The 57,671-nt window shown below is 65.2% G+C and carries 45 protein-coding genes and 2 pseudogenes (1 of these 47 running past the window's edge); 17 read left to right on the forward strand and 30 right to left on the reverse strand.

Going from position 1 to position 57,671, the window contains the following annotated elements; genetic code table 11:
- Window positions 1-7: 7 nt before the first annotated feature.
- From ABD002_RS17850 to ABD002_RS17895, 10 genes are all read right to left on the reverse strand, one after another.
- Entirely contained in the window at window positions 8-520 is a 513-nt protein-coding gene (locus tag ABD002_RS17850; protein ID WP_343793612.1) for a hypothetical protein, read from the reverse strand.
- A gap of 66 nt (window positions 521-586) precedes the next feature.
- Window positions 587-2,029, reverse strand: coding sequence for a choice-of-anchor Q domain-containing protein (locus ABD002_RS17855; protein ID WP_343793614.1), 1,443 nt, complete (start codon window positions 2,027-2,029; stop codon window positions 587-589).
- Between the two features lie 31 nt (window positions 2,030-2,060).
- Window positions 2,061-3,461, reverse strand: a complete 1,401-nt coding sequence (locus ABD002_RS17860; protein WP_343793616.1) for a choice-of-anchor Q domain-containing protein — start codon at window positions 3,459-3,461, stop codon at window positions 2,061-2,063.
- 31 nt (window positions 3,462-3,492) lie between these two features.
- Complete coding sequence (locus tag ABD002_RS17865) at window positions 3,493-4,869, reverse strand: choice-of-anchor Q domain-containing protein (RefSeq protein ID WP_343793618.1); 1,377 nt, start codon at window positions 4,867-4,869, stop codon at window positions 3,493-3,495.
- A gap of 31 nt (window positions 4,870-4,900) precedes the next feature.
- On the reverse strand, window positions 4,901-6,295 hold the full coding sequence (locus ABD002_RS17870; RefSeq protein WP_343793620.1) for a choice-of-anchor Q domain-containing protein: 1,395 nt from the start codon (window positions 6,293-6,295) through the stop codon (window positions 4,901-4,903).
- Between the two features lie 615 nt (window positions 6,296-6,910).
- Window positions 6,911-7,876, reverse strand: a complete 966-nt coding sequence (locus ABD002_RS17875; protein ID WP_343793622.1) for an Ig-like domain-containing protein — start codon at window positions 7,874-7,876, stop codon at window positions 6,911-6,913.
- Between the two features lie 176 nt (window positions 7,877-8,052).
- Entirely contained in the window at window positions 8,053-9,228 is a 1,176-nt protein-coding gene (locus ABD002_RS17880; protein ID WP_343793624.1) for a Vgb family protein, read from the reverse strand.
- Window positions 9,210-10,136 carry a hypothetical protein gene (locus tag ABD002_RS17885; RefSeq protein ID WP_343793626.1) on the reverse strand — a complete coding sequence of 309 codons (927 nt, stop codon included), beginning with the start codon at window positions 10,134-10,136 and terminating at the stop codon, window positions 9,210-9,212. The genes ABD002_RS17880 and ABD002_RS17885 overlap by 19 nt, the downstream gene beginning before the upstream one ends.
- Window positions 10,136-10,432 (reverse strand): CSLREA domain-containing protein, encoded by a 297-nt coding sequence (locus ABD002_RS17890; protein WP_343793751.1) that lies wholly within the window; start codon window positions 10,430-10,432, stop codon window positions 10,136-10,138. Before ABD002_RS17890 ends, ABD002_RS17885 begins: the two co-directional genes overlap by 1 nt.
- A gap of 53 nt (window positions 10,433-10,485) precedes the next feature.
- Entirely contained in the window at window positions 10,486-12,999 is a 2,514-nt protein-coding gene (locus ABD002_RS17895) for a right-handed parallel beta-helix repeat-containing protein (protein ID WP_343793628.1), read from the reverse strand.
- A 308-nt stretch (window positions 13,000-13,307) separates the two neighbouring features.
- Between ABD002_RS17895 and ABD002_RS17900 the strand changes: the two genes are divergently transcribed.
- Window positions 13,308-13,541 carry a YXWGXW repeat-containing protein gene (locus tag ABD002_RS17900; RefSeq protein ID WP_343793630.1) on the forward strand — a complete coding sequence of 78 codons (234 nt, stop codon included), beginning with the start codon at window positions 13,308-13,310 and terminating at the stop codon, window positions 13,539-13,541.
- A gap of 106 nt (window positions 13,542-13,647) precedes the next feature.
- Here ABD002_RS17900 and ABD002_RS17905 read toward each other — a convergent pair whose 3' ends face one another.
- From ABD002_RS17905 to ABD002_RS17955, 11 genes are all read right to left on the reverse strand, one after another.
- Complete coding sequence (locus ABD002_RS17905; RefSeq protein WP_343793632.1) at window positions 13,648-14,700, reverse strand: TraB/GumN family protein; 1,053 nt, start codon at window positions 14,698-14,700, stop codon at window positions 13,648-13,650.
- Between the two features lie 555 nt (window positions 14,701-15,255).
- Window positions 15,256-16,638, reverse strand: a complete 1,383-nt coding sequence (locus ABD002_RS17910; RefSeq protein ID WP_343793634.1) for an aspartate aminotransferase family protein — start codon at window positions 16,636-16,638, stop codon at window positions 15,256-15,258.
- Between the two features lie 167 nt (window positions 16,639-16,805).
- Entirely contained in the window at window positions 16,806-17,507 is a 702-nt protein-coding gene (locus ABD002_RS17915) for an MtnX-like HAD-IB family phosphatase (protein ID WP_343793636.1), read from the reverse strand.
- A 108-nt stretch (window positions 17,508-17,615) separates the two neighbouring features.
- Window positions 17,616-18,521, reverse strand: coding sequence for an HlyD family secretion protein (locus ABD002_RS17920; protein ID WP_343793638.1), 906 nt, complete (start codon window positions 18,519-18,521; stop codon window positions 17,616-17,618).
- On the reverse strand, window positions 18,518-19,231 hold the full coding sequence (locus ABD002_RS17925; protein WP_343793640.1) for an ABC transporter ATP-binding protein: 714 nt from the start codon (window positions 19,229-19,231) through the stop codon (window positions 18,518-18,520). The genes ABD002_RS17920 and ABD002_RS17925 overlap by 4 nt, the downstream gene beginning before the upstream one ends.
- Before the next feature lie 7 nt (window positions 19,232-19,238).
- Window positions 19,239-20,360 carry an ABC transporter permease gene (locus ABD002_RS17930; protein WP_343793642.1) on the reverse strand — a complete coding sequence of 374 codons (1,122 nt, stop codon included), beginning with the start codon at window positions 20,358-20,360 and terminating at the stop codon, window positions 19,239-19,241.
- Complete coding sequence (locus tag ABD002_RS17935) at window positions 20,360-21,808, reverse strand: efflux transporter outer membrane subunit (protein ID WP_343793644.1); 1,449 nt, start codon at window positions 21,806-21,808, stop codon at window positions 20,360-20,362. Before ABD002_RS17935 ends, ABD002_RS17930 begins: the two co-directional genes overlap by 1 nt.
- 239 nt (window positions 21,809-22,047) lie before the next feature.
- Window positions 22,048-22,395, reverse strand: coding sequence for a PepSY domain-containing protein (locus ABD002_RS17940; protein WP_343793646.1), 348 nt, complete (start codon window positions 22,393-22,395; stop codon window positions 22,048-22,050).
- Between the two features lie 85 nt (window positions 22,396-22,480).
- Window positions 22,481-24,304, reverse strand: a complete 1,824-nt coding sequence (recQ, locus tag ABD002_RS17945) for a DNA helicase RecQ (RefSeq protein WP_343793648.1) — start codon at window positions 24,302-24,304, stop codon at window positions 22,481-22,483.
- 441 nt (window positions 24,305-24,745) lie between these two features.
- On the reverse strand, window positions 24,746-25,924 hold the full coding sequence (locus ABD002_RS17950; protein WP_343793650.1) for an OprO/OprP family phosphate-selective porin: 1,179 nt from the start codon (window positions 25,922-25,924) through the stop codon (window positions 24,746-24,748).
- Window positions 25,925-26,088: 164 nt separating this feature from the next.
- A complete protein-coding gene (locus ABD002_RS17955) occupies window positions 26,089-26,442 on the reverse strand; it encodes a winged helix-turn-helix domain-containing protein (RefSeq protein WP_343793652.1) in 354 nt (117 codons plus the stop codon).
- Between the two features lie 83 nt (window positions 26,443-26,525).
- Here ABD002_RS17955 and modA point away from each other — a divergent pair, with 83 nt between their 5' ends.
- From modA to ABD002_RS18000, 9 genes and pseudogenes are all read left to right on the forward strand, one after another.
- Window positions 26,526-27,314, forward strand: coding sequence for a molybdate ABC transporter substrate-binding protein (modA, locus tag ABD002_RS17960; protein ID WP_343793654.1), 789 nt, complete (start codon window positions 26,526-26,528; stop codon window positions 27,312-27,314).
- 222 nt (window positions 27,315-27,536) lie between these two features.
- A complete protein-coding gene (modB, locus tag ABD002_RS17965; protein WP_343793656.1) occupies window positions 27,537-28,235 on the forward strand; it encodes a molybdate ABC transporter permease subunit in 699 nt (232 codons plus the stop codon).
- A 146-nt stretch (window positions 28,236-28,381) separates the two neighbouring features.
- A complete protein-coding gene (locus tag ABD002_RS17970) occupies window positions 28,382-29,083 on the forward strand; it encodes an ATP-binding cassette domain-containing protein (RefSeq protein ID WP_343793658.1) in 702 nt (233 codons plus the stop codon).
- Window positions 29,084-29,190: 107 nt separating this feature from the next.
- A complete protein-coding gene (locus ABD002_RS17975) occupies window positions 29,191-29,631 on the forward strand; it encodes a hypothetical protein (RefSeq protein WP_343793660.1) in 441 nt (146 codons plus the stop codon).
- A gap of 196 nt (window positions 29,632-29,827) precedes the next feature.
- Complete coding sequence (locus tag ABD002_RS17980) at window positions 29,828-31,618, forward strand: acyl-CoA dehydrogenase C-terminal domain-containing protein (protein WP_343793662.1); 1,791 nt, start codon at window positions 29,828-29,830, stop codon at window positions 31,616-31,618.
- 175 nt (window positions 31,619-31,793) lie between these two features.
- On the forward strand, window positions 31,794-32,090 hold the full coding sequence (locus tag ABD002_RS17985; protein WP_343793664.1) for a hypothetical protein: 297 nt from the start codon (window positions 31,794-31,796) through the stop codon (window positions 32,088-32,090).
- Window positions 32,091-32,459: 369 nt separating this feature from the next.
- Entirely contained in the window at window positions 32,460-33,053 is a 594-nt protein-coding gene (locus tag ABD002_RS17990; RefSeq protein WP_343793667.1) for an HNH endonuclease, read from the forward strand.
- Between the two features lie 120 nt (window positions 33,054-33,173).
- Complete coding sequence (locus ABD002_RS17995; RefSeq protein ID WP_343793669.1) at window positions 33,174-34,457, forward strand: choice-of-anchor Q domain-containing protein; 1,284 nt, start codon at window positions 33,174-33,176, stop codon at window positions 34,455-34,457.
- Window positions 34,458-34,479: 22 nt separating this feature from the next.
- Window positions 34,480-34,648: pseudogene (locus ABD002_RS18000) on the forward strand (HNH endonuclease); the annotation flags it as partial.
- Between the two features lie 31 nt (window positions 34,649-34,679).
- On the opposite strand, the gene ABD002_RS18005 reads toward ABD002_RS18000, so the two are convergent.
- Together ABD002_RS18005 and ABD002_RS18010 are read right to left on the reverse strand one after the other, a co-directional pair.
- Complete coding sequence (locus ABD002_RS18005) at window positions 34,680-36,803, reverse strand: hypothetical protein (protein ID WP_343793671.1); 2,124 nt, start codon at window positions 36,801-36,803, stop codon at window positions 34,680-34,682.
- A gap of 288 nt (window positions 36,804-37,091) precedes the next feature.
- Window positions 37,092-37,526 carry a hypothetical protein gene (locus tag ABD002_RS18010; RefSeq protein ID WP_343793673.1) on the reverse strand — a complete coding sequence of 145 codons (435 nt, stop codon included), beginning with the start codon at window positions 37,524-37,526 and terminating at the stop codon, window positions 37,092-37,094.
- A gap of 329 nt (window positions 37,527-37,855) precedes the next feature.
- Between ABD002_RS18010 and ABD002_RS18015 the strand changes: the two are divergent.
- The 3 genes and pseudogenes from ABD002_RS18015 to dxs all read left to right on the forward strand — a co-directional run.
- A pseudogene (locus ABD002_RS18015) lies at window positions 37,856-38,703 on the forward strand (chloride channel protein); the annotation flags it as partial.
- Between the two features lie 250 nt (window positions 38,704-38,953).
- Complete coding sequence (locus tag ABD002_RS18020) at window positions 38,954-40,162, forward strand: DUF3300 domain-containing protein (RefSeq protein ID WP_343793675.1); 1,209 nt, start codon at window positions 38,954-38,956, stop codon at window positions 40,160-40,162.
- 94 nt (window positions 40,163-40,256) lie between these two features.
- Window positions 40,257-42,152 carry a 1-deoxy-D-xylulose-5-phosphate synthase gene (gene dxs / locus ABD002_RS18025; RefSeq protein ID WP_343793677.1) on the forward strand — a complete coding sequence of 632 codons (1,896 nt, stop codon included), beginning with the start codon at window positions 40,257-40,259 and terminating at the stop codon, window positions 42,150-42,152.
- Between the two features lie 339 nt (window positions 42,153-42,491).
- Here the strand turns inward: dxs and prmC are convergent, their stop codons facing one another.
- From prmC to ABD002_RS18050, 5 genes are all read right to left on the reverse strand, one after another.
- Window positions 42,492-43,343 carry a peptide chain release factor N(5)-glutamine methyltransferase gene (prmC, locus tag ABD002_RS18030; RefSeq protein WP_343793679.1) on the reverse strand — a complete coding sequence of 284 codons (852 nt, stop codon included), beginning with the start codon at window positions 43,341-43,343 and terminating at the stop codon, window positions 42,492-42,494.
- Window positions 43,340-47,521 carry a hypothetical protein gene (locus ABD002_RS18035; protein WP_343793682.1) on the reverse strand — a complete coding sequence of 1,394 codons (4,182 nt, stop codon included), beginning with the start codon at window positions 47,519-47,521 and terminating at the stop codon, window positions 43,340-43,342. Before ABD002_RS18035 ends, prmC begins: the two co-directional genes overlap by 4 nt.
- A gap of 62 nt (window positions 47,522-47,583) precedes the next feature.
- Window positions 47,584-48,132: a Pycsar system effector family protein gene (locus ABD002_RS18040; RefSeq protein WP_343793684.1), complete on the reverse strand. Its 549-nt coding sequence runs from the start codon at window positions 48,130-48,132 to the stop codon at window positions 47,584-47,586.
- Window positions 48,133-48,274: 142 nt separating this feature from the next.
- Window positions 48,275-50,989 carry a M1 family metallopeptidase gene (locus ABD002_RS18045; RefSeq protein WP_343793687.1) on the reverse strand — a complete coding sequence of 905 codons (2,715 nt, stop codon included), beginning with the start codon at window positions 50,987-50,989 and terminating at the stop codon, window positions 48,275-48,277.
- Between the two features lie 165 nt (window positions 50,990-51,154).
- Entirely contained in the window at window positions 51,155-51,892 is a 738-nt protein-coding gene (locus tag ABD002_RS18050) for a hypothetical protein (RefSeq protein ID WP_343793689.1), read from the reverse strand.
- Between the two features lie 109 nt (window positions 51,893-52,001).
- Here ABD002_RS18050 and pdxR point away from each other — a divergent pair, with 109 nt between their 5' ends.
- Window positions 52,002-53,573: a MocR-like pyridoxine biosynthesis transcription factor PdxR gene (gene pdxR / locus ABD002_RS18055; protein WP_343793690.1), complete on the forward strand. Its 1,572-nt coding sequence runs from the start codon at window positions 52,002-52,004 to the stop codon at window positions 53,571-53,573.
- Between the two features lie 82 nt (window positions 53,574-53,655).
- Here pdxR and ABD002_RS18060 read toward each other — a convergent pair whose 3' ends face one another.
- Together ABD002_RS18060 and ABD002_RS18065 are read right to left on the reverse strand one after the other, a co-directional pair.
- The gene (locus tag ABD002_RS18060; protein WP_343793691.1) at window positions 53,656-54,216 is read right to left on the reverse strand and encodes a carboxymuconolactone decarboxylase family protein; all 561 of its coding nucleotides are present in this window, start codon (window positions 54,214-54,216) and stop codon (window positions 53,656-53,658) included.
- Window positions 54,217-54,514: 298 nt separating this feature from the next.
- A complete protein-coding gene (locus ABD002_RS18065) occupies window positions 54,515-55,057 on the reverse strand; it encodes a peroxiredoxin (RefSeq protein WP_343793693.1) in 543 nt (180 codons plus the stop codon).
- Window positions 55,058-55,208: 151 nt separating this feature from the next.
- Between ABD002_RS18065 and ABD002_RS18070 the strand changes: the two genes are divergently transcribed.
- The 3 genes from ABD002_RS18070 to ABD002_RS18080 form a co-directional block, all read left to right on the forward strand.
- Window positions 55,209-56,165 (forward strand): LysR substrate-binding domain-containing protein, encoded by a 957-nt coding sequence (locus ABD002_RS18070; protein WP_343793696.1) that lies wholly within the window; start codon window positions 55,209-55,211, stop codon window positions 56,163-56,165.
- A gap of 279 nt (window positions 56,166-56,444) precedes the next feature.
- Entirely contained in the window at window positions 56,445-56,867 is a 423-nt protein-coding gene (locus ABD002_RS18075) for a rubrerythrin family protein (RefSeq protein WP_343793698.1), read from the forward strand.
- A 135-nt stretch (window positions 56,868-57,002) separates the two neighbouring features.
- A protein-coding gene (locus tag ABD002_RS18080) for a heterodisulfide reductase-related iron-sulfur binding cluster (protein WP_343793700.1) crosses the window boundary here: on the forward strand, window positions 57,003-57,671 show its beginning. Its footprint extends 681 nt past the window's final position; only the first 669 of its 1,350 coding nucleotides appear in the window; the start codon lies at window positions 57,003-57,005; its stop codon lies beyond the right edge, outside the window.

Genomic DNA, 57,671 nt, shown 5'->3' on the forward strand with positions numbered 1-57,671 from the left:
GACGTTCCTAGCGCACGGACTTGAACGTGTTCATGACGGTCAGATCGAAATCCGCGTCGACCTTCCCGCCGCCGGCCGCGGCATCATCGATGTGTACCTTGCCGGCGAGGTGATCGGGTTTGTTTGTCGTCAGCTTGAACGCATCGGCATCCGTCGAGCCGGAATACTGCGCGCGCTCGCCGTTCAGGCGCAGCGCATAGTCGAGGTGGCGCGCATCGCCGTAATCGACCATCGCGCCATCGGTCAGCGCGCGGTCGGCACACGACAGCGTCTGGCACGCCTTGATCTTCGCGCCGACATCGGAACTCGACAGGTAGATGCGCGAGACGGTCTGGTTCGGAATGAATTCGTGCGGGCCGCGCACCAGATAGGCGTACTTCACCGGGCTCGAGAATGTCTTGAACGCGACCGTGCCGCTGGCCGCGTCGGCGGCGAGCACTGCGGGCGCTGCGAGCGTGAACATCGCCGCAATGGCGACGGACAGCGGCGCGAGTGGCGATACGTTGTGCGAGGTCTTCATGTGGGTTCTCCTGGTTGGTTGCCGGCGCATGCGGCGCACGCGAGACGGCGGAAGGTCAAGCCGACGCTAGAACAGCGCCGGACACCCGTCGAAACCGTTGTTGAAGATGACGTCGTTCTGTTGCACTTCGTAGGCCCCGATATCCGCCGTGGCGCCGGACACGCGCGGGTAGGAGCGTTGATCATAAGAAAACAGAACGGCATTGTTGCCCTGATCGATGCCGGGGCTGTGGCTCAGCAAGGCGTGCGTCTGCGTGTATCCGCCGTTGTCGCGCAATGGGCCGAGCAATGGACAGGAAACGGTGACGGTGTCCGGCGGCACCTTGGCGAGGGCCGCGGGTACGCGCACCAGATTGTTGTTGCCGCTGAACGCGATGGTGTAGGGACTGGTCAGCGCGCCACTCAGATCGGTGTCGGTGGATCCGTAGGTATTGTTGGCGATCAGCGAACTCTGCAGCGTCACCGCCATGTTGCCGCTGACGCTGTTGGCCTTCAGCGCCACGCCCGGCGCGTAGTACGTGAAGTTGGGCGTTGTGCCGGTGCGTCCGATGACTGCCGTGTTGAAGGCGATCGTCGAATTGTCGATCGCTACCATGTGCGTGTTGACATAGAGGCCACCGACCATGTGGCCGGCTACGTTGCCGGAAAGTGTGCTGCTCATGATGACAGCAGCGCCGGTCGCGGTTCCGTGGATGCTCAACCCGCCATTGTCGTAACCGGCCGTGTTGCCGGAAATGGTGGACGACGAGATGTCTGCATTGGCGCCAATGAAGTACACGCCGCCACCGGTGCCGCTGGAGCTGGCCGTGCTGCCCGCAGCGTTGTTGCTGATGGTGCTGTAGCGGACGAAAAGATACCCGCCGGCGAAAATGCCGCCGCCCAGGGCAGCACCACCGGCGACATCGTTTCCGCTGACGACGCTTTCTGCGAGCGTCAATCCGTTCGCGGCAAAGATGGCCCCGCCTTCGGCAGCGCCTCCGCTGCCGGTCACGCTCGCCGAGCAGCCGCCGACTCCGGTGTGTATGAGTTCGATCGAACCGGTGGAATAGAGGCAACCGCCCTGCACGAAACTCGACGAGCCCGACAGCTTGCCGTCGTTGATCGACAGGTCGCGGATGTGCAATACCGAATTGCCGGTGTGCGTGAAAATCCGGTCCGATTCTATATGACCGTTGTACTTGCCCGAGATGGCCAGCTTGTCCATGCCGGGGCCCTTCAGCGTGATGGTGTTCTGCGCGAGCGTGATCGCGCCGGTCTGCAGCGAGATCGTCCCGCAGACAAGGCCGGTCATGTCGATGACGTCGTTGCTCACGGCATGCGCCGCGGCATAGCGCAGGGTTCCCGTGGTGCCGCTGCCGCTGTTGGCGTCACTGCAACTGGTGACCATCCAGGTCGTGCCTGGGGGTGGGATCGCCATCGCCTCGGGCGCGGCAAGTGCAAACAACGCCGCACAGCATGCCGCCAAAGGCCTGCGTCGTGCAGTCGATGAGATGATTCGAGTCGAGGTCATGCGCATGCTCCGGGAACTGGATGTCGGTGTATCAAGGACAACCGTCGAAACCGTTGTTGAAGATGATGTCTGCCTGCTGCACCTCGTAGGCGCCGATGTCGGCCGCGGCCCCCGACACGCGCGGAAACGCGGCTCCGCGCTGGTCCCCCGTCAGCCCCGCCGCATTGTTGCCGGCGTCGATCGCCGGACTTCGGCTCATGAGCGCATGCGTCTGCGTCAGGCCACCGTTGTCGCGCAGCGGGCCCAGCAGCGGGCATGCCGTGCTGACGGTGGGAGCCGGCTGCGGCCCTATGGACGCACGAACCAGGCTGTTGGCGCTGGTGATCGTGAAGGTGTGGCCGGGCTTCTGTGCGATGCTGAAATCGGCCTCGCTCGTGCCATAGGTGTTGTTCGATAGGATCGAACTCTGCAGGTTCACGGCGATCGAGGCGGGACTTTGCGTATTGGCGGAAAGCGCCAGGCCGGGTGCGTAGTGACCGCCGGGCGTACTTGTCCCCACTGCCGTATTGAAAGCAATCGTGCTGTTCTGCACGGTGGTCGGTACATACGAGATCACACCACCGACTACACCCGAAAAGGCGCCGCTGGATCCACTCGCGACATTGCCGGAGATCGTGCTGTCGGTGATCTCCAGCGCATCCGTCGCCGACGAAGCCGCGACATACAAGCCGCCGATCGTCGGTGCCGTATTCCCGGATACGGTCGAGTCGAGAATGAGCGCGCCCCCGCGGGCGAAGGCTCCGCCCGTGAAGCTGGCGGCGGAATTTCCGCTCACCGTGCTGTTCGCGAGCGTCAGCTTGCCGTGCGCGGCAGCACCGCCGCCCGTTCCGCCGACGCTTCCGGATACCGTGTTGCCGGAAATCACACTGTTCAGTGCGATCAGATCGCCTTTCGCGAAAACGCCACCTCCGTAGCCGACCAGCCCGGTAGGCGCCTTGGCTGCGCAGGAAAGCACCTGAGTCCCCGTCAAGACCACGCTGCCCTTGGAGTAGATGCAACCGCCGCCATAAGCCGAACCCGAGGCGGGAGCAAGGTTGCCGAAGACGATGTCGAGGTAATGAAAGCCGACTGTACCGGTGCCGGTGTGATTGAAGATGCGATCGTTCTCCTTGGTGCCGTTGTACTTGCCGCTGATCGTGATGTGGCTATGGGGAGGCCCCTGCAGGTCCAGGCTGGTTTGCGTAATCGTGATCGCACCCGTATTCAGGCTGATCAAACTGCAGCTGAGCTGGGACAGATCGACGGTGTCACCGGACTGCGCGACGTTCGTCACGACATCGCGCAGGGTATTCGAGCCGTGATCGGCACAACTGTTCACGACCCATGTCGAGGCAATCGCATCCGGGGCGGCCAGCGCGAACAGTGTGGCGAAACATGCGGCCAGCGGTTTGCGCCGCCGTGCAATCGAAGGGGCGAATCGAGTTGGGGTCATGTGCGTGCTCCGAGTGCTGAACACCAGCCCGTCAAGGACAACCGTCGAAACCGTTGTTGAAGATGACGTCGTTCTGCTGCACCTCGTAGGCGCCGATGTCGGCTGCAGGGCCTGACACACGGGGGTAGGCCGTTCCTCGCTGATCCCCCGTCAAGCCAGCCGCGTTGTTTCCTGCATCGATCGCCGGACTTCGGCTCATCAGCGCGTGCGTCGGCGTGGGTCCTCCGTTGTCGCGCAACGGACCGAGCAAGGGACATGCGGTGGTAACGGTGGCTGGAAGCTGCGAACCCAGCGAGGCGCGTATCAGGCTGTTGGCGCTGGTGATCGTGAAGCCGGTGCCGGCGGTACTGAAATCAACCTCGGTCGTGCCGTAGGTGTTGTTCGACAGGATCGAGCTTTGCAAATTCACCGGAGTCGAGGAGGCCGCGCCGGGAGCCATCGCCAGGCCGGGCGCGTAAGGCGTGGAGAAGTCGCCTCGTCCGACCACAGCCGTGTTGAAGGCGATCGTGCTGTTCTGCACCGTGGTCGAAATAGTCGACCGTATGCCGCCGACGAGACTCGAGGTGTTGCCTTGCGCAGCATTCCCGGAGATGGTGCTGTCGCTGATCAGCAGGGAATCGGTGTTTCCCCCATCGACAAACAGGCCACCGACCTGGAACGCGGTGTTGCCGGAGAGGGTCGAGTTCAGGATGCTGGCACCCTTGTGGGCCGATATTCCGCCGTGATTGGTCGCGGAATTGCCGTTGATCGTGCTCTTGATCGCAGTGAACGCGCCGCCCACATAGGCGCCCCCGCCGGAGCCCCCATTCGCGATGGCACTGTTGGCCACAATCTGACTGTACTTCGCGGTCAGGTTGCCCTTCGCGTAGATGCCGCCCCCTGTCGCCTGGTTGCTGCCCGAAGCCTTGGCCTGGCATGACAATACGAGCGCGTGCATCAGATACACATTGCCCTTGGAATAGATGCAGCCCCCTTTCGCATTGCCCGATCCGGGCGAGAGGTTGCTGTACTCGACATCGAGGTATTGCAGCTTGAGCGTGCCAGTGCCGGTGTGATTGAAGATGCGATCGTTCTCCGTGGAGCGGGTGCCGGAGTAGTAGCCGGTGATCACCTCGTGTCGGCTCGGCCCCTGAATGTTCAGCTCGTTCTGCGCGATCGTGATCGCGCCGGTGGTCAGGCTGATCGTGCTGCACGACAGCGTGGAGAGATCGACCGTATCGCCGGACAGCGTCGCCGGCGTGGCGATGACCGCGCGCAAGCTGCCGGGACCGCTGTCGGCGCAGGTCGTCACCGTCCAGGTATTCGCGGCGATCGCCTCCTGCGCAGCCAGCGCAAACAAGGCGGCGAAACACGCGGCCAGCGGTTTGCGCCGCCGTGCAATCGAAGGAACGAATCGGGTCGAGGTCATGTGCGTGCTCTGGGCGCTGGACGTTGGTGCGTCAAGGACAACCATCGAAACCGCTGTTGAAGATGATATCGTTCTGTTGGACTTCGTACGCACCGATGTCGGCTGCAGATCCGGACACGCGTGCATAGGCCGTTCCGCGCTGATCACCCGTCAGCCCCGCAGCGTTGTTGCCGGCGTCGATCGCCGGACTTCGGCTCATGAGCGCATGCGTCTGAGTCGGTCCGCCGTTGGCACGCAATGGGCCGAGCAATGGACAGCTCGTGGTGACCGTGGCGGGATGCTGCGGCCCCAGCGAGGCACGTATCAGGCTGTTGGCGCTGGTAATCGTGACCGTGTGGCCGGTGTGGACCACTGCGCTGAAATCGCCCTCGATCGTGCCATAGGTGTTGTTCGACAGGATCGAACTCTGCAGATTCACGGCGAGCGATGTCGCGCTATAGGAATTGAGCACTGCAAGGCCGGGCGCGCGGTAATCCGTACTGCCAGAAAAATGTGTGGTAGCTGCCGTATTGAACGCGATCGTGCTGTTCTGCACGGTTGTCGGAAGCGTCGTCCCTACACCGCCGATCCGGCCGGTTTGCGCGACATTGCCGGAAATGGTGCTGCTGTTGATTTGCAAGGTATCCGTAGTTGCATCCCCTCCTACGTACATGCCTCCGTCTTCCTGGGACGCGATGTTTCCGGATATGGTGGAGTTGATGATGTTGGCGCCGTAGCCAACTTCTATCCCACCGCCGACGCCGTGACTACCGGCAGCTCTATTGCCATTGATCGTGCTGTGCTCCGCCCTGAACGTGTGGCCTACAAAAGCACCGCCGCCGCCTGACAAATAACCGGTCGCCGTGTTCCCGCTGATCTGGCTGTACTTCGTGGTCAGCTTGCCGAGGGTATATATACCGCCTCCTCGTGCGATGGCATTGCCCGAGGTCTTGGTCGCGCAGGAAAACACCAGCGAGTCCATGAGAAACACGTTGCCCTTGGAATAGATGCAGCCCCCGCTTGCATCGCCGGAGGCAGGGGCGAAGTTCGCGTACATGAAGTTGAGATATTGCAGGGTCAGCGTGCCGGTGCCGGTGTGCTTGAAAATGCGATCGTTCTCCGTGACACCGTTGTAGTAGCCGGTGATCACCTCGTGTCGGCTCGGACCCTGAATGTTCAGGCTGTTCTGGGTGATCGTGATCGCGCCCGTGGTCAGGCTGATCGTGCTGCACGACAGGGTGGACAGGTCGACCGTATCGCCGGACAGCGTGGTCGGCGTGGCGATGACCGCGCGCAAGCTGCCCGGACCGCTGTCGGCGCAGGTCGTCACCGTCCAGGTGTTCGCGGCGATCGCTTCCGGTGCTGCCAGCGCGAACAGAGCGGCGAAGCATGCCGCCAGCGGTTTGCGCCGGGCCGCGGACAATACGGACTGGATCGAAGGTTTCATGCACATGCTCCCGGGCTGATCACGGACATTTCCCGGCATGTCCGAAGCCATCTGCGCGAGCGTCAGGTGTTGTCGAGTGAAGCTGAACATGGGCGGTCTTCGGGCAAGAGGGTTCGCACCTACCCAAATGCGGCGCAAGGGCGAATCGAACAGAAGCAACATCGCTGCAACTTCCTGCAGACGCAAATCAGCGGACAAGCGGGCCACTTCAGCGGCGGGGTGCAGTCCCGGTACTTGTCAGGAACCTCGAAAAACCCCCTTCCTGGTTTATCGAGTCAGTGAGTCCGGAGCATGTGCGGACTCGCTTGCGCCGACCTGACGACGTCGAATCATTGTTGAGCCGCTCTCCCTGCAGGAGAGGGATTGGGGTGAGGGTTCGGCGCGAACGGGGCGCGCCGGGCTCGTCCCGAACCCTCATCCGGCGCTTTGCGCCACGTTCATTCGCTACATCCTTGTGGCTCTCCCTTCGGGCGGCTTCGCCGTGCAAATCGGTATTCCCGCCGATTTGTCTCCCGGAGGGAGAAGGGACAAGCATCCCCTTGTCTGAACTTCGGTACCCATCAGAACCGCCGATCAAGCACTTGCGTGTCCGATCCCGTGCGCTTCATCCCTGGCCTATCGACGCATGCCTCTGCGTTGCCAGACCAACGCCATCAGCATCGTGAACGCAGCGAGCGCGATCAGCGCCCATGCTCCCAATGTCGGGGCTGGCGTTGGCGGCGGAATGGCTGCGATCGTCACTGTCGCTGTGACGCTGAACGTGATGACAGCAATGCCGCCCACTGCAAAGAGGCCCGTGATGGTATGCGACCCCACGCTCAGGCTGCTCGTGCTGCACGTCGCGGTGCCGCTCACCAGGGGAACGGTGTTGCAGAGGACGGTCGTGCCATCGGAAAACGTCACCGTACCCGGCAAGGTACTGCCGGTGGTCGCGGTCAATACGACCGCTTGGCCCTGCTGCGCCGGGTTCGGTACCGCGGTCAGGGTGCCGGCCGGCGGCGATGCCGAGGTGGTAAATGTCCCTATGGGTGCCCCTATGAGCGCAAGGCTGTCGGTGTTATTGACGGCACCCAAAGCAGTGCACTGCCCGGTACCGTTCACAACCGAGCACACACCACCGGAGATAGCTTCGGCGAGTCCTGCGCCGGCGTTTAGAAGTACCCCGTTCATTTTTTGCCCGATGGTGTTCGGCGGCAGGGGCGACAGCATCGTCATCGAGAAGGTCGAGATATTGCCTGCCGAGTCCGCAGCTATATCAAAGTTCATTAGTCTGGTGTTTGCCAGTGTGTAACTGTGCAAGCCATCGTTAAAACTAAAGGTTTGGATCAGATTGGAACCCGACGGGCCGATTTCGGTCAGCGGCATATTGGCCGGTAGCGGGCTGGCCGTGGCGATCGAACCGGCGATGTGCATCGCGGTCGTGTAAACGGGGGGCGTGCCGTTTCCCGAGATTCCCGCCGACGCGTAGTTCGGTGAGCTGTAGGAGTACGCCATCGCGAACGCTGAAGTCGATACCCCCATGCCGAATGCCAGTGCAAAAAAACCAGCCAACCAAGCCGAAAAACGGTGCTGCTTCATCATGTCCCGCTCCCATGCAAAGAAAGAAGTGAAACCCGGATTCGTTATCTACCGCTCCGATGACCCTGGATCACCCGGATGGCTCCCGGTTGAGGGCCACCCGATTCTCAAGAACAGAACTGGACAACTATCGAAACCGTCGCGCGCAGTCACCGCGCGCGGCTGTCCGTGGCTTCGTATCAGTCGAAGCCGTTTGCGAAAATCAGATCTCCGGTGGTGATCCGGCCGACCTTGTTGACGTTCGGTGCACTTTCCGTGAACCACAGGTTGCCATCGGGGCCAGCGGTGATGCCCAGCGGGTTGGAACTGGACGTGATCCCGGCGGTGAACAGGGTCACCGTACCGGTCGGCGTGATGCGCCCGACTCCGCCTTGAAAGCTGGCCCCGTTGGCGAACCACAGATTGCCATCCGGTCCCGTCGTGATGCCTGCCGGGATTACCGTCGCGGACGATACGATGGCGAATTCGGTGACGGTACCCGTTGGCGTGATGCGTCCGATCTGCCCTTGTGAACCGTCTTCCGTGAACCACAGATTGCCGTCCGGTCCTGCGGTAATGCCGTGGGGAAAGCCGCTGATTCCGCTGCCGAACTCGGTGACGGCTCCGGTCGGCGTGATGCGGCCGATTGAGCTGGTTCTCACTTCGGTGTACCACAGATTGCCGTCGGGACCCGTGGTGATGCCGGGATAATTCGCACCGTTGGAGCTGGTGAAGTTGCTGCCGGCGCTGAACTCGGTCAGCGTGCCGGTCGGCGTGATCCGCCCAATCTTTCCCGGCCCCGTCGGAGAGTCTTCCGTGAACCACAGATTGCCGTCCGGTCCCGCAGTGATGGCGTTCACGCGCGCGTTCGGGTTGGCTACGGGAAATTGGGTTACCGTGCCGGTTGGAGTGATGCGCCCTATGCTCGTGAGGTTTTCGGTGAACCACAGATTGCCGTCCGGTCCTTTCGCGATGCCGACCGGCGTGCCTTGAGTGATTCCGGCGGTGAAAAATGTCACTGTGCCGGTCGGTGTGATCCGTCCGATCGCGCTGTTGTTGACTTCCGTGAACCACAGATTGCCGTCCGGCCCCGTCGTGATGGACGTATTGCTCCCGTTGTTCGAGCCAGCGCTGCCGGTACTGAATTCCGTAACGACCTGCGCCGAAGCGATACCGGAAAGCAGGCATGACAACGCGACAACGCTGTATATCAGCGCCCGCAATGGCTTCATGATGGACTCTCCCGACAATTGCTTCATGATGGATCTCCGGATATCGCCGGTGTTCCAGCCCGGCCGCAGATGACGATAGGCACGACGGTTATGAAACATGCTCCCGGTTGCTGACTCCCGGTTCTCTAAAACAAAACCGGACAACCGTCGAAGCCGTTGTTGAAGATGATGCTGTCGAAGCTCGCGCCGATGGCGCCGTTTGCGTTGTATTGCGGACTGGAAATGATGCCGGCGCCGTTGTTGAACGCGATCAGATTCGCTTCGCCGGGGTTGGAACCGCCGATGATCGACGCCGGCGTGGCGACACTCGAACTGCCCGTGAGTTGGATGCCAGCGCAGTAGGTCGGGCAACCGCCGACGGCATCGCCATTCGGCAGCGGTTGGGTGCCGCTCCAGTCGGTGCCGATGTAATTGCCTTTTATCTGGATGCCGCCGGTGCCTTGAGCGGGTCCGTCCCAGATGCCGAGTCCGACGTTGTGGTTGCCTGAGATCACGTTGCGCGAGGGATGGCCCGGCGCGGTGCAACCAGCGCCGGTGCAGCCGATGCGCAAGCCCGGGAAATTCGCATTCAAAAGGAGACCGGGCCAATTGCTGTTGGTGCCGTTTGGAATCGCGAGCGCGCCGGTCGCGTCCGTGCCGATCAGGTTGCCTTCGACGATGACGGTAGAGTTGGGGCTGCCAGCCAGCACTCCGGTGCTGTTGCCCGACAGCAAATTGCGCTGCCACGGCTGGATGCCGCCGATCTGCACATTGTCGTTGTCGACGCGGATCGCGGCCCCGGTATTGCCGAGCGTGGGCAAGGAAGTACCGTCGATCTTCGTTCCGAGAAAGCAGCCGTAGATGTTGATCTGCGCCTTCGGGGTCGACAACCCCCCGCCGACAATCGCGTCGCTGAACCCGTGCATGGCCACACCCTGCACCGTGATCGCTATGGTTGGCGCGCCGCAACGGGCGTACGTGAATCCGTTGATGCTGAAGCCCGTGTCCGCACCAACGAGTTCGATCATCAGCTTGGTATTCAGTGCGCCGGCATCCGGTGTATTCGTGTTCATCACGCTGCCGGCTGGCTGTAGCCGCCGATGATCAGGCTGGTTAGGGTGCCACGGGTGTTGATGGATGGCAGCTGGCTTGCCACCGCGATCGTGAACGGACCAGTGCCGGGAATATTGAAGTTGATGGTGTTCGCGCCGCCAGCCGCGTTCGAGGCATTGATCGCCTGGCGAAGCGTGCAAGTCGCTCCGCAGCTGGTGCCATCCGTGTCCGCCGCGCTGGTGACGGTGAAGGTCGTGGCCTGCGCCAGCGACGCGCCAGCGAGAAACAGGACAACGCTTGCGATCCGTGCGCGCATCTTCACGGACACACCTCCCCTGCATGCAGGTTTCGGTAAACGAACACGTTCGCTCACGGACACTTCTCGGCAGTCGCGCTATCGAAGCCATACTTGAAGATCACGTCGCAGGTGTAGGGCATGTATCCCGAGAACTGCGAAGTGTTGCCCGCGGCATCGGTTGCGGTCAGGGAGATAAGGCGGCCGGCGAGACTGCCACCCGGTTCAACATTGAACGGGATACTGAACGAGACGCTGCCGTTGTTGCCGCTCGGCGAATTGGTAATCGAGGTCCCCTGCGCGGTATGGAAGACTTGGCCTTGGCCCTCGCCGTAGCCGTTGCTATCGTTTTGCAGGGATGAAAACACCTCGATGTTGTAGATGGCATTGGTCGATTGCAGCGTACCGGTGACCACGCCCGAGGTGGTTCCGCCGATCGCACTGGTGATGACCGGGTGATTCAGGCCGCGGTTCGACGTCGCCTGCACGTTGGCATCGGCATCGTTCTGGATGTATTCCGGGTTCCCGTACATGCTGTAACCCATGTTGTTATTGGGAGCATTGTTGTGGAAGCTGTTGCCGGAGATCGTGTTGCGCTGAGGATAACTGGCGACACTGCTACTGCTGGCCATCCGGATACCCGCGAAGGCGTTGTTCCAGATGGTATTGGAGGCAATGGTGTTGCCGGATGCGGGGCCCTGCAAATAAATGCCATTGCTGTTGGGCGCCGCAGTACCTCCAAAGCAAAGAGGAAAGGGATACGTCACGCAAGACGATTCGGTGACGCCGATCAGGTTGTGATCAATCGTATTGCCGGTCGCCTGTGCCCCGTTAAGATAAACGCCGGAACCGGAAAGTGCATCGACGATCACATTGTTGCTGATCGTATTTCCGCTGGTTTCGAGGTAAATATCGATATCGTTCACATCACGTCCGAAGGGGGCGGTCTCATCGGCGATAGCACCGATGATATTGCCGACGATCGACATGCCGGTCGCATTGCTGAAAAAGCCATACGGGGCGGTTATCCCGAAACCATTGTGGCCGGTGGAGCTGCTGGGGGTGCAGACTGCACCCGTGATGATGTTGCGCTGTGCCGGGGCGCTCCCGCCGATGCTGGCGTTGGTGCCGCCGACGATGTCGATATCGTTGACTTGGAAGTTGTTGGCGGTGGTTTGGCCGCCAAACTGGTTGCCCCAGACCAGCGCCCCGCTGCCGGCAAAATTCAGGCTGAGCGCGCTGCCGCCACAGTTGCCGCCGGTATCGTGAAACCCGGCGAAGATCAGACCCTGCACCCAGAACTGCGAGTTCGCATTGCTGAACACGGGGTTCAAACCGACGCTGATTGTTCCGCCGCCGTCGAGCACGACGCAACGCACGGCGTTGTCGTTGATGGCCGCCGTGTTTGCGTGCGTGCCCGGCTGGCTGTAGCCGTCGATACGCATGCCGTACTTGATCGTCGGCAGCGCACTGGCCAAGTTGATGAACTGCGGACAGCTTCCGGGGATATTGAAATTGATGTAATGGAACACATTGACCGCGTTCGCCTGCGTGATCGCGTCGCGCAGCGAGCCGGGCCCGCTGTCGTTGGCGTTGGTGACCACGATCGTGTTGCCGGTGGTGTCGTCGTAGGACGATTCGTACGCGCCGCGATCCACCGCCGAGCCAACGACGCGCGGATTGCCGTCGAGATCGGTGCCGGTGATGTTCGGCGCGCTGTTGTCGCCGCTGTTGATCGAGGGCGAAATGGTTGGTGCGGTTTGCAGTCGGTAGTTTCCACTGCCGATGAACAGCGGATTGCTTTTCAAAGTGCCGGAACTGCCGCTCGCCTCGGCACCGTCGAGCGTGCCGTAGGTGTTGTCATCAAACGTTGCGAGCATCGAACCACCAATGTCGCAACCGATGCGGATGTCGGTACCGCCGTAACTGCCCCAGACGATGTTGTTGGCCAGCTTCGCGATGTTGGAATTCATGCACAGGTAGAGACTACGATTGGCCGCGTAGCCGATCGTGTTGCCGGTGAGGGTCACGGTATCGCTGTTGTTCGCGCCGATATGCAAGCCATCCTGGCCCGGCAGGGACTCGTCCACCAGGTTGTTGTCTACCGAGACTCTCTGGTACCCCGGGGTGGGCTGATCGCTGATGGTCAGGCCCGTCTTGTAGAAATGATTGAACCGGATCTCGGTGTAGCCGCGGTTGCCGATCTGCACGCCCGATCCTGAGCCAGGAAAGTTCTGGAAGCGCAATCCCTCTACGACCAGGGTCGCGCCCGCGTTCATGGCGATCATGGCAGTGTAGAGATTGGCGCCGTCGATGACGGTGTTTTCCCCATTCACCACGCGTGCCGAGCAGTTGCTATCGGTGTAGCCGCCGAGCAATTGCAGCGAGTTGTAGCTGACGGTCGTATTCGTCAGCAGCGTCGAGCTGACGTCGTAGGTGCCCTGCACGAGCTCGATATACGTGGTGCCGGAGGCAACCTCCACGTTGGCGAGCGCGAGGTTGAGCGACGCCGAGCTGGCGACGCAGGTGACCGTGTTGGCGTGCGCCGGCTGGATGGTCCACAACGCGACCAGCAGCAGGCCGAGCATGAGCTTCGAACGGAACGCGAACATGGGTTTCCTCCCTCATCACTGGCAACGATGTGGCGGTATGAATGCGCGAGAGGGGGGAAACGAACAGGATGGCAGCACAATGAGCCGCAGGGCGCCATGCGGGCCCGTGCGGTCCTGCTCGGGCGCTGTTCATAGCCGTGCCGCTAGCTTGACTCCGGATCAAGCGCCCCAGCCGGGCGTGCCCACGGAGGCCATCATGCGAAATCCCAAAAGCTTGCTGCTGGTTGCCACGCTGGCTGTGGTCGGCGCGTGCGCCCTGAACAGCGCGCCGGGCCGAGGCGCGCGTGGCGATCAACATCTACGCGACCGCCCCGCCACTGCCCTTGCGCGTCGAAACATTGCCCCCGCCGCGGGTCGGCTATGTCTGGGTCCCGGGCGACTGGCGCTGGAGTCATCATCGCTACGTCTGGCATCGCGGTTACTGGATGCGTGAACGCGGTGGCTACCAATACTCGCCCTCGCGCTGGGACCGTGACGGTGAACGTTGGCGCTACTGCCATGGGCGATGGGATCGCTGACGAATACGGTCGGCGCGCGGTTACGGAAAGGCCCGCGATACGCGGACCTTTCCATTTGGGAGGATTGGGTTGGTGCGTGCGCGGTGTGGAGCCGGCTCGATCGCAGCTACCGGGTGCCGGACTGTGTTTCTGCGCCGTCTTCCACTAACGCGCCCGGCTCCTCGACCGCGTAACCCTGCGTGCGCAGCCTGGACAGGTAACCGTCGGCAGCGAGCAGATGCCTGATCGGCAACATCGCGAACGTCACCTGATTCTTCACCAGCGCGGCGCTTGCCGCGTCGAGCCAGGCCTTCTCGATGCGCGTATCCACGTCGGTCATCCCTCGCTTGCGCGCGAGGTTCGCTTCGGTGATCGCGGCCCGGCACGCGGTCATCTGGTCCGTGTAGGGCAGCTTGCGCAATGCATCCAGATCACCGGTCGCCCAGGCGTTCGCGCGTGCGGTCATCGTGCCGAGATCGGTGTCGATCCGGTCGAGTGTCTTGCGGAAGCAGTCGAGGTCGTTCAGCGGCGTGCTCTTGAACTCCTTGAGCGTCGCCTTGGGTTCATCGATCACGAGTTCGACACGCGGCGTGGTCGTCACGACGTGGGCACGTTTCGCCGCAGCCTTGACCTTCTTCTGCACGATGCCTGAATCGGCGAGACCGGCCTTTTCAAGCGCCGCCTCGTACAGCTCGAGCGCGGCGAAGATCGGCCGCCACTTCTCGACCTTGTTGCTGCGACCGATGTACTTGCCCTTGAGCACGCTCCAGCGCGCGTACAGCTCGGGCGGAACCACCTGTTCGAGGCTCGCGTCATCGGGATTCTTGCGTATGCCGATCAACGAAGGCAGCAGGGCCAACTGGCCGAAAAACCCCACGTTGGCGCTGACCGCGACTTCGGGCGAAGCCAGTACCTCTTGCGATTGCGCGATGGCCGCCTCGACCTCGTGCGCCTGCCACTCGATCTTCTTCGGCAGCGGCGACAGCGTGCCGAGCACCCACAACACGTGATCGCCCTTCGATACCTTCCACATGCCAGGCCCCGGTTGCACGCCGCTGACGACGAGGGTATCGAGTTGCGTGACGCTGGCGATGGCTGATGACTCCGATGCGGCATCCTGCGCAAACAAGGACGGCGGCGCGGACAAAGCCAGCACGCAAACGAGAACAGCATGACGCATGCACCACACTCCTATCCATGAGACAGATTGCCAGTCGCGCGCAGTGTTCGATATTCAGCGGAATCACGTATCAAATTCTGGTTATGGAAGGTTTGAACAAATCCACCTTGTCATCCAGCTCCCCATAGCGAAGCTAAGCAAGGCGGACTGCATGAGCAGGAAGCCAAAGCAAACATCGGCTTAGGGAAGGCCTGAACAAGTCAGAGTTCGTCATTCCGGCGAAGGCCGGAATCCAGTTTTTCAACGAGTTGCCGTAGAGCTGGATCCCGGCTTTCGCCGGGATGACGGCTTCAGAGGTCCTTAGCTGATGGCCGTTGCAGAGACAATGAGCCCCGGCGTTCACGACGACGAATTGCCAGATGTTCCCCAGCTGTGATCGCCTGCCATCAGATGGGCACAAAAAAACGGCCGCCCCAAGGCGGCCGTTTTGCGTGTCGCGTGAAGACAGCGATTACGCTTTCTTCACCTTGGCCTGCAACGGGTCGAGCAGTTTCTGGGTTCGCGGCGAAGCCATCCGCCGCGATGATCTCGCCATTCGGCGAGAAGACCCGGTGCTCAAAGCGTGCGCGCGAGATCCGCCGCCACGTGCCTTGCGGCATCGAGCGTGGCCGCCACGTCTGCGTGCGTGTGCGCGGTCGAGACGAACAGGTTCTCGTAGGCGCCCGGATGGAACAGTACGCCCTTGCTGAGCATGCCTTGCCACCAGCGGCGGAAGATCTCCTGATCGGCATGGCGCTCGGCGTCGCGATAGTTGTGGATCTCTTCTTTCGCGAACCACACCTGCATCAGCGGGCCGATGCCGACGACATACGCCGGCAGCCCCGCATCGCGCAGAACCTTGGCGAGGCCGAGGCGCAACTCGTCGGAAACCGCATCGAGCTTTGCGTACAGACCCGGCGTCGCCAGTTCATCGAGCGCCGCGTTCGCCGCCGAGATCGCGATGCCGTTGGCGCTGTAGGTGCCGGCCATCGACACCGTGCCGTTGGCGACCAGGGCCATGATGTCGGCCCGCCCGCCCATCGCCGCGACCGGGAATCCGCCGCCGATGCCCTTGGCGAACACGGACAGGTCCGGACGGATGCCAAGGCGACCCTGCGCCCCCGCAAGGCCGAGGCGGAAGCCGGTGATGACCTCGTCGAAGATCAGCACGATGCCGTGCTTCTGTGTGAGTTCGCGCATCGCTTCGAGATAGCCGGGCTTCGGCAGGATGCAGCCGGTGTTGCACATCACCGGCTCGGTGAGCACGGCCGCGATGCTGTCGCCCTCGCGGGCGATCACGTCGGCCAGCACCTGCGCATCGTTCCACGGCAGGATGATGAGGTTCTCTTCCACGCCCTTCGGCATGCCCGGGCCCTGCGGCACGGGAATCGGGCGATCGTCCGGGCCGGCCTTGTCGATCGACGGATGCTTGCTCCAGTACACCCCGTCCGAGAAGCCGTGGTACATGCCCTCGAAGCGGATGATCTTGTTGCGCTTGGTGAAGGCGCGCGCGAGGCGCGTCGCATACAGCACCGCCTCGGTGCCGGTGTTGCACAGGCGTACCTGCTCGACGCTCGGCACGGCGTCGATGATCTTCTGTGCGAGGCGCGCCTCATCGGCCGTCGGCAGCGCGAACACGGTGCCGCGGCTCTGAATGAAATCGACCACGGCCTGCGTCACGCGAGCCGGTCGGTGGCCGAAGATCATCGGGCCGAGGCCGAGCAGGTAGTCGATGTATTCGTTGCCGTCCACGTCGCGCAGGCGCGAGCCCTGCCCGCTCTCGACGAACAAGGGATACGGCGACCATCCCGACCAGGTCGCGCGCGCGGTGCTGTTGACGCCGCCCGGGATGAGCTTGCAGGCGGCGTCGAACAAGTCGGCGCTACGGGCTGTGTCGAGGCCGGCGACGAGTCGGGCGTCCGTGGCGGCCGGAGGGTTCTTCGAGCTGTCGATGTTCAAGGATGCGACTCCAAAGGGCGGATCGACCGCGCGCGGGCGCGGGATCGGGAATTCGGCGGGGAGCACCGGCGACGAAAGCGCCGGTGCCGACAAGCTTAGGAGCCTGTTGGACTTGAGGGGTCGAGGCTCTGCAGCCCGGCCAACTCAAGTCCGGCAGGCTCCTGACGTCAGGCCGCCTGCAGCGACGGCGCGAGCGCCGTTTCATGGCCGTGCGCCGCGAGCTCGCCGGCGAGCAGCGTCGGCAGCAGGTCGAGCGCGTCGGCGAAGCCGGTGATCGGCACGTACGGGATGCCGGCCGACCGGCAATGCTCGATCAGGCGGTGCTTGGCGAACACCAGGTCGACTTCACCGGCGACGCAGAAATCCGAATTGCCATCGCCGATCAGCAGCACGCGCTTGCGTGCGGCCTTCGCGCTGCTCGCGCAGGAGCACTTGCAGTTGCCGCTGCGGCAGCCGGCCTTGCCATACGGAAAATCGAGCTGCCAGCCGTTCTCGCCGACCGCATCGAGGCGGTTCGCGACGATCGGCAGGTCGCCGAGTTCGTAATTGCCGAGGATGCGCCGGATCGCGTAGTCGAGACCGTCGCTGACGATCGCCAGAGGCATGCCGGAATCGCGGGCAGCGGCGGCGAAATACGGGAATGCGCGATCGATCGACATGTCGTCGAGATGCGCGTCCATTTCCGCACGCGTCGCCTCAAGCAGTGCGACCTGCTGGGCCATGCAGTCGTGCGAGCCGATCTCGCCGCGCCGCCAGGCCTGTTCGATCGCCTGCCAGCCGGGTCGGCCGAAGCGCTCAAGCAGGGAATCGGTGATGTCCTCGACCGACACGGTGCCGTCGAAGTCGCAAAGAATGGTCCAGTTGGACAAGTGAGGTTCCTGAAAACCCCGCGGCGGGGTTGTCTCAGGACACAGGTTAGCCGGCCCCGTCTTTCGGCCGGCTTTCGCGCCCGTCCCGGACTCCGCTGTGGACCGTGCTCAGCGCTTGAACCGCACCAGCACGCGCTGGCCGATGCGGAAATCGACCCCTTCGAGCAGCAACACGCATTCAACATCGTGCGCGCCGGCACGCTCGACCGGGTCATCGGTCAGGCGGCTCGGGCCAAACACCTCGCCGACGCGCAGCACGCGGGCCGGCCAGGCCTTGCCCTGATCCGAATCGCGCACGACCTCGGCCTGCATGCCGGGCTTGACCAGGTCGACATAGGCCTCGTTGAGTTCGGCCCGGACGATGCGCGGCCGATCCGGCAGCAGTTGGAACAGTTCCGTGGCCGATTGCGTAGAAACCGCGTCGCCCACATGCACGGAGCGCTGCACGATGCGTCCGGCTGAAGGTGCCCTGATCGCGCGCGCCTCCAGCTCGGCACGCGCTTGATCGACGTGCTGGCGCGCGACCTTGACCGCGGCCTCGGCCGCGACCGTCTCGGCCTTCAGCGATGCCAGCGCCGCGGACGCGTCATCGGCCGACTGACCGGTCGCGGCACCCGCGTCGGCGGCCTCGCCGAGCCGCTTGACCTGCACCTCGGCGGGCGTGACCTTCGTCTTCAATACGTCGACTTGTGCAACGGCCTGGCCGAGGCCTGCCTCGGCGACGCCGACGGTGATCCGCGCCTGGCGCTGATCGAGCAACGCAAGCACGTCGCCCTGCTTCACGCTGTCGCCATCCTCGACCTTGACCGCGTCGATGCGTCCGTCACGTGGCGCGACGATGCGGATCAGGCCGCCTTCGACATCGACCTGGCCGCGGGCCATCGCGAGATACGGGCTTTGCGCCGGCGCTGCGCCGGACTTCGCGCTGCCGCTGTCATCCGAACACGCGGCGAGTGCGCTGGCGAGCGCCAGCGTCACGGCGAAGGAAATCGATCGTGCAAGCGCACGGGTCATCGCAAGGCATCCTCGTTGGGTGCGGACCGCAGCCGCCGGTCCGACAGTATCTTGCCATCCTCCATCGCCAACACGCGATCGGCGTGCGCGATCAGGCGCTGGTCGTGGCTGACGCAGAGCACGGTCGCACCGTGTGTGCGTGCGATCTTGTGCAGCGTGTCGATCACGATCTGGCCGTTCGCGGCATCGAGTGCGCTGGTCGGCTCGTCGGCGAACAATAGCTGGGGTTCCTTGGCCAGCGCGCGCGCGATCGCGACACGCTGCTTCTCGCCGCCGGAAAGCTCGGCCGGACGCAGCGTCATGCGGCTGGCGAGGCCGACCTCCTCGAGCGCGGCGCGTGCGCGCGAACGCGCCGCCGAATTGCCGACGCCGAGATAGCCGAGCGGCAGCGCGACCTGCTCGAGCGCATTCAGCGCCGGAAACAGGTTGAATCCCTGGAACACGAATCCTGTGTGCCGCAGGCGGAAGTGCTCCAGCTCGCGCGCCTTCAGCCGGCCCAGATCCTGCCCGAGCGCGGATGTGCGCCCGCCGTCAGGGCGCAGCAGCCCGCTGAGAATCGCGAGCAGCGTGCTCTTGCCGCAGCCGGAGGGACCGGAGACCAGGGTCAGTTCGCCGGCCTCGACCGTCACCGACAGCCCGCGCAGCACGTCGGTGCGCACCGCGCCGGTGATGAAGGACTTGCACAGGGAATCGGCGATCAGCGCGCTCATGCGACGGTCACCGGAGCAGCAGCGCGGGATCGGCATGGCGCAGCGCGCGCACCGCCATCAGGCCGGATACCAGCGCGATGCCCATGACCAGCACTGCGCAGACCGCGACCGTGACCAGATCGAGCTGCACCGGCACGTCGCGATGACGTGCGATCGCGACCACCAGCGCGGTCACCAGCCCGCCGACGACGAGACCGAATGCGCCGACCCAGGCGGCCTGCTTCAGCACGACGTGGCGCAGTGCGCCGAAGCCGACGCCGAGCGCGTGCAATGTGGCGTACTCGCGAATCGAGCCGGCGACCGCTCCCATCAGGGTCTGGCTGGTGATGACCGCGCCGACCAGGAACACGACCACGGCCAGGAACAGCACGCCGACACCGGCGCCGGTCTCCAACATCCAGTAGGTCACCGCGCGCCGCGCGAACGCCGTACGCGTCCAGACCTCGAAACGCTGTGCGCCGGCCTGCAGCCGCGCACGCACTTGATTGGCTTGATCTGGATCGCGCAGCTTGACAAGGTAATACGCGACTTCGCCGCTGCCATTGCTGTCGAGCCGGTGCGAAGTCGCCAGCGAGGTCACGATGTTGACGCCACCGAGCGCGCGCAGACCGTTGCCAACACCGACGATGCGGACACGATGACCGTTGATGACCGCCTGATCACCGACGTTAAGGCCAAGTTTGGTCAGGTCGGCCCTGTCGACGATGACCCCGTCGGGCTCGTCCAGCTTCGCACGCAACGCCGGCGTCAGCACGTCGCCGAACATCATGCCGTCGGCGCGCGTGTCGACGCCGGAGACGAACACCGACACACCGCCCTTGTCGGCCGGGCCGCGCCAGTCACCGTCGATCCAGTTGAACGGTTCCACCCGCACGACCTCGGGGTCCATCAGCGCACGGATTTCCGCTTCGCGCGGAATCGGCCGACCGAGTTCGATGCTCTGCGTGCCCGGATAACCGAGCCAGAGATCACCGCCGGATTTCTTGATGTAGACCGCCGCGCTGTTGAAGATGCCGAACACCAGGGCCGCCTGCACCAGCAGCAGCAGGCCGGAGAACGCGACCGCGAGCGCCGACGGCAGGAAGCGACGCCATTCGTAGACCAGGGTCTTGCGGGCGAGCGGCACCATCAGTCCGCGGGCTCCGCGTGCGGCAGCGGGGCGCCACCCAGCGCCTTGTACAGCGCGATGAACGCGATATTGCGCTCCTGCTCGGCCTGCGCGATCTCGAGCCGCGCCTGCACCAGCGCGGCGGTCGAGGTGACGCGGTCGAAGCCGTCGGCGAGGCCGAGCCGGCGCAGTGTGCCGGTCGTGGCCGCGGCATGTTCAACGCCGGCGAGGCCGCGGCCGAGCGCAGCGATGCGCTCGCGCTGCCGTTCCAGCGCCGCCATCGCGGTTTCCGCCTCGGCGATACCTTCCAGTACGGCTTGGCGATACGTGAGCACACTGGCAGAGAGTTCCGCATCGCGTGCGTCGGCGGCCGCCTTTCGCGCACCCCAATCGAACAGCGGTATATCGATGGCCGGACCGAAAGTCACGATGCCATCCGCATCCGAAAGACGCGTACGGCCGATCACGCGCGCCGAGTAGGTCAACGAACCACCGAGGCCGAGGCGCGGATACAGCTCGGCGCGCGCGAGGCCGAGTTCGCCGGCGGCCTTCAGCACTTCGCTCTCGGCGCGCCGGATCTCCGGCCGCGTGCGCAGCAGGTCGGCCGGCGCGGAGGCGATGCGCAGGTCGCCGAGTTCGGGCTGCGTGCCGGCACCGACCAAGGCGGCGTCCGGTTCGATTTTTCCAAGCAGCACGCCGAGCTTCTGCCGGCTCTGCACGACGGCGAGCCGCGGCTCGTAAAGCGCAGCTTCCGCGGATGCCTGCTCCACTCGCGCACGCGCGAGATCGTTCGCCGACGCGAGGCGCAGGCGGACACGCGTCTCGGTCAGCCCCACCTTGTCCCTGGCATCGGCGGCAAGTTGTTCCAGCAGACCCTGGCGTCGCTGTGCGCCGCGCAGCTCCACGTAGCTGCGCGCGACTTCGGCGACCACGCTGACCCGTGCCGCCTGCCTATCCGATTCGGCAATGCCGAGATCACCCGCGACAACGCGCGAGTGGCCTGTGGAGCGGCCGAACAGGCCAAGCTCCCACTTCGTATCGAAACCCATCTGGAAATAGCTGGCGCTGCTGTCCGGCGCCGGCTCATTGAGCGTATGCACGCCGAACTGCGGCAGGAATCCCGCATAGCGGTGATCGGCCAGCGTGCGTGCCGCGTCGATGCGCAGCGCGGCCTGGGCGATCGTGAGGTTGCCCGAAAGCGCTTGGTCGACCAGGCGATCGAGTTCCGGATCGTTGAACGCCTTCCACCAGCCGCGCAGATCCGGAGCCGGCGCCTTCGCCTCGCTCGCGGACGTGTTCTGCCACGCAGGCGGCGTGTCGTCGGCGAGACGCGGCAGCTGCACCATCGCGCAGCCGCCGAGGAGCGCGGCAAGCGCGCACGCAATCGACGGGTATCGCAAGTGCCGATACGTTCGATGGGCGGCGCCGAGCGGCGTGGAACCGCTCGGATGTGGGGTGGTGGTGCCCATACGTCACGTCGGTGGTGCGATCCAATCGATGGCCGGATCGCATCGGCCAGCGCCAAGTCTAGCGGTTTGTGCGTGCGCTGAAACCACGCAACGCGCATTCGGCGGTCCGCTGCAGGATTGGATCGCGCCGATTGCCGCGGTCCTAGCGGGCCGATTCGGTGTTCGATGCAACCCGCCCGGACCCGTGTCGGCGCGGCTCTCGTGCGCCTTGTGCGATCTTTCGTCAAGACAATGACGCGCTAGTGTTGCACATGCGGCTTCGCGTCGGCAGCCGCCTCGCGCACCTGATCGGCGGGTGACTCGACTTGGGTCGAGACGATCGCGCCGGTCTTTGCATCGACCTGGACCTCGGTGATGTCCTTCGAGTTTGGACGCTTGATATCGAACGACCAGATCAGTTTGCCGTGCTCCTTCTCCAGCTCCGAACTCGCGATCGTTCCATCCGGCACCTTCTGCAACGCGGTCGCGCGGGCGTCGGCTTCGGCGATCTTCGCCTGTGTGTGCAGGTCCTGCGGGGGCTGGCCCGCGAACGCGGACGCTGCAAGCACAAGAACGAATGCGCCACTCGTAATGATTCGGCTGTTCATGATGGATCTCGCTGATGGGGGATGACCAGCGTAGCTGCCCAGCCTTAAGGCATTCTTATTCGCATGAACGGTCGGCAACGCGCGATCAGACGTTGGCCGACGCGGCCAATTCGCCGAGAAACACCTCGCCGTAGCGCTCCAGCTTGCGCTCGCCGACGCCACTGATCGCGCCGAGTGCTGACAAGGTCTGTGGGCGTTCGCGCAGCATCGACAGAAGTGTCGCGTCGTGGAAGATCACGTAGGCCGGCACGCCCTGCTCTTTCGCGAGGCGCGCGCGCAGGTCGCGCAGCGCATCCCACAACGCGGCCTCGTGCGGCGCGATATCGAGGCTTGCACGCGTGCGTTCGGTGCGCACCTTCTGGCGCTTGGCACGCCGTCCGGCACTGTCGGCCTGGCGGCGCAAAAGCACCGACTTCTCGCCGCGCAGCACGTCACGACTGGAAGCGGTCAGGCGCAAGGTGCCATAGCCTTCCTCGTCCGGCGTGAGCAGGCCGGTCGCGACGAGTTGGCGGAACACGCCGCGCCACTGCTGCTTGTCGAGGTCGGCACCGACACCGAAGGTGCTGAGTTCGTCGTGGCGCAGGCTGCGGATGCGATCGTCCGCTTCACCGCGCAACACCGCGGTCAGGTGCGTGACGCCGTAGCGCTGGCCGGTGCGGTACACGCAGGACAGGGCTTTCTGCGCGACCACGCTCGCGTCCCAGGTTTCGGGCGGCTCGAGGCAGTTGTCGCAGTTGCCGCACGGTTTCGGCAGCGTCTCGCCGAAATATGCGAGCAGGCGCTGACGCCGGCACGCGGTCGTCTCCGCATAGCCGAGCAATTCGTCGAGCTTGCGCCGCTCCACGCGCTTGCGCTCCTCGCCGGACTCGGACTGCGCGATGAACTGCGCGAGCGTCACGACATCGCCGAGCCCGTAGCAAAGCCACGCATCCGCCGGCAGCCCGTCGCGGCCGGCGCGACCGGTTTCCTGGTAATAGCCTTCCATGCTCTTGGGCAGGTCCATGTGCGCGACGAAGCGCACGTCCGGCTTGTCGATGCCCATGCCGAACGCGATCGTCGCGACCATCACGAAGCCTTCCTCGCGCAGGAATCTCTGCTGGTTGCGTGCACGCATCGCCGCATCCATGCCGGCGTGATACGGCAGCGCGGCGACGCCCTGCTCGACCAGCCAGTCCGCGGTGTCCTCGACCTTGCGCCGCGACAGGCAGTAGACGATGCCGGACGCACCCTTGTGCGCGACGAGGAAATCCTTGAGCTGGCGCCGTGCGTCGTCCTTCTCGGCGACGCGATAGCAGATGTTCGGCCGGTCGAAACTCGCGACGAACTGGCGCGCGGATTCCAGCGCCAGCCGCTCTACGATCTCGCGCCGCGTTGGCGCATCCGCGGTCGCGGTCAGCGCGATGCGCGGGATCGCCGGGAAACGCTCGTGCAGGATCGTGAGCGCGCGGTACTCGGGGCGGAAATCATGGCCCCACTGCGACACGCAATGCGCCTCGTCGATCGCGAACAGCGACACCGGCGTACGCGCGATCAGGTCGAGGCAGCGCTCGGTCAGCAGCCGCTCCGGCGCGACGTAGAGCAGCTTCAACGCGCCGTCCGCGAAACGCCGCTCGACCTCGCGCTGCGCCTGCGCGTCGAGACTGGAATTGAGGAACGCGGCCTCTACGCCAAGCTGGCGCAAGGCATCGACCTGATCCTGCATCAGCGCGATCAGCGGCGACACCACGATCGCGCAACCGTCGCGCAACAGCGCCGGAATCTGGTAGCACAGCGACTTGCCGCCGCCGGTCGGCATCAGGACGAGCGCGTCGCCGCCACTGGCAACGTGTTCGATGATCGCCTGCTGCTCGCCGCGGAATGCGGGGTAGCCGAAGACGGACTGGAGGATATGCAAAGCGGAGGATGACATCGCGTCATGCTAACAAAGCGCGGCGGCCCTACGATGTTCCGCGCGAACGACGCGCGGATTTCCTACGCGATCACGCACCAGCCATCGCGCACGCTTCAACAAAGTAGGTTGGGGTGAGCCCGCGAACCCCAACGACTGCTGCGTTCGACGTTGGGCATCGCTCCGCTCAGCCCAACCTACACCTCGTGAGACGCCACCTGGCATCACACATCAGAAATAGATCTGCGCGCGCGCCTCGAAGATCGTCGGATCGAGCGAGAGATTGCCCTTGTCGCTCGACGCGCGGATGACGTTCGCCCGCAGCTTGAAGTGCTCAGCACGGTAGGTTGGGGTGAGCTTGCGAACCCCAACAGGTCTCGCACCGGATGTTGGGCATCGCTACGCTCAGCCCAACCTACGCGTTGCCTTGACTTTGCGGTTTGCGCCATCCTGACCGACACATCAGAAATAAATCTGCGCCCTCGCCTCGAAGATCGTCGGATCGAGCGAGAGATTGCCCTTGTCGCTCCACGCGCGGATGACGTTCGCCTGCAGCTTGAAGTGCTCAGTCAGGTACCAGTTCGCGCCGAGCGTCCAGTCGTGTTCCCTGCCGCCCTGGATCGCGCCGTCGTTGAGGTCGAGTTCGCTGTAGCGCAGCAGCAGTTCCCAGGCGCCCCAACGTCCCTTCGGTTTGATGTTGCCGCCGCTGTACGGGCGTGATTCGCCGCTCAGCACCCAGCTGCCGAACACGTAGCCGCCATGCGCGCTGAAGTCCGGGTTGCCGCCGAAGCGTGAGACATCCGCTCGCAGCAGTTCGCCCTGCACCGACCACGGTCCGTCGATCCACAGGCCTTCGATGCCGCTGCGGTCGATGTGGTCCGCCTTCGCGAGCGTGCCGCTGTCGACGAGGCGCACCGGCGTCAGTCCAGCTTCCGGCGGCGTGCTGATGCGTGCGCTCGGCGCGTGCTCGATGCCGCGGCCGTCGATCGACCTGTCGCGGTCCTCGCGCGAGGCGGCGACGCCGAGATGGATCACGTCGTCGTCGGTCTTGCGCGGCGTCCAGGCGATGCGGCCGGCCAGCGTCCGGCCGTGATTGTCGCCCTGCAGGTCCTTGCAGCAGTAGTAACCGACGTTCGCGATGTACACGGGGCGCTCGAACTGCCAGTCGATGCCGGTGCGGCGGCCTTCGTAGATCGCCTGCGCTGGCAGCGCGAGTTCGAGGAACGAGGTCGCCTTGGTCGAAGTCACGCCCTCGAATGACACCAGCGTCTTCGAGTAGCCGAAGCGGAACGCGCCGTAGTCCTCGCCGAAGAACGCCTTCGATTGCACGCGGATATTGGTGTCGAGCCAGGTCTTGCCCTGGTATTCGTAGTCGACGATCGCGTCGTAGACACCCTTCTTCTTCAGCGTGAGACCGAGTTCCTTGCGCCGGTTCGTGTGCGCGTCCGTGAACGCGTGGCTGCCGTTCGGCCGGCGGTCGTCGCTGAATTCGTTGACGTCATAGCGGTAGACACCGATGAGGCCGATGTCGGTGCCGTCACCGAACGTGTAGTGCGTGGGCCAGTCGTTCACATCGTAGGCGCTGGCGGATGCCGCAAACCCGGCCATTGCAAGAGCCACGGCAAGTCTCTGGTGACGCATCGTTCGCTCCGCTGGTGTCGATGTCCGCATCGTCATCGGCACTGCGGCTACGCGGAACTTCCGCGTCGTCCTATCGATATGACAGCGCGCGGGACCGGAGCGACAATGGTCGATATTTCCGTCAGACTATATCGCGACACGCACCATCACGCCCCATAGGCTGGTCACGACCGATGCCTGCGCAACGCCACCAGATCCGCCCGCACCGCCTTGCTGCAGTCGGCCTGCATGCGCCGATAGCGCGCGAGCACGTCGGCGCCGGCGCGCGTCAACTCGGCGCCGCCACCGCGCACGCCGCCCTTGCTCGCACTGACCAGCGGCGCATCGAACAGCCGGTTCAGTTCCTCGACAAGCTGCCAGGCGCGCTTGTAGCTCATGCGCATGCGCCGGCCCGCAGCTGCGATCGAGCCGGTGTCGCGGATGCCTTCGAGCAGATCGGCCTTGCCGGGTCCGAATGCGATCTCCGGCGTGATGCGGATGCGCAGGTGGATCGCAGCGACCACGTCTTTCGCTTTCATCCGGTTCTTCCGCAGTGGCGTCGTGCGCCATCATAGTCATGCATCGCGCGACAGGGTTCCTGTCGACCCTACGAGATACGCCCATGAATCCAGTTGGACACTTCACATTGCGCTTTGTCTCGTCGGCGCTGACCCTGCTCGTAGCGCTGCTGCCCGCGCGCGCGTCGGCGGATGACCTGCTCGTGTTCGCGGCGGCGAGCCTGAAGCCCGCGCTCGACAGGATCATCGCCAGCCCGGACGTCGCGGCGATCGGCAACGTAAAAGCGAGCTATGCCGCGAGCTCGCAGCTCGCGCTCCAGATAGAGGCTGGCGCGCCGGCTGCACTGTTCGTTTCCGCGGACCTGGACTGGATGGACTATGTCGCAGCGAAAAACCTGCTCGTGGCCGACACACGCACGAACCTGCTCGGCAACGCACTGGTGTTGATTGCACCGAAGGACAGCACGGCACAACTCGCGATCACGCCCGGTTTTGATCTGGCCGGTGCGCTTGGCAAGAATGGTCACCTGGCACTCGCCGAACCGAACAGCGTGCCAGCCGGCAAATACGCGAAGGCCGCGCTGGGCCGGCTCGGTGTCTGGGGCACGGTCGAATCGCGCGTCGTGGCGGCCGAGAACGTGCGCGCCGCATTGAATTTCGTCGCGCGCGGCGAGGCGCCGCTCGGCATCGTCTATCGATCGGATGCGGTATCGGAGCAATCCGTGCGCATCGTCGCGACGTTTCCGGAAAACACGCACGCACCGATCGTGTATCCGGCCGCGCTGGTCGCCGGCTATGATTCGGCGGCCGCTCACAAGCTGCTCGATCTGTTGCGCAGTGCACCCGAACAGGCGATCTTCTGCGCCTATGGTTTCGACGCGCCGCCGAAGTAAGACAGCACCACAATCCTCTGCATCCTGCCCCCTCTCCCCCAACGGATTCTTGTTGGGGGAGAGGGCCGGGGTGAGGAGGCGCGGGTTCGTTCATGCGCACAGCCGCCGAACGATTGAAGGCGTGGGGTATTCAAGCAATCCACTGTTGCGCACTTCCGCCGCCCCTCACCCAGCCCTCTCCCCCAAGCAAGCTTGGCGGAGAGGGCTTTGCGTACACACGTCGTGAACGCCCTCGCGCCCGACGAATGGCAGGCGCTGGCGCTGAGCCTGCGTGTCGGCCTTCTCAGCGTGCTCGGTGCGCTACCGTTCGCACTCGCGCTCGCGTGGCTGCTGTCGCGGCGGCGCTTTCCCGGTCGCCTGCTGATCGAAGCCTTGCTGTTCCTGCCGCTGATCCTGCCGCCGGTCGTGACCGGCTATGCGCTGCTCGCGCTGTTCGGCACGCACGGCCCGCTCGGCGAATGGCTCGGCTCGATCGGCGTCGTCGTCGCGTTCCGCTGGACCGGCGCGGTGATCGCGGCGGCGGTGATGGGCTTTCCGTTGCTCGTGCTGTCGATCCGCGTCGCGTTCGACAATGTCGACCGACGCCTCGAGGACGCCGCGGAAACGCTCGGCGCACGCGCGTGGCGACGCTTCGCGACGATCACGCTGCCGCTGTCGCTGCGTGGCATCGCAGCCGGTTGCGTGCTCGCGTTCGCGCGCGCGTTCGGCGAGTTCGGCGCGACGATCAGTTTCGTCTCGAACATCCCCGGCGAGACGCGCACCCTGCCGATCGCGATCTACGAGCTGCTGAACACGCCCGGCGGCATGCCCGGCGTACACCGGCTCGCGCTCGTGTCGCTGATCGTCGCATTCGCGGCAGCGGCGACGGCGGCGGCGATGGCCGGTGGCGCGCCGTGGCGGAGATCGGCCCGTGATGGTTGACCCGATGCCGAACGAATCGAACATCCTGTTCGATCGTTCGGTCGCTCAAGTCCGGCACGGGTCCGGACTTGGCCCCCGCGTCGGAGCGTGCTCCGACGCGACGCGGCCCCTGCATCGGCCGCAGCGACAATCGCGAGGGGTGCCGCATGATTGAATTGACCCTGCGCCACGCGTTCGCCGATCTCGATCTGGATCTCGCATTCAAATCCGGTGCGCGCACGCTCGCGCTGTTCGGCAACTCCGGCGCCGGCAAGACCAGCGTGCTGAACGCGATCGCCGGCCTGCTCGCGCCACAATCGGGTCGCGTCGCGATCGACGGTGAACTGCTGCTCGACACCACGAGGGGTGTCTGCGTGCCGACCGCGCAGCGCCGCATCGGCTACGTGTTCCAGGACGGCCGCCTGTTTCCGCATCTGAGCGTGCGTCACAACCTGCTCTACGGCGCCACGGTGCGCGACGCCGCGCACGGCGTCGACTTCGCCACGATCGTCGACCTGCTCGAACTCGGCGCGTTGCTCGAACGTCGGCCGCACACGCTTTCCGGCGGCGAGCGCCAGCGGGTTGCGGTCGGGCGCGCCCTGCTGTCGAAGCCGCGTGCACTGCTGCTCGACGAACCGCTGACCGGCCTGCATGCAGAATCGCGCCTGCAGGTGCTCGACTACCTGCGCCGGCTGAAGCAGGAGCTGCGCGTGTTCACGGTACTGGTCACGCATCATGCGGACGAGGTTGGTGCGCTCGCCGACGAGGTCGTGCGCCTCAGTGCGGGGCGCATCGTGCGCCAGGTGCCGATCACGGAATTCATCGCGCGGCGCGCTGCGTTTGCGGAGCGCGCGCCACCTGTCGGGTGAACGATCCGGCCAGACCGGCCAGCGCGCGTGAACGCATCCGGTGCTTTGCGGGGCCATGCGATTTGGATAGGCTACGCGTCCGATTCGAACGATCGTTTGAGGCCGTCATGTCGCTTCGCCAGTTGTCCGTCACGCTCGCCCTCGCCTGCCTGCTGACCGCCTGTGGCGGCGGTCCGACGAGGAAAGTGCATCCCTCGACCGCGAGCATCCAGCAACTGGCCGTACAAGCCGACGGCAGCTGGAAGATCGCGCTGCGCATCCAGAACTTCAGCACGTTCCCGATGCACTACAGCAGCATCGACGTGAAGCTCGGCATCGACGGCAAGGATGTCGGCGAGCTCAAGATCACGCCCGACATCGACATCGTCGGCAACAGCGGCGATGTCGTGGAGGCGACGTTCAGGCCGCTGGCCAAGCCGGCGTTCGGCAGCGATATCGCCTATACCCTGAAAGGCACGATTGAAACCAGCGAGCCGAAGGAAAGCTTCAAGCTCGACACCTCGAGCCGGTTGTCGCCGGTGCCGGGCGTGGCGAATACCTGGCGCTGATGGTGGGCGTGCCGAATCCCGGAGCCCTCGTGCCAATCCTTCGACAAGCTCAGGACAGGGTGCGCTGCTCGCAGCGAAACACGAGCGGCTGCACGCGAGAGGGCGTGAGAGTCGCCCTTCGATACCTCAGGGCGAACGGCCTTATCCGAGACCGCTCGTCGACCGCGAACGCCGGACATCACGACGGAGAATTCCCATGAGCCGCTATTCCGCCCCACTCGCCGACCTGCGCTTCGCGTTGTTCGACGTGCTCGACGTCGAAAAGACCTACCAGCGCCTGCCCGGCTGCGAGGCCGCGACCCGCGACCTGATTGATGCGGTGCTCGAAGAGGCCGCGAAGTTCACCGAGCAGGTGCTCGCGCCGCTGAACCAGAGTGGCGACGCCGAAGGCTGCGCCTTCGATGCGGCCACGCACAGCGTGCGCACGCCGAAGGGTTTCAAGGACGCGTTCGCGAAATATGTCGACGGCGGCTGGATCGGCCTGACCGCGAACGAGAAGTTCGGTGGCCAGGGGCTGCCGGAAACCATCGGCGCCGCGCTCAAGGAAATGATCGACGCGGCGAACCTGTCCTGGGGCAACTACCCGATGCTTTCGCACGGCGCCTCGTCCGCGCTGGAGCATCACGGCGAGGACTGGCAGCGTGAGGTGTTCCTGAAGCCGCTCGTCGCAGGCACCTGGACCGGCACGATGTGCCTGACCGAACCACATTGCGGCACCGACCTCGGCCTGCTCAAGACCAAGGCGGAACCGGCCGCCGACGGCAGCTGGCGAATCAGCGGGACCAAGATCTTCATCACCGCCGGCGAGCACGATTTCGTCGACAACATCCTGCACCTCGTGCTGGCGCGGCTGCCGGACGCGCCGGCCGGCGTGAAGGGCATCTCGCTGTTCATCGTCCCGAAGTTCAAGGTCGGGAAGGATGGAAAAGTTCGCGAGCGCAACACGCTCGCCTGTGGCTCGCTCGAACACAAGATGGGCATCAAGGGTTCGGCAACCTGCGTGATGAATTTCGACGGCGCCGAAGGTTGGCTGGTCGGCCAGCCGAACAAGGGCCTCGCCGCGATGTTCACCATGATGAATACCGCGCGCCTTGCGGTCGGGCTGCAGGGTCTGGGCCTCACCGAGCGTGCGTACCAGAACTCGCTCGCGTACGCGCGCGAGCGCCTGCAGATGCGCGCGCTGTCCGGCGCGAAGTTTCCGGACAAGCCGGCCGATCCGCTGATCGTGCACCCGGATGTACGCCGCATGCTGCTCACGCAGAAGGCGTTCGCCGAGGGCGGCCGGCTGCTCGGCCTCTACGCCTACGTGCAGGAAGATCTCGCCAAGCATTCACCGGACGCAGCCGAACGCGAACGCGCAGAGGCGCTGGTGTCGTTCCTGACTCCGATCGTCAAGGGCCTGCTCACCGAAACCGCGATCCAGTGCACGTACGACGCGCTGCAGATCTTCGGTGGCCATGGCTACATCGTCGAGCACGGCATGGAGCAGCTCGCGCGCGATGCGCGCATCACGACGCTCTACGAAGGCACCACGCAGATCCAGGCGATCGACCTGCTCGGACGCAAGATCATGCAGTTGCAGGGTGTCGGCCTGAAGCACTTCCTCGCAGAGGTCGGCGCGTTCTGCACCGACCACGGCAAGGATGCGGCGCTCGCGGAATTCGTCGGACCGCTCGCGACGGCGGCGAAGGCCTGGGGCGAACTTACGCTCGAACTCGGCAAGCGCGCGACGGCGAATCCGGACGAAATGGGCGCGGCGGCCTGGGACTACCTGTTCTATTCCGGCTACATCGCGCTCGCGTACTTCTGGACGCGCAGCGTCGCCGCGGCCGACTCTTCATCGCAATCCTCCGACTTCCGCGACGCCAAGCGTCACACCGCACGCTTCTATTTCGCGCGCATCCTGCCACGCATCCACACGCATGCGGCCGCGATGAAGAGCGGCGCGGGCAACCTGCTCGACATGCCGGACATTCAATTCGGTTGAGCCGCACCTGCGCACGGCAGTACGCATCCGCAGTGCACAAAAGCCCTGCGGACAGCCGATGCTAGGATGCGGTCGGGGACGGTGCCGGGGCGGTGCAACACGCACGCAATGGCCGGCGGGAGCCGATCGGTCCCCGACAACCGATTCGACGACCACACATAGCGAGGGGTATGTCATGGAACAGTATCTTCCTCTGATCATCCAGCTGATTGCAGGTGCGGTGGGTGGCAACGCGGCGGGGGCCGCGTCGAAGAACATGAGTCTGGGCGGAGTCGGCAACACGATCGCCGGCGCGGTCGGTGGCGGTGTGCTGGGCCAGCTGCTGCAGATGGCACTGCCGATGCTCAGTGGAGCCGGCGGTGGTGGCGTCGACGTCAGCGCGATGGCCGGCAACGTTGTCGGTGGCGGTGTCGCCGGTGCCGTGGTGACCGCGGTTATCGGCTTGATCAAGAACAAGATGGCCGCGAAGTAGAGCGCATCCACATCCTCACGAAACAGCGGGGCATGGACGCCCCTTCACGGGTTCCGTCGACAGGGCCCTCTTCCAGGAGCCTGTGTCCTTGCCCGCGCGACGGCACAGCCGAACGCGAATTCATCCCCGGTTTGATCGGCCGCTTCTCCGAGCCTTGCGCCGTGCCGCGTTGTGAAGCTCCCGGCTGAAGCCTCGATCCGCAACGCGGGGCCAAGCCTTTGAGGTTGCGACGTGCCTGGCGCACCGCATCGGCACAGGCGCCGATACGCCGTCATTTTCCCAACATCAAACTTTTGTTCTATGCTGCGCGGCGCCCACCGTCCTGACGGCGGGCGTGCCACCGGTTTCGCGCACGAGAACGGAGGTCATATGCTTGCGGAAGTCAAAACTTCCGGCGACATCCATAGCACCCGCGTCCTGTCCCTGGACTCCACCGGGCGCATCCTCGACTGGATGAGCTGGCAGGACGCGGTCTGTCTGTATGTACGCGGCGCGGTTGCCTGGACGCTGGGCGACATTTGCCTGACGATCCACGGCGGCATGAATCGCGACACCGGCGAGCAGAGCCTGCTCGGCCTGCATCCGATCGTCGCCAGCACCGGCCATGCGCGCTCGCCGGCGATCGATCCGGCGCCGGCGCTGACCAATGTCGCGCTGTTCGCGCGCGATCGCATGCTCTGCCTCTACTGCGGCAACCATTTCCATCGCGGCGAATTGACCCGTGACCATGTCGTGCCGATCTCGAAGGGCGGGCGCGACACCTGGGTCAACGTGGTCACTGCGTGCTGGTCGTGCAACGTGAAGAAGGGCAGCCGCACGCCACAGCAGGCCGGCATGCCGCTGCTCGCAGTGCCGTACCGGCCGAGCTGGGTCGAACACCTGATCCTGTCGAACCGCAACATCCTCGCCGACCAGATGGAGTTCCTGGTCAATCACCTGCCGAGAGACCGGCGGCCCCATTGAGCGTGTGAGAGCCGATCGAGAAAATCGCGGATGCGCCGTTCGCTTTGTGCGCCTCCGTGGTCAGCGACTCCTGCGCGGCGTCAGTCCAGCAGGTTCCCACGAACACCAGGAGAAGCCGTCATGATCCGCGATAGCGATTCCGCGTGCCCCTTCCGACTGACCATCCGTGAATCGCACGACTATCCGCTTGCACCGCTCGCGGCAGCGCTGGCTCTGTGTTTCACCGTCACGACGCACGCCGCGTCGATCACGGTGAACGATCCGTCCTCCGGCCGGATCACGGGCCACTGCACCCTGCTCGACGCAGTGACGTCGGTGAATACGCAAGCGGTCGCACCGGGCAGCAGCTGCGTGGCTGGCGACGGCGTCAACGACACGATCAATTTCTCCTCAGGCTTCACGATCACCTTTACCGCAGCGACATCCGGCGTCGACGCACTCGTGCTGACCAAGCCGGTGACGATCGACGGCGGCGTCCTTGCAGGCGGCGCGCCGCGCGTCATCATCGAACGCAATGGCACGCAATCTGTCAGGTTGATCGACGCCACCGCCAATCTGACCCTGAATGGAGTCACGCTGCGCAATGGCCTGGCGTCGTTCGGCGATGGTGGTGGAATCATTGCGACGGGGGCCAACGTCACCATGACCAACTCGATCGTCAGCGGCAATACCGCGTCGAACCACGGCGGTGGGGTCTCCGTCTACCACGGCGCGCTCATGCTCACGAACTCGACCGTCAGCGGCAACACGGCGACGACCTTCAACGGCGGCGGCATTCACGTCGAAGGCGGTTCGGTCACCTCGATCAACTCCACCATCAGCGGCAACACGGCGGGGCAGAAGGCGGGCGGCATCTACACCAACGCCACCGCGACGCTGACCAACACCACCGTCAGTGGCAACACGGCAGCAGGGTCCGGTGGCGGCCTGTTCGCGCATGACATCGTGTTGAATTTTTCCACCTTTTCCGGAAACAGCGTTCCTTCCGGCCATGTCGGTGGTGGTATCGCCGTTGCTTCGGGTGCGACGCCTACTGCCACGGCCACGGCCACCTTGATGTTTGGCAATGGACCCGGCAGCGACGTGGACAGCACCGCTCCGGTGACCTTGAACGGCGATCACAACCTGATCGGGACGATCGGCACCAACATCACGCTGGCCAATCCGACCTTGGCCTGCGATCCACTCCTGAAGCCGCTGACAAACAATGGCGGCCCGACTGCAACCCAGGCGATCTATCCGCCTTCCTGTGCGCTGGACGCGGGTCCGACAACCACGACCCTCGCGACCGATCAACGCGGTCTTCCGCGACTGTTCGGAAGCGCGACGGATATCGGCGCCTTCGAGTATCAGGGGCCCAACGATCCTTCCGACAGGATCTTCTACAACGGCTTCGACCCTTGAACTTGGATTCGTGATCAGACCGTGCGACGTGAATAAGGGCCGCCGTACGCCCAGCAGGTGGCATGCCGATGCTCGCGGTGCCGGACCGGCCGAGTTGGGTCGAACACCTGATCCTGTCGAACCGCAACATCCTGGCCGACCAGACGCAGTTTCTGGTCAACCGCCGGCCGCGGGACCAGCGGCTGCACTGAATCGTCGATTCGGCCGTCAGTCTCGTTTCCGTCAGGGATGCAGTCCGAAGCCATCGTGAAAAATTTCGTCCGTTGGCGTTGTCAACGTGGCAATGCCGGTGCGCGGGTAGTCGCCGATGCTGGTGAAAATTCCGCCGACGTAGAGGGTGCCGCCTGACAGCGCGAGGGCAGCGATGCCATTGTCTGTGCCCGAGTTCCAGGCTGTAGCCAACCCGCTGCCCGCGTCGATCGCCGCGATATTGGCTCGTGGCTGGCCGGCAACGTGGGCGAAAAGTCCCGCCGCATACACTGTGTTGCCTGAAAGGGCCAGGGCGTCGACAGGACCGTCCGCGAACGGGGACCAGGCCGTGGTCAATCCGCTGGTTGCGTCGATGGCCGCGAGACGGCCACGCGGCTGGCCGCCGATGTGGCCGAAACGCCCGCCTGCATAGAGGGTGTTGCCCGAGAGTGCGAAAGCGTCGACAAAATTATCCGCTGCCGGGTTCCAGGCCGTGGCCAATCCGGTGGTCGCGTCGAGCGCGGCGATATAGGTGCGGGGTTGGCCACCCATGTGGGTGAACCGGCCGCCTACATAGATGGAGCTGCCGGAGACCGCGATCGCTTGGATGCGATGATCGGCACCCGGGTTCCAGGCCGTGGCCATTCCGGTGGTCGCGTCGATCGCCGCGATAAAGGCGCGCGGCGCACCGCCGATGAGGGTGAACCGGCCTCCTGCATAGACAACGCTGCCGGAGACGGCAAGAGCGTCGACGTGACGATCCGCGCCCGGATTCCAGGCCGTGGCCGTTCCGGTGATCGCGTCGATCGCCGCGATAAAGGCGCGCGGCTGGCCGCCGATGTGGCGGAAGAACCCGCCCGCGTAGATCGTGTTGCCCGAGCGCGCAAGCGCGTTGACCTGATCGTCCGCGCCCGGGTCCCAGCCCGGATCGACGCTGCCATCGACATCGAGCCGGGCGATATTGCGGCGCGCGACGTTGTTGATCGATGTGAAGAGGCCGCCGACGATGACCTTGCCGTCGGCTTGCGCTTGAAACGCCAGGACAACAGGAGTCGCAAATATCTGGGGCGTCGCCGCGGCGATGCCAGTGGTGGCGTCGATGCGGGCGAAGCCGCCCGTGAATGCGCCGCCCATGGTGACGAAATTTCCGCCCGCATACACGATGCTGCCCGAGACCGCGAGGGTGATGACATCCCGCTTGTCCGCATGGGGGTTCCAGGCCGTGGCCGATCCGCTAGTCGCGTCGATCGCCGCTATGTAGGCGCGTGGCTGGCCACCGATGTGGGCGAAACGTCCTCCCGCATAGACGGTGTTGCCCGCGAGCGCGAGGGCTTCGACACCGCTATCTGCACCGGGATTCCAGGCCGTGGCCGATCCGGTGGTCGCGTCGATGGCCGCGAGATGCGCGCGCGACTGGCCGCCGATGTTCGCGAAGAGTCCCCCCGCATACACGGTGTTGCCCGAGGTTACGACGGTGAATACGGCATTGTCCGCATTCGGGTTCCAGCTCGTGGCCGACCCGGTGATCGCGTTGATCGCGGCGAGATTGGCGCGCGGCTGGCCAGCCATGTTGGCGAACGATCCGCCGGCAAGCACCGTGCTGCCCGACAGCGCGAGCGCATTGACCGTACCGTCCGCACCTGATGGATTCCATCCTGTCGCCAATCCGCTGGTCGCATCGAGCGCCGCAATGAAGGGGCGTGATTGGCCGCCGATGGTGGCGAAGTCCCCTCCCACATACACGGTGCCAGCCGAGACGGCGAGAGTGAGCACATCCAGGTCCGCATTCGGGTTCCAGGTTGTGGCCAAACCGCTGGTCGCGTCGATGGCCGCGATATTCGTGCGCGGCTGGCCGCCGATATTGAGGAAGAACCCGCCCGCGTAGACCGTGTTGCCCGAGAGTGCGAGAGCGGCGACTGGACCGTCCGCACCCGGGTTCCACGTCGCATCGACAGTGCCATCGGCGTTGAGCCGCGCGATATTGCCGCGCGCCACACTATCGACCGCGCTGAAAATGCCACCGATCACGACCTTGCCGTCCGCCTGGACGACCACCGCGGCAATTTGTCCCTCCACGCTAACCAACCCGGTCGGCATGGACAGCACCGTCTGTGCATGGCCGGTCAGCGCCGCCAACAGAAAAAGCCAGAACACCACGGCCGTGCCGAAAGCATGCTGTCGGGGCGTCGTGCTCGCCGATGAAACTCCGCTGTATCGAGCTGCGCTTTGGCTCGATTCGCTGCCCGGAGGCGTCGCGACGCAAGGCGAAGCCCCATCAGGGAAAGCGTCAGGATGAAGTGCGATTCCAGTGCATTGCGCTTGGGCGACGTTCATGAATATTTCTCCCGGTTCAACCGGATCGTTCCTGCCCTCCCTTTTTTTTCTACAAAGCGCACCGCGCTTGCCACAAGCGCGGCGCGCGGATTCCAGCGAATGCCGGCGACGCTATTTCAGGATCAACTCGCGTGTGAGCTGACTGCCGAGTATCTCGCGCAGTGATTCACGATCGATGGTCCCCTGGTTCTGCTGCTGGTTCGAACCCAGCACCTTCGCGGCGACCGCATCGGCCTCGTCCGTCTTGTCGAGCGCGGCCATGTTGGCAAAGGTGATCCTCAGGATCAGGTTGGCATCGTGCGGTGTGCGCGGCTCGGTTTCGAGTATGGCATAGCCGATGACCAGCCCCGCCTTTTTCTGCGCTTCCATCAGGTTCTTCCAGGGGCCGGCCAACCACTTCAGGTAGTCATCAAACTTGCCAGGCTTGGTCCGGATGAAGGTGACATCCGACACCGGACCATCCTTGTAGGGTTTGGCTTCCTGAGCGGGTGCAATGAGCGGGGATACGCCGACCAGCGCGACGAGCAACAACGCGGTGCGTTTCATGACAGGCCCCTCTTCGAAGTGACGAGGCCGCCGCCACGACGGCGGTGGCTCGCGCACACTGCGCTCGGAATATGCACAAGTAAAGATTGCGTCCGACCGGAGACGGGAGCCCGGAATCGCAGGCATCGAACGTGCCAATTGCGGATCGTCGGCATCGCCGGGATCGCACGGCAGAGCCATGATCGCGCCGATGCGCGTGCGGCAAGACGGACCCGACCGGAGGCGCAGCCAGCGAAGCCCGAGCCGATGTCGACACAGTCCCCTGGCCGGTATTGGCGGATCGTTCCCCTGAACGATATGCTGCGCCGCATCACAATCGGGCCCTTGCGATGACGACCGCTTCTGCCGACCCAGGCCGCGTCCGCGTCGAAACCGCCGGCACCACCGACGCGCTGCCGATCGCGCCGGCGCTCGACCTCACGTTGGATGCAGCACGCATGCCGCGCCGCTCGACGCTGATCGATCGCCGTGTGCTGCTGATCGCCGCGGTCGCGATCGTGCTCGCAATCGCCGCCGCGCTCGTCGCGCAGTTGCTGACGGCGCTGATCGGAGTGGTCACCAATCTCGCGTTCTACGGGCCTGGTCGACCGCGTTCGCGTTGCCCGCAGGAAACCATCTCGGCGCGTGGGTGATCGTCGTGCCGGCGATCGGCGGCCTGATCGTCGGCGCGATGGCGCGCTGGGGTTCGCAGGCGATCCGCGGCCACGGCATCCCCGAGGCGATGGAACAAGTGCTGCTGAACGAGTCGAAGATCGCACCGCGCATCACGTTCCTGAAACCGGTGTCCTCGGCGATCGCGATCGGCACCGGCGGCCCGTTCGGCGCGGAAGGACCGATCATCGCGACCGGCGGCGCACTCGGTTCGTTCGTCGGACAGCTGCTGCATGTCACCGCGGTCGAACGCAAGACCCTGCTCGCGGCCGGCGCCGCCGCGGGCATGGCCGCGGTGTTCGGTTCGCCGGTATCGGCGCTGATCCTCGCGGTCGAGCTGCTGTTGTTCGAGCTCAAGCCGCGCTCGCTGATTCCGGTCGCACTGGCGACGGTCGCCGCGAACGGCGTGCGCCATGCGCTGGTCGGATCCGCACCGGTATTCCCGATGCCTGGCGTCGCCGAACCAGGCGGCGCGGCGCTGGCCAGCTATGTCGTGCTCGGCGCACTGGTCGGAGTGGTCAGCGTCGGCGCGCCGGACTCCTTGAGCTGCTGCGGATCGTCCGAAGCCACACGATAGGGCGATCGTGCGAGCGCCTGTCGCCACCCGGCGCATGACGGTTCACGACAACCGCCGCAGAAGCGCTCGCCCTGCCAGGCAATCGCACGCGACCGAACCATCGAGACGACGTTCATCCGCTGCGGCGTAGACTCTCATCCGGTGCCGGACCTGCCCGCGGCGCACGCCGAATCGGCTCGATCCACTCCGGAGGATCGCCATGAACGCGCACTTCAGAACACTCGCCTTCCTGTTCACGCTGGCGTCGCTGTCTCTGGCGGGTTCCGCTCCCGCCCAATCGGAGACCGCCGCTGCGAACGATCAGGCGTTCAGCCAGCAGGAACTCGACCATATGCTGGCGCCGGTCGCGCTGTATCCGGATGCGCTGCTGACGCAGGTGCTGACCGCAGCCACCTATCCGCTCGAGGTTGTCGAGGCGGCGCGCTGGTCACATGCGCATCCCGACCTGACCGGTACCGACGCGGTCAGCGCGGCGGATGCACAGAACTGGGATCCGAGCGTCAAGGCGCTGCTCGCGTTTCCCGACCTGCTGCACATGATGGACGGCAAACTCGACTGGACCGAACACCTCGGCGACGCATTCCTCGCACAGCAGGCACAGGTGATGGACACGGTGCAGGGCTTGCGCCACAAGGCCGCGACCGCCGGCAACCTGGAATCGGGCGGCGAGCTTCGCGTCGACGACAACGACGGCATGATCGACATAGAGCCGGCGGCGTCGGATCTGGTCTATCTGCCCTACTACGATCCGAATGTCGTCTATGGTGCATGGTGGTGGCCGGCCTACCCGCCGATGTACTGGGCAGCGTGGCCTGGTTACGACTGGCAGGGCGGATTCGCGTGGGGCGTGGGCGTCGCGATCAGCGTCGACTTTTTCTTCGATGACTTCGACTGGCGCCACCACTGCATCAACGTCTTCGACCATGGTCGTCCGTGGCATCAGCGTGGGCGTCTCGCAGGCGACGAACCGTCGCACATCTGGCAGCACGATCCGATGCACCGCCGCGGCGTGGCGTATCGGGATCCTGGTCTGAATAACCGGTTCGGGCGCGCCAGCGTCGCCGCGGGTACGCCTGCGGCATTTCGTGGACATGATGTCCGCGCGTGGCCGGAACGGACGGCTCCGATCGCGCACCGCGACGTCGAGCACGTGCAAGCGGGCGCGCGCATGCAGCGCAGTTATGCGGGTGAAGGCATGCCGCCTCCGCTTGCGGAACCGGCGATGCGTCGCGGCAATGCGGGTCCGGGCATCCGACCGGGTTTCGTCGCGCCGCGTGCCGAAATGCCGCCGCGCGCGCTCGGTGGCAACGGACGTATGGCGCAGCCGGCACGGAGCGGCGGCGAGGGACACGCGAGCGTGCAACGTGCACCCGCGCGCAGCGCGCCGTCGTCGAGTCGCCATCCTTAGCCGAGCAGCCGCTTCCACGCCACCTCGGCCAGTCTTTCCTTGCCGGGGCGCCTCGTCCGGCCCAAAATAGCGCCCCCGAAGTCCTTTTCCGCCGATGATCGACCCCCAGCGCTATCCGTACCTCGCGCGCATCGAAACCCCTGACGACCTCCGCAAGATTCCCGAGACCGAACTCGGCGAGGTCGCGCGCGAGCTGCGCATGTACCTGATCGAGTCGGTCGCGACCTCGGGTGGACATTTTGGCGCGAACCTCGGCGTGATCGAGCTGACCGTCGCGCTGCACTGGCTGTACGACACGCCGGTCGATCGGCTGGTGTGGGACGTCGGCCACCAGTGCTATCCGCACAAGATCCTGACCGGTCGCCGCGACGGCATCACCTCGATCAAGAAGAAGGACGGCCTCGCGCCGTTCCCGAAGCGCGACGAGAGCGAATACGACACGTTCGGTGTCGGCCATTCGTCGACCTCGATCTCGGCCGCGCTTGGAATGGCGATCGCCGCACAGCGCAAGGGTGATCCGCGCAAGGTCGTCGCGGTGATCGGTGACGGTGCGATGACCGCCGGCATGGCGTTTGAGGCGCTGAACCACGGCGGCGACATCGATCCGGACCTGCTGGTCATCCTCAACGACAACCAGATGTCGATCAGCGAGAACGTCGGCGCGCTGCCCAGGATGCTGGCGCGGCTGATGGCGAGCCGCACGCTGAACCGGATCCGCGAAAGCGGCAAGAAGATGATGAAGCGCGACGGCTTCCTGTGGCGCTTCGCAAAGCGCTGGGAAGAGCACGCGAAAGGCATGTTCGTGCCCTCGACCCTGTTCGAGGAATTCGGCTTCCACTACACCGGCCCGATCGACGGCCACGACATTCCGCTGCTGGTATCCACCCTGCGCACGCTGAAGGAACTCAAGGGTCCGCAGCTGCTGCACGTGATCACGACCAAGGGCAAGGGCTACGCGCCGGCCGAGCGCGAACAGATCGAATACCACGCGGTCGGTCCGTTCGATCCGGAAGCCGGGCTCGTCAAGAAGGCCGGCGCCTCGAAACCGACCTACACCGAGATCTTCGGCGACTGGCTGTGCGACATGGCGGCGGCCGATCCGCGCCTGTACGGCATCACGCCGGCCATGCGCGAAGGCTCCGGTCTGGTGCGCTTCTCGAAGGAATATCCACAGCGCTACTTCGACGTCAGCATCGCCGAACAGCATGCGGTCACGCTCGCAGCCGGTATGGCCTGCGAAGGCGCCAAGCCGGTCGTCGCGATCTATTCGACCTTCCTGCAACGCGCCTACGACCAGTTGATCCACGACGTCGCGTTGCAGAATCTCGACGTGCTGTTCGCGATCGACCGGGCCGGCCTGGTCGGCCCGGACGGCGCGACCCATGCCGGCAGTTTCGATCTGTCCTACCTGCGTTGCATCCCGAACATGGTCGTGATGGCGCCGGCCGACGAGGACGAATGCCGCAGGATGCTGACCACCGGCTTCCTGCACGATGGTCCGGCTGCGGTGCGCTATCCGCGTGGCAGCGGCACCGGCGCGGCGATCACGAAGGAACTCACGACCCTGCCGATCGGCAAGGCCGAGGTACGCCGCCGCGGCCGTGGCATCGCGCTGCTCGCGTTCGGCGCGATGGTGGCGCCATGCGCCAAGGTTGCCGAGGCGCTCGATGCGACCCTGGTCAACATGCGCTTCGTGAAGCCGCTCGACGAGGCGCTCGTGCTCGAACTCTCGAAATCACATGGGGCGCTGGTTTCGATCGAGGACAACGCGATCGCCGGCGGCGCCGGCAGCGCAGTCGCCGAATTTCTGAACGCGCACGGCATACAGACGCCGCTGCTGCAGCTCGGACTCGCCGACCGCTTCCTCGACCATGCCGGTCGTGAGGAACTGCTTGCCGCCGATGGGCTCGACGCAAGTGGCATCGAGAATTCGGTCCGCCACCGCTTCGGCAACTTGTTCTCGGTTCCGGTGCTGCGCAGCGCGATCTGAATCGCGCGCAGCCGTTCGACAAGCCTGGTACGCAAAAAAACACCCCCGCGTAAATGCAGGGGCGAAGTTTGCGTCTTGTCGCTCGGTGCCTTCCTGGCCGCCCTCCTTGGCGCATCCCATCCATTCGGCGTCGCTTCCGGCAACGCGGGGTGCCGGCCCTGATTGGAGGACCGGCGCGTGGCGCTCACGCGCGACGCAATCGGGGTCTCGCTGGCGCATCGCGGACGCTGCACAGGATGCCGTTACGCCAGCCGCGATTCCGTGCCACGGCGAACGCACGCGTGCGCGACCGGTGCACGCGGCGACTGCGAACCCGTTCACATTCGAGGGTGACGTGAACTAAATCAGGGCCGCCGGTGGACCCGCCTGCGCAAGCGTCACGCGATCCCGGCCTTCGATATCCGGCACGCTCTGCACTGCGATGAAGTTTGCGGCGGTGAGCAGCTCGCGGACACGCCCAGCCTGGTCGCGGCCGTGTTCGAACAGCAGCCAGCCCTGCGGTTCCAGGTGCGCGTGCGCGCACGCGCAGATTTGCCGTATCGCATCCAGACCATCGGTGCCGGAAGCGAGCGCCGACATGGGCTCGTAGCGCAAGTCCCCTTCACCGAGGTGCGGGTCGGCTTTCTCGATGTACGGCGGATTCGAGACGATCAGATAGAAACGCGCGCTGCCGAGCGCAGCGCACCAGTCGCCCAGAGCGAATTCGACATTCCCGATGCCCAGACGCTCGGCATTCGCGCGCGCGATCGCAAGCGCGGCCTCGCTCACGTCGGTCGCCAACACGCGTGCGCGTGGCCGCTCGTGGGCGAGCGCCAGCGCGAGCGCCCCGGATCCGGTGCCGAGATCGGCGATCGCCACTGCCGCGTCCGCCGGGATCTTCGCCAGCGCGAGATCGACCAGCAATTCGGTTTCGGGCCGCGGGATCAACACGGCCGGCGTGACCGCGAGATCCAGCGACCAGAACTCGCGCCGCCCGGTCAGATAGGCAACCGGTTCGCCGTGCCGACGCGCCTCGACGAGGCCCTCGAACACCGCACGCTGCACGAGGTCGGGCTCGAATTCCGGCCACGCGAACAGCCATGCGCGCGAACGGCCGAGCGCGTGTGCGAGCAGCAGCTCCGCTTCGAAGCGCGCTTCGTCGCCGCCGATCCGTGCCGCGGCAGCGACGAGCAATCCGCGCACATTGGTCACGACTGTGCAGGCGCCTGCGGAGGTGGAGGCGGCACGTCGACGACGGGTCGGGGAGCGCTGCGCCAGTAGCCTCCGCGCGTCCACGCCGCGAACGCGCCACGCAACCAGCCGACCAGCGCGCTGGCCAGCCACAGCGCCCAGACCAGCATCGCGATCTTGTAGACCCATAACGGCACGCTGACTGCCCGAGCGACGGGCAACACATCGGCGCTGCGGTCGGCGAACCAACGCAAAGCCAGCGCACTGGAACCGTTGCCCGTCACGTGCATGTCGGGACTGCCGAGCAGGCCCTGCTGGATCGAAGCGAAAAGGCACAGCAGCGCGACGAGAGTGAGCGTCGCAAGGCCCACTTGCACGAGATTGAATACGCGCGCCGATTGCAGCGTGGCGCGTGCACGCCAGTCGAAAGCAAACAGCCACGCGACGACGATCAGCAGGGCCAGCCACGAGAATGTCGAGAAGCCCAGTCCAAGCAGCATCCATTGCCAGGTTTTCAGCGATGTGCGCCGAGTGCGCGCCAACGCGAACGCGATCAGCAGCATGACCGCGAGCTCGCTCCAGTACAGCACCGCCGGACCCGCCGCCGGTCCACCGGTTGCGAGCAGCCAGCGGTCCTGCGGCAACTCGATGCCCAGATCGATGTTCGCTGCCGGCGCGCCGAGCGCGATCACCGGGGTAAGCGCGACGAGACCTTGCGGCACGTTGTTGCGGAAGCGCAGCTCGAATGTCTGCGTGCCCGGCACGATCGGCAGGCTCAGCTTGCCGCCTTGCAGGCGCAGGTTCAGCGCCTCGCCGTTGCGGCCGACGCCCAGCACTTCGGCGTCGGCCGGCAACGCGACCACCTGCTCGCCGCCCTGGCTCGCACGGATCGTCAGCAAGAGCGTCGAATCCGCGGCGCGCTGGCCCGGCGCATACGTCAGGCGCGCGGCATCGATCGCGCGTGTCGCGCCCTTTGCAGGTTCCGGTTGCGTCACCTTCAGCGTCAGGCTTTCTCCGGGCAGCGGGTGGAATTCGAAGTTGCGGTAGTCGTGCGTGTCTTCGCCGGATCCGATCGCGACGCCCGGTACACCGGAGAATTCGACATGCCAGGTCGGGCTGACCAGAACGTGCCAGACCTCGGTCCGATCCGTCAGCGGCGGGGCCGTGAGGGTCAGCGCTTCACCCTTGGCCAGCGTCGAATCCCACCGGACCTCCTTTTCACCGTCGGCGATCGCGGCCGTCACGCGGGCATCTTCGACCTTGAAACCCGCACTCGTCACATGCTCTCCGGCAAGTACGGGCACGGTGATCGCGAAGCCGCCCTCCTTCGGTGCAAGTCGCGTCGCGGTGGTTGTCGCCGTCCAGTCGAGGCCGAGGCTCAGCCGGCGCCCGATACTCACGAAGGGCGCGAACTGCTGTGCGCCTGTCGTCGCGGACGCGTTGCCGTTCTCCCGGATGCGCACCAGGGTCAAGCTCTCGGTCAGCAGGCGATCGTCACCGATTCCGCTCGCTTCCCAGCCGTCGCCGCTGAACTGCGCACGCATCGGCTTCAGCGGAAATGCCAGCGCGACCTTGTCCGCTGCGACGACGAAAACCAGCTCGACGCGATGCACGCCACGCGGCAGCGCAAGCCAGAGCTTGCCGTCACTGCGCGCGGCGCCATCCTGCGCCACGCCGTCGAGCGTCAGGCTGCGCAAGGCGAGGTTCTTCTCGTCGAAAGGCAGCGGCAGCGCGATGCGCTCGGCCGAATGTGCCTCCAGCGCGACGCGGACTTCACCCGCACGCGCGTCAACTTCGGCCTTCGCGATCGAGCCGCAGATCGGCGCGCATTTCGGCGCCGCAGTCAGGTGTGTGCGCAATTGGTTGAGCAGATTGTCCGGCGGGAAGGTCTGCGCCTGCGCCGGCGCGGCCACACCGATTGCGGCAAGCCCGATCGCAGCACCAAGGGCAGCCGCGGCCGCCGGCGTTGCACGATCGCGCGTCGTGAGCGATGGCTGCAGCAGCCGTACGATCAGCCACGCCAGCAGCGCGACCAGAACGATGCGCAACAGGCGCACCAGCCAGGGTGGTGCGATGAGCAGGCGCACGTCCTGCGCCGGCAGCACCGGTCCGCTCCAGCTGAGCTCGTAACGGCGGCCCAGATTCCAACCCGGCTCGCCCGCTCCGGTCTGCACGACCGTCGACTCGCTGTAGTGACCGATGACGTCGCTGCGACGAATGTTCGGGCCCGACACCGTGATCACCTCGAGCTTCTGGTTGCCCGTGCTGCTCGGGTACGTCTCCGCGCGGTCGCGCGTTTCGACCTGTGGAGCATTGGACTCTTCCCGCGCAGGCGCAGGAGGCGGTGCCGGCTTCGACATCGGCGCAACCTCGACCGGCTCCGGGGCCGGCGCCGCAGGAGCCCGGATGGCCTTGCGTGCGGCGCCCACGTTCTCCTGGGCCGCTTCAAAGACGTAACCGCCCTGGTCTTCGAGTTGCGGATGCAACGCGTAGCGCAGCTGGTCGGCGACGAACGGCAATGCCGCGAGCACAAGCAGGAGCAGAGCCGCGCGTTGCAGCCACTGCGCCGCAAGCACGAGGCGGCCGTTCGGCAACGCGCGTGCGATCAACGTCAAGGCGATGGCAGCGAGCAGGCTCCACAGCGGCGCACCGCCTTCCTGGTAACCGAGCACGAGGTAACCCGCGGCGATCACTGCACCGAGCCAGCCTGCCCAGCGCCAGGCGAGCAGCACCAGCATTGCCGCGATGAACACATCGAGCAGCGTCCATTGAGAAATCCAGCTGCCAACCGCGCGATCCGCACCCGGTGCAGCGAGCAACTTGTAGCCGTTCGGCAAATGGAGCGTCGTGGTCACACGATCGAACGTGTCCAGCCAACCGGCGATCGGCAGCCGTGCGCTTGCCGATGCGATGCGCAGGCCTGCGTCAAGGTCGACCGCGGGGGTGCGCCACTCGACACCGCTGAGTTCCGGCTTCGCACCGCGAGTGACCAGCAGCGCTTCGTTGTTGCGACGGCCATCGCGGCCGATCGCGTCGGCACGCTCGAGTGCGAACGGCGCCGACACATCGAAGCGCCAGCCCTGCAGCATTGCGCCGCGCACGCGATCGTGGGCAAACCAGCCGGCACCATCGAAGTCGAGCCGCATCTCGCGGTCGAGGGTCAGCCGGTTGCGATCATCGGCGGCGAGACCGCGCGAGCGCTCGTCGATCTTCAGCACGGCCGCGTCGGCCAGCGCGAATGCCGGCAGGTCGTACCACTCGGACGGCACCTGCGCCTGGCGCGGATCGACCTGCACCGCGCCCGTTGCCGAAGTGACGCGCAAGCGTGGTGCGGCGGCATAGCTCCATATTTCCTGTTTCGGCCACGGCGATGCCGGCAGGTGGGTGGTGATCCCCATCAGCGGTGCAGTCGCGCGCGCTTCCAGCGTCAGCGTGACGTTGCCGGGCTGCACGCGCACGCGCAAGCGGCCGTCCGCATCAAGCCGCGCCGGCCAATCTCCGTTCAGCGCCAGCGGCGCAAACCCCTCCGGCAATGCCGGCCCGATGATCTCCTCGCGCGCCTGGCCCGACGCGTACATCTCGACTACCGTCGTCAGCGTGGCCGGCACACCATCGCCGAGGCGGCGATAGACCCGCAATTCGAGGCTGTCGGCTTCAGGCGTGCCTACACTGGCCCGACCCAGACTGAGTTCGTCACCATCGCGCTGCACCGGCGCGACAGGCTTTCCGTCGACGCTGAGCGCAACCAGACCGACGGCCTGCGGTACGCGCAGGGATTGCGGACGATCGCGCCACGGAATGCGCGCGCGGATCTCGTGGCTGCCGGCGGCAAGGCGCAACACGGGCCCGCCACGATCGAGAACGGCGGCGGGTTGGCCGTCGACACTGACCTGCTGCGGCCAATGCTCGGCATCGCCCGGCAGGGCAATCCACGAATCCGCATCGACGCGCCAGTGTTGGCTGAAACTCGCTCCAGTAGCGTCGGCACTGAGTGCAAGCATGCCTGGCCATGCGCAAAGGAAGTCGCCAACCGCGTTGCCGGGCTTGCCGGCAATCAACGGGCAGGCGCGGAATTCCTGGCCCTGCATTACCCAGCTGCGCCAGGGTTCGAGCGCCGCAGGAACGGGCGATTCGGCGTGCGCGATGACAGCCACGAACAGGCACGACGTCCAGCACAGGCGGCGCAGAAATTGACGCATGGTGTCTCCTCGTTGGCGGTGGCGACGTGCAACGTGCGGGCAGTCGCTGCGGGGTTGCCCGGTCAGCGCGCCAACATTCTCCAGCCCTGTTCGAGACTGGCAAGCACGAAGCCCATCAGGAAGAACAGGTAGCTGTAGCGCAGGTACCGGTATTTGCGACGCGCGAGATACCAGCCGATCGAGTAGAGGTCGTTCGCCATCGTCCGGTAGACCGAACCGTCCGGCTTCATCGCGCGTGCGATTTCCTCGAGAAAGCGCTCGCGCGACATTTCCGCGAAGTGACCGAAGAACAGCAGGTTGAAGTCATGCGGCAGCACTTCGCCGTCGAGCTTCAATGGACGATGCTTCGGCAGTACGGCGAGGATCGCCAACAGCAAGGCGATCAACGTGAAGGTCGCAAGCGTGATGACCGATACACGCAATTCGGGATCGGCTAGGCGACCCAGCGACAAGGTCAGCACGATCGAGGAGACCGTGATGATGATGTTCGCCTTGGTGTCCGCCATGCTCGACAGCGCGACGTGGTGTTGCTGCGCCGTGCGCAGCATCGCATCGCCGGTGTTGCGCTCGGGAACACGCGCGAAGGATTCCGCTGCCGAGTGTTCGTCCATTGCCTGCCCCGCCCATCTGCCGTTGCGGGGCATCTTAGCAAGCACGCTGCCGCCGCCGTGCGCCGGCGACAGGCAAGCATGCACACCTCACCCGAGGATGTGGATGGGCGCTCCGTCCCGATGGGACGCGGGGCTGCGCCGATCAGTTCGCGCGGGCCCCAACGCCCTCCGCACGCGTCTCGAGCCAGGACGACAGCGCCTTGGCACCGGCGTGTCCACGCAATGCGTCGCACTGACGGATGCCTTCCAGCGTCTGCCCGAGGCCACGGTCCCCGCCGATCAGTTGCCCGATGTGCGGCGCAAAGAACGCCGACAGTTCGTCGGCTTCCTGCGTGCTGCAACGCGCCCCCGCCACGCTGCGCGGCAGATACGATTGGGCGAATGCGGGCAGGCGCGCGCGGTAGGCGTCGAAGTGGGCCTTCAGCCACGACCACATCGCCCCACGGTTCTCCGGCTCCTCCATCTGCGCCTCGTACAGGCGCGACATCTCGCCGATCTGCACTTCGGAGCTCAGGCCGAAATCGCGCGCGCGTGCCGCCTGCGACGGATCGCGCGTCGCGCCAAGCGCGGCGAGCAGCGCATAGCGTTGTGCGGTATCGCGGTTGCGCGCGAATTCGTTCCGGGTCGCATCGAACGCCGCCGCGCCGCCGTCCTGCACCGCGACCTTGAGCGCGGTCTCCAGCAGGTCCGGATCGGCCTTCGCGAGGTCGGCCTTGCCGCCATCGAGACCCAGCGCGGCACGGCCTTGGCTTCCAAGCTCGGCGCGCACCGAAGGATCGCGCACGGTCATCGCCAGGAATTCGGCCAGCCGCCGGCGCAGCGCGATCACGGTACCCGCGTCGCCATCCCGGCGGCGATAGCCGAGCTTCTGCATGGGCGTCGCGTAGAGCTGCGTCGCGTACGCGTCCAGCGTGGTTCGTGTGTGTGCGTCCGCGAGATGATCGCGGATCCACTCGAATGGGCCGAGCAAGGCGGTCGCGACCTGAGGCATCTCGGAGTCCGCCAACGCCGGCATTGCATCCAGTACGGCAGCGGGGTCGAGCGTTCCACGCCGGAACGCGCCGGACAGCGCATCGGCATAGACGATCTGCTCCGCCGCGCCGAGCTTCGGCGCGGCGACACCCAGCCTCGCGAGATCCGCCGGTGTGGATTCGAAACGGTAGTAGCCGCGCGCATCCGCATTCGGCAGGTACCAGTCCGGACAGAGGCCAGCGATTTCAAAGCGCTGCTCGGGCCCATCGAGCAGGAAACACTGCACCTCCGATTTCCCGCCACGACCGAAACGCGTGCAGACGGGAATTCCCCAGCGCGGCAGGTCCTTCGCGAGCACACCGTAGGGCAGATAGCGCGACTGCTCCAGCGCGAGCGACGCTTTGCCGTTTTCGCAGGTCAGCTCGCTGTGCACCAGCGGCACGCCTGGCTGGTCTAGGAAGCTGCGCATCGCGGTCGCGAAGGTATCGCCCTTGCCGCTCGCTTCGGCGAGCGTCGCGATCAGATCGTCCGAACTGCCGCTGCCGAACGCATGTCGCGCGAGATAGGCGCGCATGCCCTTGCGGAACGTGTCCTCGCCGATCCAGCGTTCGAACATCGCGAGTACGCTCGCGCCCTTCTGATAGGTGATGCCGTCGAACGCGGTCTCGATGTCGCCGCGGCCGAGGATCGGCTGGCGGATCTTGCGCGTGCTCAGCAAGCTGTCGCTCTTCATCGCGCCGAGGCGGGCTTCGAGCGCTTCGAGATCGGCGTGGTACTCGGGCTTCAGCGCAATGGTCGCCTTCGCCTGCGCCCAGGTCGCGTAAGCCTCGTTAAGCCAGATGTCGTCCCACCACGGCACGGTGACGAGGTCGCCGTACCACTGGTGCGCGATCTCGTGGGCCTCGATATTGAACACGCTTCGGTAGCGATCGGCCGGCGAATGCTCGTCGATCAGAAGATACGCATCGCGGTAGATGATCAGCCCGGCGTTCTCCATCGCGCCGGCTGCGAAATCGGGCGCGCCGAGCAGATCGAGCTTGTCGAACGGATACGGCTGCGCGGTGTAGTCCTCGTAGAACTTCACGATCTGCGGCGCGACGCGCAGCGCCCAGTCGAGCTTCTTCGCGCTGCCGCGCGGGCCGATGCCACGCAGCGGAATGGCAGTCTTGCGCACCGCATTCGGGGCGATCGGCGGCGCCTCGACCACATCCCATGGCCCGACCGCAAACGCGACGAGGTAGGTCGGCAACGGCCTGGTGGTCGCGAAGGTCAGCGTCTTCCACTGCGCATCCTTCGAAACTTCTTCGCGCAGCTGACACGTGTTGGCGACCGCGACGTCCTTTTTGGGAACCGTCAGCACGATGTCGAACGGCGTCTTGAAGCGCGGCTCGTCGAAGCCCGGAAACGCGAACCGCGCGCTGACCGGTTCCATCTGCGTGACCGCGTAGCTGTCGTCACCGACCTTGACCTTGTAGACGCCTTCGAGCTGGCCGTTGAACGGCGCGTTGTAGTCGAACGCCAGCTCGATCTCCTGCGCGGGCAGCCTGTCGGCGAAGCGGACTTCGAGCACGCCGCTGTCATTGTGCGCGACCGCCTTGGCGTCAGTCGTCTTGCCGGCAGCGTCAGTGACGCGCGCCCGCTCGATCGCGATCTGCTGTGCATGCAGCCAGACGTGATCGGTCGCCTTGGCGAGCTTGACGCGGATACGCGTCTCGCCGCTGAAGCGATCCGCGCGCGGATCGACGGTGAAATGCAGTGAATAACGTTGCGGCGTCACGTCGGTCGGCAACTTGCCGGTCGGGACGGTGTCGGCAGCATTCGCGCATGCGGCCAGCGAGGTTGATGCAACGATCAGCAACAGCACCGCGCGGATCAAACGGGGCATGGACGAGACTTCCACAGGAGGAGCGCACACCTAATCACGCCACGCTCGTGTCCGCAATGTGCGACTGGTCACGACGATGGATGGCCCCTCCCCCGGAATGTATCCGGAGGAGGAGGCTTCCCTGGGAACGAGCTCGCGGGCCTGCGCAGTTTTGCGAAGGCCTTCCTACTCGACGGTCAAATGGTACGTGTACGTCTTGTTGTCGCCGAACGTATTGGTTCCGAACACCACGATCGTGTGCTGGCCCCGATCGAGCGGCTTGAACATCATGTAAAAGCCGTCGAGCAGCGTCTGCTGCGGCAAGCCGGTGATGCACGAATCATGCGCCTGCAGGCTCAGGTCGCTGGTGAGATCGAATACATCGTTGGAAATGTAGCGGTAGGCGAGCACACCGCTGAGCGGCTGGCCATCGAGCGAGACTTCGAGTGCATTGACGCTGTTCATCACCGGATTGTCGTCCTTGACCAGAAAATCGTAGAGCGACTGACCCGGTGCGGGCTGCCAATGGGGAAGCGCAGGACACGGGTATTCGTCGGTGTCATGTCCGATGTCCAGAAAGATCGCCTTGTGGTGCGGAACGGTGCAAGTCCGGACCCCGCTGAACACAGACGGGCCGCCGATCGGTGGAATGAACCAGACCGGGCCCTGCTGGTCCAGCGCACAGAACTCGCCGGTCTGGTCGTAGAACGGGTTCTGCGCCAAGGGTATCGAACGCAACCACTGGGCTTCGCTCTGTGCCCAGTCCGTCATGCTCCGACCGAACGGGCGCGCATCCTTGGCGAACAGCACCGGGTTTGGGTTGTGACTGCCTTCGCGATGGTCGGGCGCGTCTGCTGCAGGCGACAGCTGCGCCACGGCCGCGCAGCAGGTGGCAACGAAGATCGCGTATGAGATCTGACGCATGTGAGTCTCCTCTGGGATGGGTTGTTGCGCGACCAGCTTGGCGAGCCGTGCGTCGCGTCGGGAGCTCCACTTCTGCGACGGTCACTGGTCCGGTTTCGTCATTGCCCGTATGCGCCGATGGGACCTGACCGTTGCACTCGATCCTGCGCGCGAGCAGCCGCTGTTCCTGCAGCTCGCGAGCGCGATCGCCGAGGACATCCGGCGCGGGCGGCTGAAATCCGGCGATCCGCTTCCGGGCTCGCGCGAATTGGCCGAGTGCCTGGGCTTGAACCGCAACACCGTGATTGCCGGTTACGGCGAACTTGTCGCCGAGGGCCTGGTGCACACGCGCGTCGGCGGCGGCACCTTCGTCGCGCAGTCAATGGCCATGCCGGACAGGCCGCCGTCCCTGCCGATCGAGGCACCGACCTACGCACTCTCACCGCCGCTGCGTTCCCCGCAACCCAATGGCGCGCTTCCGCCAGGCGCGCTGATGATGTCCGCCGGTTTGCCGGATGTGCGCCTCTTTCCAGCGCGCGCGCTGGCACGCGCATTCCGGCGTGCCATCGAACACCGCGGACGCGCGTTGCTGACCTACGCGGATCCCGGGGGCCACAGGCGGCTGCGTGCCGAACTCGCGACCATGCTTTCACGCACACGCGGCCTTCTGGCGACGCCGGAAAACACCATGGTCACGCGCAGCATCGAACAGGGCATCGACCTCGTCGCGCGCACGCTGCTCGCGCCGGGCGATGTCGTCGCCGTCGAAGCATTCGGTTATCCGTCAGCGTGGAGCGTGCTGAAATTGGCGGGCGCACATCTCGTTCCACTGCCGCTCGACGGCGACGGCCTCGACCTCGACGCGCTGGAGACGTTGCTCACACGCGAGCGCGTGCGCGCGGTATTCCTGACCCCTCATCACCAGTTTCCGACCACCACCGTGATGTCGCAGGCAAGGCGCGCGCGACTGGCCGAGCTCGCGCTTTCGCACGGCTTCGCGATCATCGAAGACGACTACGATCACGAGTTCCACTACGCCGGCCAGCCGATACTGCCGATCGCCGCCGGTGCGGGTCGTGCCAACGTTGTCTATGTGGGCTCGCTCGCGAACCTGCTGGCGCCGGGGACGAGCACGGGCTTCGTGGTAGCGCCGCCACTGGTGTTCAAGCGCTTGCTGAACCTGCGCGCCGCCAGCGATGCGCGCGGCGATGCGGCCATGGAATGTGCGATTGCCGAGCTGTTCGAGGACGGTGAGCTCCTGCGCCATGCGCGGCGAATGCGGCGCATCTACGCTACCCGGCGCGACACTTTGGCAGCCGCACTATCGCGCCATCTGGGTGGCGCCATCAGCTTTCGCGTTCCCGATGGCGGCATGGCAATCTGGGTACGCATCAACGACGCCATCGATGTCGCCGCCTGGGCGCGCGCTGGCGAGAGTGAGGGCGTGATATTTCACGGTGGACGCAGATACGATCTGCTCGAGCGCGACCAGCCGTTCATGCGACTCGGCTTCAGCTATCACGACGAAGCGGAACTGGAAGAAGCGGTGCGGCGCATGGCGCACGCACTGACCCGGATAAGTTCACCCCGCACAAGGGGTCTTGCGACAGCTGGCATGGATACCCCGTGCGCGCTCCCAGGCCGGGACCGGTCGCGTCCCGGAGATACTCGGACGCAGGCAATCCGCGAGAAACGCGCGTAGCGCGGTCGCTGTCGACGCACTTCGCGGATCCGGTCCCGCCTGGCGGCGGGACACGTTCCAATGACGTCGGATTCGAGCTGTCTCAGGCCGCCGCAGCGAGCGCGTGCGCGGCCGCCTCGGCCTGTTCGACAGTCACGGCAACCGCGTGCAGCACGGCCGCGATACGCACCGCGCTCTGCATCGCCTGCGCCGGCACGTTGTGCTTCTGCAACGTCTTCTCGTGCGACTCCATGCACATGCCGCAACCGTTGATCGCGGACACCGCCAGCGAGGCGAGTTCGAAGTCGATCTTGTCGCAGCCGGGATTGGCCATCACGTTCATGCGCAGGCCGGCGCGCAGCGTCGCGTACTCCTCGTTGCCGACGAGGTGCGTGAAGCGGTAGTAGATGTTGTTCATGACCATGATCGCAGCGGCCGAGCGCGCGCCGTTCGCTTCGGCTTCGCTCAGCGTGCCGGCGAACTGCGCGGCGATCGCGCGGGTCAGCGGTTCATGGCGCGACGCGATCGCGCTTGCCAGCGCGATGATCGCGATCTGTTTCGGATTGAGGCCCGCTGCACCCGACTCGCTGAGAACGGAATCGAGATTGAGGCGCAGGTCCTTCGCGTAGTCGGGCAGGCGGCCCTTGATGGCATCGAGATTCATGGAAGTCTCCGGAGAGCGCCCGGCCACTCGGACCGGGGCGCATTTCGAATAGGTGGGCGACGACTGCGGGAGTCGTCGCCCAGGCCGACATCGCGAGGGAGGGAGAGGAGCGATGCCGACCGAAAGGTGGGCGGGGTCAGCCCGCCCGGGCGTACAACATGTAGACGATCAAGCGGCCTTCAACGTCGCTTCGCCCTGCTTCCAATTCGAACCCGCCACGCTGCGGGATGCCATCGGGCATCCCGCGACGGGTTCGGAGGAGCCAGGGAAGGCGACTGGAAAGCGCACCGTGGGACGGTTACGCCGCTTTCAGCGTCGCTTCGCCCTGCTTCCAGTTGCACGGGCAAAGCTCATCCGTCTGCAGCGCATCGAGCACGCGCAGCACCTCCTGCGGATTGCGGCCGACGCTGCCGTCGGTCACGTAGGCGAAGCGGATGATGCCTTCCGGGTCGACCAGGAAGGTCGCGCGCTTGGCCACGCCCTCTTCCTCGTCGAGGATGCCGAGCGCGCTCGACAGGCGCTTGGCGGTGTCGGCCAGCATCGGGAACGGCAGGTCGTGCAGGTCCTTGTGGTCCTTGCGCCAGGCCAGATGCACGAATTCGCTGTCGGTGCTGGCGGCGAGCACCTGGGTATCGCGATCCGCGAACTGCTGGTTCAGGTCGCCGAAGCCCTTGATCTCGGTCGGGCAGACGAAGGTGAAGTCCTTCGGATAGAAGAACACCAGCAGCCACTTGCCCTTGTACGTCGTGTTGGTGATCGGGAAGAACGCCTTCTCGACGCTCTCGGTGGAAACGGTGGCCTTGAGGTTGAAGTCCGGGAACTTGTCGCCGACAGTCAGCATGAAGAACTCCTTGGGAGTGGGTGGTGAGAGGGCTGGGTTGCGATGGGGTGGCGCTGGACCGCGCCGACGGTGAACAAGATAAAGGCTGGAGAGCGATCATTCAAATCGATTGTTGATATTGTTTCGATAGGATGCTTCAATCGCATTCGCCATGAACCTGCGTGACCTCCGTTATCTGGTCGCCCTCGCCGAGCACAGGCATTTCGGCCGTGCTGCGTCGGCGAGCTTCGTCAGCCAGCCGACCCTGTCGACGCAGATCCGAAAGCTCGAGGAAGAGCTCGGCGTCGCTCTCGTCGAACGTGCGCCGCGCAAGGTGCTGCTGACCGAGGTCGGCCGCGAGATCGCGCAGCGCGCACGCGAGGTGCTCAATGAAGTCGAGCAGATCCGCGCGGCGGCGCGGCGCACGCGCGATCCGGAATCGGGCACGGTGCGCCTCGGCATCTTCCCTACGCTCGGGCCTTATCTGCTGCCGCACGTGGTGCCGACGATCCGCACGCGCTTCCCGCGTCTCGAGCTGCTGTTGACCGAGGAGAAGACCGAGATCGTGCTGAAGCAGTTGCGCGAGGGGCGCCTCGACGCCGGCATCCTCGCGCTGCCGATCCACGACGACCAGCTGCACCAGGAATTCCTGTTCGAGGAAGACTTCGTGCTCGCCGTGCCCGAAGGCCACGAGCTCGCGACGCACTCGACCCTGAAGCTCGGCGATCTCGCCGACCAGAACCTGCTGCTGCTCGAGGACGGCCACTGCCTGCGCGACCAGGCGCTCGAGGTCTGCCAACTCGCCGGCGCCGTCGAGCGCAGCGGCTTCCGCGCCACCAGCCTGGAGACCTTGCGACAGATGGTCGCGGCCGGCGTCGGCATCACCTTGCTACCGACGCTGGCGGTGAAGCCGCCGGTCGCGCCATCGGCCGATATCCATCTGGTCGAGTTCCGCGGCCGGCCACCGAGCCGGCGCATCGCGATGGTCTGGCGCAGGAGTTCCGCGATCGCGCCGTTCCTCAAACGCCTGGCCGAGGTGTTCCAGTCCCTGCCGCGCGAACTGCTCGCGCGCTCGGCATCGCAACCCGCGCGCAAGCGCCCGCACGCAGCGGCGGTCGCGCGCACCTGAGTGCATCGGCAATGCCGGGTTTTGAGAAAGCCGGCGCGATGGGCCATCGGTTTGCGATCCTGCATGGACGAATCCACCTGCACCTGCATGCTGCGCATCGTCGAAATCAGCTACCAGCCAGAGTCCAGAGGTCATCTGCATCGCCGAGCAGCGATAGGATCGTTCTATCGCTTCGATCACAACTATCGATTTCCTTATGCAACAGGGCGGTGCTAGGGTCGGGAGCGGAGCGCCATCGGACCGGCGCCGGGAATCCAAGTCAATCGACGAGGTGACACCATGAGCAACCTGAAAGGCAGCCGCACCGAGAAGAACCTGAAGGACGCGTTCGCCGGCGAATCGATGGCGAACCGCCGCTATCTGTATTTCGCGCAGAAGGCCGACGTAGAGGGCTACAACGACGTGTCCGCCGTATTCCGCTCCACCGCCGAGGGCGAGACCGGCCATGCGCACGGCCATCTCGAATACCTCGAGAATGTGGGCGATCCGGCGACCGGCCTGCCGTTCGGCGGTACCGTCGCGAACCTGAAGAGCGCGATCGCCGGCGAGACCCACGAGTACACCGACATGTACCCGGGCATGGCGAAGGCCGCACGCGAGGAAGGTTTCGGCGAGATCGCCGACTGGTTCGAGACGCTGGCCAAGGCAGAACGCTCGCACGCGAACCGTTTCACCAAGGCGCTCGGCGAAGTCGGCGGCTGAGCCGCGCGCGCCAACTGCAGGAACGAAAACCGCTCTTCGTAGGAGCGGCTTCAGCCGCGATGCAACTGCACGTGGTCGCGGCTGAAGCTCCTTCTGCGCGGTTTGCTGCATGCCCGTTTCCCCCGGGAGTCGATCATGGCCGAGCCCATCAGCAGCACCCGTGAAGGCAGTCTCGACGCGCCGACCCGGCATCCGCTGGACTGGAAGAACCCCGAGTTCTACGACCAGGGCGCGCTCGACGCGGAACTCGAACGCGTATTCCAGATCTGCCACGGCTGCAGGCGCTGCGTCAGCCTGTGCAACGCATTTCCTACCCTGTTCGACCTGGTCGATGAATCCTCGACGATGGAAGTCGACGGCGTCGCCAAGTCCGACTACGCGAAGGTCGTCGATCAGTGCTACCTGTGCGACCTCTGCTACCAGACCAAGTGCCCATACGTGCCGCCGCATCCGTGGAACGTCGACTTCCCGCACGTGATGCTGCGCGCGAAAGCGGCGCGGCATAAACGCGGCGAGACGAAACTCGCGGCGAAGATCCTGTCGAGCACGACCGCAGTCGGCAAGCTCGCCTCGATCCCGGTCGTCGTCGACGTCGTCAATGCGACGAACCGCGCGAAGCTGACGCGCAAGCTGCTCGACAAGGCGCTCGGCGTGCATCCGGATGCCCGGCTGCCCACCTATCACGCCGACACCGCGCGGCGTCGGCTCAGACATTTCGATGCCGGACATGCCGTCGACGTGAAACCGGCCGGCCGCACGCGCGGCAAGGTCGCGCTGTTCGCGACCTGCTACTGCAATGTGTCG

Origin of the sequence: Dokdonella soli, assembly GCF_039523175.1 — a bacterium.
Lineage (GTDB): Bacteria > Pseudomonadota > Gammaproteobacteria > Xanthomonadales > Rhodanobacteraceae > Dokdonella_A > Dokdonella_A soli.

Excerpts from the sequence above, each read along its gene's own strand:
- ABD002_RS17850 (WP_343793612.1), bottom strand. The coding sequence starts at position 520 with ATGAAGACCTCGCACAACGTATCGCCACTCGCGCCGCTGTCCGTCGCC.
- ABD002_RS17855 (WP_343793614.1), bottom strand. The coding sequence starts at position 2,029 with ATGACCTCGACTCGAATCATCTCATCGACTGCACGACGCAGGCCTTTG.
- ABD002_RS17860 (WP_343793616.1), bottom strand. The coding sequence starts at position 3,461 with ATGACCCCAACTCGATTCGCCCCTTCGATTGCACGGCGGCGCAAACCG.
- ABD002_RS17865 (WP_343793618.1), bottom strand. The coding sequence starts at position 4,869 with ATGACCTCGACCCGATTCGTTCCTTCGATTGCACGGCGGCGCAAACCG.
- ABD002_RS17870 (WP_343793620.1), bottom strand. The coding sequence starts at position 6,295 with ATGAAACCTTCGATCCAGTCCGTATTGTCCGCGGCCCGGCGCAAACCG.
- ABD002_RS17875 (WP_343793622.1), bottom strand. The coding sequence starts at position 7,876 with ATGATGAAGCAGCACCGTTTTTCGGCTTGGTTGGCTGGTTTTTTTGCA.
- ABD002_RS17885 (WP_343793626.1), bottom strand. The coding sequence starts at position 10,136 with ATGAACACGAATACACCGGATGCCGGCGCACTGAATACCAAGCTGATG.
- ABD002_RS17890 (WP_343793751.1), bottom strand. The coding sequence starts at position 10,432 with ATGCGCGCACGGATCGCAAGCGTTGTCCTGTTTCTCGCTGGCGCGTCG.
- ABD002_RS17895 (WP_343793628.1), bottom strand. The coding sequence starts at position 12,999 with ATGCTCGGCCTGCTGCTGGTCGCGTTGTGGACCATCCAGCCGGCGCAC.
- ABD002_RS17905 (WP_343793632.1), bottom strand. The coding sequence starts at position 14,700 with ATGCGTCATGCTGTTCTCGTTTGCGTGCTGGCTTTGTCCGCGCCGCCG.
- ABD002_RS17920 (WP_343793638.1), bottom strand. The coding sequence starts at position 18,521 with ATGACCCGTGCGCTTGCACGATCGATTTCCTTCGCCGTGACGCTGGCG.
- ABD002_RS17925 (WP_343793640.1), bottom strand. The coding sequence starts at position 19,231 with ATGAGCGCGCTGATCGCCGATTCCCTGTGCAAGTCCTTCATCACCGGC.
- ABD002_RS17930 (WP_343793642.1), bottom strand. The coding sequence starts at position 20,360 with ATGGTGCCGCTCGCCCGCAAGACCCTGGTCTACGAATGGCGTCGCTTC.
- ABD002_RS17935 (WP_343793644.1), bottom strand. The coding sequence starts at position 21,808 with ATGGGCACCACCACCCCACATCCGAGCGGTTCCACGCCGCTCGGCGCC.
- ABD002_RS17940 (WP_343793646.1), bottom strand. The coding sequence starts at position 22,395 with ATGAACAGCCGAATCATTACGAGTGGCGCATTCGTTCTTGTGCTTGCA.
- recQ (WP_343793648.1), bottom strand. The coding sequence starts at position 24,304 with ATGTCATCCTCCGCTTTGCATATCCTCCAGTCCGTCTTCGGCTACCCC.
- ABD002_RS17950 (WP_343793650.1), bottom strand. The coding sequence starts at position 25,924 with ATGCGTCACCAGAGACTTGCCGTGGCTCTTGCAATGGCCGGGTTTGCG.
- ABD002_RS17955 (WP_343793652.1), bottom strand. The coding sequence starts at position 26,442 with ATGAAAGCGAAAGACGTGGTCGCTGCGATCCACCTGCGCATCCGCATC.
- modA (WP_343793654.1), top strand. The coding sequence starts at position 26,526 with ATGAATCCAGTTGGACACTTCACATTGCGCTTTGTCTCGTCGGCGCTG.
- ABD002_RS17970 (WP_343793658.1), top strand. The coding sequence starts at position 28,382 with ATGATTGAATTGACCCTGCGCCACGCGTTCGCCGATCTCGATCTGGAT.
- ABD002_RS17975 (WP_343793660.1), top strand. The coding sequence starts at position 29,191 with ATGTCGCTTCGCCAGTTGTCCGTCACGCTCGCCCTCGCCTGCCTGCTG.
- ABD002_RS17980 (WP_343793662.1), top strand. The coding sequence starts at position 29,828 with ATGAGCCGCTATTCCGCCCCACTCGCCGACCTGCGCTTCGCGTTGTTC.
- ABD002_RS17985 (WP_343793664.1), top strand. The coding sequence starts at position 31,794 with ATGGAACAGTATCTTCCTCTGATCATCCAGCTGATTGCAGGTGCGGTG.
- ABD002_RS17990 (WP_343793667.1), top strand. The coding sequence starts at position 32,460 with ATGCTTGCGGAAGTCAAAACTTCCGGCGACATCCATAGCACCCGCGTC.
- ABD002_RS17995 (WP_343793669.1), top strand. The coding sequence starts at position 33,174 with ATGATCCGCGATAGCGATTCCGCGTGCCCCTTCCGACTGACCATCCGT.
- ABD002_RS18010 (WP_343793673.1), bottom strand. The coding sequence starts at position 37,526 with ATGAAACGCACCGCGTTGTTGCTCGTCGCGCTGGTCGGCGTATCCCCG.
- ABD002_RS18020 (WP_343793675.1), top strand. The coding sequence starts at position 38,954 with ATGAACGCGCACTTCAGAACACTCGCCTTCCTGTTCACGCTGGCGTCG.
- dxs (WP_343793677.1), top strand. The coding sequence starts at position 40,257 with ATGATCGACCCCCAGCGCTATCCGTACCTCGCGCGCATCGAAACCCCT.
- ABD002_RS18035 (WP_343793682.1), bottom strand. The coding sequence starts at position 47,521 with ATGCGTCAATTTCTGCGCCGCCTGTGCTGGACGTCGTGCCTGTTCGTG.
- ABD002_RS18040 (WP_343793684.1), bottom strand. The coding sequence starts at position 48,132 with ATGGACGAACACTCGGCAGCGGAATCCTTCGCGCGTGTTCCCGAGCGC.
- ABD002_RS18045 (WP_343793687.1), bottom strand. The coding sequence starts at position 50,989 with ATGCCCCGTTTGATCCGCGCGGTGCTGTTGCTGATCGTTGCATCAACC.
- ABD002_RS18050 (WP_343793689.1), bottom strand. The coding sequence starts at position 51,892 with ATGCGTCAGATCTCATACGCGATCTTCGTTGCCACCTGCTGCGCGGCC.
- pdxR (WP_343793690.1), top strand. The coding sequence starts at position 52,002 with ATGCGCCGATGGGACCTGACCGTTGCACTCGATCCTGCGCGCGAGCAG.
- ABD002_RS18060 (WP_343793691.1), bottom strand. The coding sequence starts at position 54,216 with ATGAATCTCGATGCCATCAAGGGCCGCCTGCCCGACTACGCGAAGGAC.
- ABD002_RS18065 (WP_343793693.1), bottom strand. The coding sequence starts at position 55,057 with ATGCTGACTGTCGGCGACAAGTTCCCGGACTTCAACCTCAAGGCCACC.
- ABD002_RS18070 (WP_343793696.1), top strand. The coding sequence starts at position 55,209 with ATGAACCTGCGTGACCTCCGTTATCTGGTCGCCCTCGCCGAGCACAGG.
- ABD002_RS18075 (WP_343793698.1), top strand. The coding sequence starts at position 56,445 with ATGAGCAACCTGAAAGGCAGCCGCACCGAGAAGAACCTGAAGGACGCG.